Origin of the sequence: Polymorphospora sp. NPDC051019 (assembly GCF_040683055.1) — a bacterium.
Taxonomy (GTDB): Bacteria; Actinomycetota; Actinomycetes; order Mycobacteriales; family Micromonosporaceae; genus Polymorphospora; species Polymorphospora lycopeni.
The window spans coordinates 172,071-214,160 of record NZ_JBFBCH010000013.1 but is presented as its reverse complement, the minus strand read 5'-3'; the positions used below and the strand labels follow the sequence as shown (position 1 = coordinate 214,160).

Below are 42,090 nucleotides of genomic sequence, written 5' to 3'. Positions count from 1 at the left end.
GACTCCACGACTCGGTGGTCGACAGCAGGTCGGCGCCGCCGGCCTGCTCGTCCGCCCAGCTCAGCAGCCGGCTACCGACGCCCTGCCCGCGCCAGACCGGATGCACCAGGCCGGTGCTGGTGGCCGGCCGCCGGTCGATGCCGACACTCACGGCCGCGATCAGGCCGCCGTCGTACCAGGCGCCGAGGGTACGGGCCTGGAGCAGCCGGGCCCGCAGCAGCGCAGAACCGGTGAACAGCGGCAGCCCACCGTCGACGGCCAGGCACGCCTCGGCCAGGTCGGTCAGCGCGGTGAGGTGTTCCTCGCCGAACTCTTTCCAGGTCAACACGTCCATGCCCGGGTCCGCCATCATCCTTTGCCCTTCACTGCCGTCGATTGCCCGCCCGCCGGCCCTGGCGGCTGACGCCGGGCCGGCGCGACGGTGCGCCGTTGGGCAGTAAGTAGGCGTCCCCGCCGGTATCGCTGTCAACGCGGTTTCAGCCAGTCCGCCCGGGAACGACAGCAAGAAGACGGACTGTCGGTGAGTTGGAACTCTGGGCATGAGGGGGTCTCGACGGCCGGCTCGGTGCCTTGTCGTCCGGCTGGCCCGTGTCTACTGTGCGGTGATGTTCTCGCGCCTCTTGACGGTGACCTTCGATGCGCACGACGCGACTCGCCTGGCGCGGTTCTGGGCCGGCATGCTCGGCCGGGAAGTCGTCGAGGACGCGGATGGTGCGCTGCTGCCCGGCGACGACACCCAGCTCAGCCTCCGGTTCGTTCCGAGCCGCACGGAGACGGTGGGGTCGAACCGCATGCATCTTCACCTGACCAGCGCCAGCCGCGCCGACCAGGAGCGCATGGTGGCGACGGCGCTGGGGCTCGGCGCCGGCCACGTCGACGTCGGGCAGCGCCCCGAGGAGGGGCACATCGTCCTGGCCGACCCCGAGGGCAACGAGTTCTGCGTGATCGAGCCGGGCAACGCCTTCCTCGCCGGATGCGGCCTGCTCGGAGAACTCGCCTGCGACGGCACCCGGGAGGTCGGCCTCTTCTGGAGCGAGGCACTGGGCTGGCCGCTGGTGTGGGACCAGGACCAGGAGACCGCGGTCCAGTCACCGTACGGCGGCACGAAGGTCGCGTGGGGAGGCCCACCCGTGGCCCCGAAGGAGGCGTGGAACCGGCAGCGCTTCGAACTCGCCCCGGTTGAGGGCGACCAGCAGGCGGAGGTCGACCGGCTGGTCTCCCTCGGCGCCACCCGGCTCGAGGTGGGGGCGGACGGCGCGGTCGTGCTGGCCGATCCGGACGGCAACGAGTTCTGCGTGAAAGGGAACTGATCACATTCCACGGAGGTGCCCTGAGGGCGGGGTGTGGGGTGACCTGGTGAGCCTGTGATCGGGAGGCCGTGGTTACCGCGGCGCATCCGGTCGACGATCGACCGGGTAGCCCGGGTCTCCGGACATCCAGAAGAGGGAGCAGAGCCGATGCCACGTAAACCGATCGACATCACCCTCCCCGGCCTGTCGGGGAAGCGCGCCGTCGTCACCGGCGCGAGCGACGGGATGGGGCTGGGGATGGCCGTACGGCTGGCCGCGGCCGGTGCCGAGGTGATCCTGCCCGTCCGCAATCCGCGCAAGGGCGAGGCCGCGATCAGCACGGTCCGGCAGGCCGTGCCCGGGGCGAAGGTCTCGTTGCGCAGCCTCGACCTGTCCTCGCTGGAGTCGGTCGCGGCCCTGGCCGACGCCCTTCGCGGGGAGGGCAGCCCGATCCACATTTTGATCAACAACGCGGGCGTGATGCGACCGCCGAGCCGGCAGACCACGGCCGACGGGTTCGAACTGCAGTTCGGCACCAACCACCTCGGCCACTTCGCGCTGGTCGCCCGGCTGCTCCCGCTGCTGCGCGCCGGCGGTGCCCGGGTGACCTCGCAGGTCAGTGTCGCCGCGCGTCGTGGCCGTATCAACTGGGACGATCTGAACTGGGAACGTTCGTACGACGGCATGCGTGCCTACAGCCAGTCGAAGATCGCGTTCGGGTTGTTCGGCCTGGAGTTGGACCGCCGCAGCAGGGCGCACGGTTGGGGCATCACCAGCAACCTCTCGCACCCCGGGGTTGCCCCCACCAGCCTCCTGGCCGCCCGCCCCGAGCTCGGCCGCAGCCAGGACACCCCCGCGATACGCCTGATCCGGGCGATGTCCGCTCGCGGCATCCTGGCGGGCACCGTCGAGACCGCGAAGTTGCCCGCGCTCATGGCCGCGACCGACCCGGGTGCCAAGCCCGGTGTGCTCTACGGGCCCAGCGGCCCTGGCAACCTGGGCGGTCCGCCGGCCGAGCAGCGGATGTACACGCCGCTGCGTAGCAGCGAGGAGGCCCAGCGCGTCTGGCAGGTGTCCGAGCAGCTCACCAGGACGTCCTTCGTCAGGGCCTGACCATCGGTCGCCCGACCTCTCCCGAAAAGCCACACGGGTCCTCGTGGTCGGCGCGACTCCATCGCCACCCTCGGCCGCTACCCATCCCGGGCTGTCACCACTGCCCGGGCCAGGGATGAGCCCTGAACTGGATCGGGGGCTGATACAGCACCGGAGGCCGGCACCGCACCCGCGGCTACCTCAGCCTTGCCGTTCATGGGTACACCGTCACGACTTCTGCCGGAGCCCCGGGCGTGGCGCCGCGATCAAGGCGACCGTCTCCATGGGCAGCTCGGCCCTCCGTTCGATCTCCAGGCCGGCCCGGTTCAGCAGCGTGGTGATCCGGTCAACGGTGCGGTGCCCGCCGCCGGTGGTCATCAACAGGTGCAGATCCCACAGCGCGGGCAGCACGGTCGGGGCCTCATCGTCGACGAAACGGTCGAGGAGCAGCAGTCGCGACGAGGAGTCGACCATGGCGCGACGGCACTTCTCGAAGACCTTGACGACCGCGTCGTCGTCCCAGCCGGCCAGAACCCGACAGAGGATGTAGACGTCTCCGCCCTGGGGGACGTCGGTGAACATGTCGCCCCCGACCAGTTCGACACGGTCGAGTCCGACGGCGGCCGCTAGGTGCTCACCCGCCTGGGGCAACATGTGTTCGCGGTCGAAGAGCGTGCCCCTGGCATCCGGTGTGGCGCCGAGGATCGTGGCGAGCAGTTGGCCGCCTCCGCCACCCACGTCCACGACCATCTTGCCGGAGAAGTCGAAGATCTCGGGTACCTGGTGGAAGAACATGCTTGCGGCGTTCAAGGTGTGCTGGAATCGCCGGGCGGTGGCCGCGTCCTCACCGAGGTATTCGTAGAACGGCCGGCCGTAGGCGGCCTCGAAGCCCGAACTGACCGTGCTTATCGCGTTATGGGCGTGCCCCCAGGCGGAGTAGAACTCCTCGCCGTAGAGCAGGCACATACCGCGCAGGGACTGAGGGCCGTCGAGCAGTGCTGCGCTCACGTCGGTGTTCCTGTAACCGGTCGACTCGTTGCCCTCGAATACGCCCATGGCCACCAGAAGGCGCATCAGGCGGTGAATGCCCTCTTCATTTGCCCCGGTTGATTTAGCCAGTTCGCCGCGGGTGGTGCGGCCGGCCTTGATGTGATCCGGCAATCCGAGTTTGACCGCGGTGTAGAGGGCCTGTGCCCGCCAGCCGCCGGTGATCATTTCGATTACGTCTCGAGTGGCCTGCAAGTCGACTGTCATTCCGCCCCGCTAACCGGCTGATATCAACGTTCGCCACTGTACCGCAAAGGCGATCGCTGGCGGAAGGGTCTCACTTGCCCGGGGTGAATCCGGCAAGTAATCCGACGGTCTACTGTGGGCTTGTGAACACTTGGTGACACTGTCTGGGTGCATGGTTGGACGACGATTGTCGTAGGACTACGTCCGCCCCACGAAGCGTGGTGCGGGGAATGCGCTATGCGTACAGCGTTCCCCGGGCGACGACGACGGCGGACCCCGCCACCTGGACCGACTCGATCCGTTCCGGCGTTCCCGTGGCCCGAGCCCGCATTGTCGAAGGACGGCCGATCTCGACGCCCTGGCGGATCTCGATCCATTCCCCGAATGGGATCAGACCGTGCCGGGCCAGGTGCACCGCGAGCGAGCCGGCGGCCGAGCCGGTGGCCGCGTCCTCGACCACGCCATAGGCAGGCGAGAACATCCGCAGTCTCCATCGCGTGCCCGATCCCGCGAAGCAGTTGGCGGCCATGTCGGGCAGCCTGGCGAGAATCCGTTGGTCTGGCTCCACGGCGGAGAGCGTGGCCACGCTGCCCAGGCCGACGAACACGTGTCGCGGCCCGTTTCGGTAGACCTCCACCGGCAGGGTGCAGGCGGACGCCGCCAGGCCGAGACCGGCGAGCAACTCGTCCGCGCGGTCGTAGGGCTCCCACGTGGGGATGGGTTGCCACATGCTGGCCGTGCCGGCCCGGCCGCCGCCGGCACGCTCGAGATCGAACGCCACGGTGCCCATGGCGGTCTCCATCCGGATCCTCTGCGCCGGGTTCGACTCGCCGAGCACAATGGCAGTGCCCAGGGTCGGATGCCCGGCGAACGGCAGCTCGTTCACCGGGGTGAAGATCCGGACCCGCACGTCACCGTCGTCTTCCGCCGGGAGGACGAAAACGGTCTCCGACAGGTGCATCTCCTGCGCGATCCGCTGCATGCGCTCGGGAGAGAGATCGGCGGGATCCACGAAGACCGCGACCGGGTTACCTTCCAGCGGAACTTCGGTGAAGACGTCGGCCACGACATACTCGTACGTACCCATAGGTCCCCCTTCTCGAAGGTCAGTGGGTGTCGGACAGGGTCTGGTACGCCCTGCCTACGGTGTTGCCGCAGCCGGTGCGTACCACCGGCATGCCGGCGAAGACAGCGACGCTCAGTTCGGTGTTCTTCGCCGGGTCGACCATTCCGAACGGCGACATGCCTTCACTTCTTGTGCAGGTGATTGGGCAGCTTTCAGGTAGGGATCCCGCCACGCCTGATCACTGGCACCTCGATCCCCAGTGCACGCAACTGCTGGAACGGGTTCATGAACTCGCGGTTCTGCTTGATCTTTCCGTTCTCGAGCAGGAAAGAATGGATGAAGTGGTTCCTGTAGTAGCCGGGCGGGTAGTCGGGATAAAGGATCTGTCCTTCTCCGTCACACTCGACCCAGAACCTGTTGGGGTCCTGCGTGTCGAAGATCTCCACGTTCTTCCATTCCCAGTCGGGGAACATCCGCAGTGACCATTCGCCGTGCGCCTTGAGTTTCTCGTGGCCCTGGGAGGCGACCGGTTTGCCGGTATCGCTGGTCCACAGGCCGGCGCTGCCGTCCTCGGTGAAGAGCAGGTATCGCGTCAAGCGGTTCTCGCCCTTGCGGCTCATGTAGTCCGCGACGACGGCACGGTTGCGGTCTCTCAGGTCGAGGTCGGTGGCGAACGCCTCGGACTGGGTGTGATTCGTCGTCAATTCTGGATCCCTTCGGCTCGTGATTGCGTGCATCGGTGTGCTGGTTATCGTCCGGCGTTCGGTGTCGGAGCCGGAGTTGGAGCCGGTAGACAGTGCGTTGTCCCGGGCGCGGTCAGGGCTGCAGCCGGCCGGTACGCCAGCCCGTTCCGTCGCGTTCGTACAGCAGCCTCTGGTGCAGGCGGCCGGGGTCGGCCTGCCAGAACTCGACCGATCCGGGTTCGAGCAAGTAACCCAGCCAGGCGGCCGGGCGAGGCAGCGGCAAGCCAGCACCGGCCAGTTGCTCGGCCCGTCTCCTCAGTTCGTCCTCGTCCAAAAGGGGTGCGCTCTGGTGTGAAGCCACCGACATCGGGTGCGTGCTGACCGGCCGGGCGGCCCACAAGGCATCAGCTTCCTCGTTGGGCAACGCATAGGCCGGACCGGTCACGATCACCTGGCGGCCGGCCTCGCGCCAGTAGAAAACGCCGGAGGCCCAGCCGTTCTCGGCCAGGTCCCGGCCCTTGCGACTGTTGGCGTGCGTGGCGAACACCAGACCCGTGTCGCGGACCTTGAGGACCTGCACGATCCGGTTGGAAGCGTGGCCACGGGCATCCGCGGAGGCCAGCGCCAGCGCACCCGGCTCACGGACGCCGTCCGCGACCGCGCGGTCGAACCAGGCCCGGAGCAGGCCCATCGGTTCGGCGGGCGGGATGGAGAACTCATCGGTGCTCAGGGGGTGGGTGGATGTGCTCACTACGACTTCTTCACCGGCTCGAAGGCCAGGCCGCGGTCGAGCAACTCGCCGGAGTGGACACCTTCGATGATGGCCTCGATGTCGGTCTCCATCCGGTGATTCGGCGGGTATCCGATGAGTTCGGTGGCCCGGTTCGGGGGCATCGGCGCCGTCAGGTCAGCTGTGGACTCCCACAGCGTCACCGCACCCCAGCGGTTGGCCTGCCGGTCGGAGATCCAGAACTTCAAACGCAGTCCGTGGATCCGCTCCCACGGCTGCACGCCCTCTTCTCGCAGGTAGACGCGCAGGGAGTCGATGGTCTGGCCGGACCCGGACAGGTCCCACCAGGAAATGCTTGCTTTCATACGTTCAGTACCTCCTCGGTCTGTGTCAGCGGCGCCAGCAGCTCACCCAGGACGCGTTCGCCGTCGCGGGTGAGTACCGACTCAAGGTGGAACTGCACCGAAGCAAAGTGCGGCCCTCGTAGGGCATGCACCTCGCCCGTGCCGGCGTCCAGGCTGGCCTTCACCCCGCCGATGCCAGGACACTCCAACTGCTCAGCGCGTCCGTAGGCCTCGTAGGAGTTGTAGAAGCCCACCTGTTCCCGCGAGCCGAACAGGTCGATCTCGCGCTGGGTGCCCTGGTTCGGGACCGTCCGGCGCCTCAGCCGGAGCCCGAGGCGCCGGCACAGCAACTGGTGGCTCAGGCACACCGCAAGGAACGGGATGCGTCGGGACAGCAGGTGCTCGATCGCCGACGTGAGGTGGGCCATCCTCGGGTCATCGGCGTCCCGTGGGTCGCCGGGACCGGGGCCCAGGATGACGAGATCGTGGTCGTCGAAGCGGTGGGGCGCGTCGAAGCGGTCGAGTCGCACCGTCAGCCCGATGGCCCGCAGTTGGTGGGCCAGCATCGAACTGAAGGTGTCCTCGGCATCGATGATCAGCGCCCGGCGGCCGCTCAGCGCCGGGTGTGGCTGTGCGCGCGAGCCGGCGTCGCTGAGCCAGAAGCGCGCGATGGTCGCGTTGCGCCTGCCCAGCGCCTCGCGGATCCGCGGGTTTCCGTTGAGACGCTCGTTGGCACCGAGCGCCGAGAGCAGGCCGGCGGCCTTGGTGCGGGTCTCGGCGACCTCGGCGGCGGGGTCGGAGTGCCGGACCAGGGTTGCCCCGACCCCGACCTCGACGCGAGCGCTGTCATCGAACTCCGAGGTGCTGATGTCGGCGGTGCGGATGAGAATGGCGGAGTCCATCGTCCGCGCGCCATCGGCGTCACGGCCGATGAGGGCCGCGACGCCGCCGTAGTACCCGCGGCCGCGCGGCTCGTAGCGGGCGATCACTCGGCAGGCGTTCTCCAGCGGACTGCCGGTCACGGTGGGCGCGAACATCGTCTCCCGCAGGATGTCCCGGGGATCGAGGTCGCTGCGCCCCTCGATGACGTATTCGGTGTGCGCGAGCCAGGCCATCTCCCGCAGGAACGGACCCACCACCCGGCCACCGCCCTGGCAGACCCGGGCCATCATCTTCAGTTCCTCGTCCAGGACCATGTACAACTCGTCGGTCTCTTTGCCGTCGTCGAGGAAGTCCATGACCTCCGACAGGACCGGTCCCGTCGGCGGGTAACGGTAGGTGCCGCTGATCGGGGTCATCGCCGCGACGCCGTTTCGCAGGCTGACGTGGCGCTCCGGTGTGGCGCCGACGAAGGTCCGGGTGCCGGTGTGCACGAGGAACGTCCAGTAGGTACCGGTCTCCCGGGTGAGTAACCGACGGAACAGGCTCAGCGCGCTGCGCGTGGAGTAGCCGGTGATGGTGGTGACGAACGTCCGCTTGATGACGAAGTTCGAGCCCTCTCCGGTGCCTATCTCGTTGTCGAGGACCGCGCGAACGATGTCAGCGTAGGCGTCGTCCTCGGTGTCGAACCGTCCACCGGTCAGGGCGATCGGCTCGTCCGGGAGGTGTCTCAGCGCCTCGGTGGTGGAGATCTGGCCCTGGTCCGTCACCGACATCGCGAGCAGCGGTGAGCCGTCCGCGGCGGCGGTGAAGCCGCGCTCGGTGATCTGCCGGTGAGGCACCAGGACCAGCGCCTCCTGACGAGCCTCGCCGGGCCGCCCGGCCTGGTCGGCCAGCGGGATGTCAGCGAGCCGGGCCGGCGTGCTGACCCGGCCCAGCAGGATCTCCAACCGGTCCGGGCCCAGGGTCTCCGGGCGGTGCAGCAGGGCGAAGGCGCCCGGATCGGGTCTCAGCACCTGCTCGAGCAACTGCTGCGGCTTCATGCGAAGACCTCCCCGGTGGTGGTGACCACCGAACAGCGAGTGGCCGCGTAGTCGAGGGCCAGCCGGTGATAGTCGGCCGAGAAGTCGCCGAGAGCGTCGGCGACCAGGAACGACTGGATGTCGTTGGTGAACGCGTCGAGGGCCGTCGCCAGTACACCGACGTGCGCGTACACCCCGCAGACGATCAGCTGGTCGCGGTCCTGCTCGCGCATCTGCGCCAGCAGGTCCGAGCGGAAGAACGCGCTGTAGCGCCACTTGGTGAGCACCCGGTCCGGCGGCCGCGGTGCAAGCTCGGCGACGATCGACCGATCGAGGGGGTCGACGCTCATCCCCGGGCCCCAGATGTCCTTCAGCAGGCCGCGTTCCTGCTCGGTCATGCCACCGGGCTGCGCGGTGTAGAACACCGGGATCCCGAGCGCGGCGCAGCGCTTCCTCAGTTGCACGCAGTGGCGCACCAGCGTGTCACGCACCGCCGGGGGAAAGGGTGCGAGGAAGTAGCGCTGCATGTCGTGCACGAGTAGTACCGCCCGGCGTGGGTCGGGGGTCCACCGTGCGGTGCTGACGGGCAGCTCACCGCTCGTGGGAAGTGGGTAGGCGGGGATCGGCGCTATGCCCGGCACGGTGTCTCCTCGGCCCGGTTCATCATCATCGCGTCTGCCAGGCCGAGACCACCGCTACCGCCTGGCGAGGGTTGAGGCGCGGGTCGCACAACGTCGTGTATCTCTCGTCGATCCGGCCGGTGTCGTGGCGGATGTCGACGCATTCGGTCACGTCGTCGGGGCTGGTTTCGAGGTGCATTCCTCCCGGTGTTCCGCCGGCTGCGCGAACCGCTGACTGGAACGCCGTGACCTCCCGGATGATCGTCTCCACGACTCGGGTCTTGCGGCCCTCGGCGGTGGTCACGGTGTTGCCGTGCATCGGGTCGACCAGCCAGATCGCCGGGTGTCCGGCGGCACGCACGGCGCGGACCAGTGGGGGAAGCAGATCCATGGTCGCGTCAGCGCCCATCCGAGCGATCAGGGTGAGTCGGCCCGGTTCCCGTTCCGGATCCAGCCGCGTACACAACGCGAGCAGGTCGGCGACCGTCGTACGCGGCCCGATCTTGCACGCAACGGGGTTGATCACATTCGCGAGTAGCGAGACGTGCGCCCCCTCGACCTCGCGGGTGCGTTCCCCGATCCACGGCCAATGGGTGGAAGTGAGCGCGGCCCGACCCTGCCCGTCCCGGCGTAGCATCGGGATCTCGTAGTCGAGCAGCAGAGCCTCGTGACTGGTCCACACGGCCGGCTCGATACGCGCCTCCGGCGTCGGGGCGAGGTGGTCCATGAGTTGGCTCGCCGCCCAGTATCCCGCCAACATGCGTAGTGGATCGGGCCGCCGCACCTGTGGGTCCGGCTCGGGACCGTTCACCATGTGCCCTCGGTACACCGGGATCTCGACGCCGTCGACCCACTCGGTGGCCGCCGACCGGGGTTTGGCGTACTGGCCCGCGATCCGGCCCACCCGTACCACGGGCTGGTGCGTGACAGCGCTCATGACGCCGGCGAGCACGTTGAGGAGCCGGGTCTTCCGTTCCACGTCACCCGCGGTGCATTCGGCGGGGTCCTCCGCGCAGTCACCCGCCTGCACCACCTGCGCCTGGCCGGCGGAAACTCCGGCGAGCAACCCTCGGAGCCTGCTCAGGGATTCGACCTCGACGAGTGGGGGAAGGCTCGCCAGCACCGCCCGGACGTGCTCGACCTGTGCCGGGTCGTCCCATTCAGGCTGCTGCCGCGCAGCCAGGGGGTGCGAAACCTCGAGCGAGGTGGCGTTCAAGTTTTCTCCAAACCACGAACATGCCGGCAACTCGTTATTCGCGCATCAATGGGGTGGCCCGCCGACGATGGCCTCCGGCCGGTCCATCGAGGTGGCAGGGGGTGGGGTTGTCCTGGATGCAAAGCCGCGTACCGTTCGGCTGTTCACGAACGATGTCGCCGAAATTACCAGTGCGTTTCTGAACCGTCCCGGTCGACGATCGCTGCTTCGGGATCCTGGCGGGCGACGATCCCGTCCCGGTCCTTGGCGGCGATCCTTTCGGTCAATAGTTTGAGCAGCGCCTCCGGGTTGGCGGCGCCTTTTGCGAGGGTGTCGGCCGGGGCTGTGACGGCAGTCGAGCCGGTCGTGGCCGGCGACATCTGCGCGCGATGATGCCGACCGCGAACGTGCGGGTGACTTGGTTCATGACATCTTCCCTGAACTGGAGATGGTAGTCAGGTGAATACGGCACGTTTATCCAGTGCCGCCCTGTTTGTCATCCTGATCTCGCTACGGCATTCATATAACAGTGCGTAACTGGCTCGTGTCAAGGTTCGGAGGGCTATGACGAGTGTCAATGTCTTTCTTCATTCGGTAGAGAGTCGAAGCCTAATGCCCGCATGGCGACTCCCACCTGCGGGAACATGGTTCCGGAAAGTTCTGCCCCGGCATGAGGTCCGCGCCCCGGCGCCATGCGGCTCGGGGTTCCTACAGTTGCGGATCTTCACGGCTCGAATGGCTTCTGGGCGCTTTTCCTGTATGCGTAGTGTCGACAATCCGCCTAAATCGCAGGCGGTCGCACGGTCTGTGCGCGCGGATCACGCAAGTCGGCGATGGTTGCGGGGGTGGGCAGGGGAAGGCTCGGTCACCCGGACCCTCTGCCGGCTGTTGAAGGCATGCCTGTCCGGGCTCGTCACCTCGGCATCCGCCGTGCTGTCGAGGACGGTCCCGGCTTCGGTGTGCAGAGCCGCGCGAAACGCGTGGGCGAACATGCATGCGGTGACGGTGTGGTGCCAGGCGGTCCATGTGCGGACCTGATGCTGGTCGATGCCGATGAGGCCCTTGCCCTGCCCGTCACCCTCCTTGATCCTCTGTGGGGTCTCCGCGATGCGCCGCAGGACAGGCACGGACGCGCGGTGGCGGGCGTGGGCGAGGAAATACGTGACTTCGCCCGGATCGCCGACCGAACGCCGTACCAGCAGGGTGTGCGCGAACCCGTCGGCGGGGATCTCATCGCTGACCCGCAGGTTTCCGCCGAGACTGATCAACGCCCAGTCGTGGGAGCGATCGTCTTCACCGCCCCGCGCGCGGGTTCGGGGCTGCCAGGCGCTGTCAGCGATCCGGGTGAGCAACTGACCGACACGGGTGACCGGGACGGTTCCGGGTGCGACGCTGATCTGCGTCAGCGGCAGGGCCGCCGACACGGCTACCACGTACGGCAATGACCGCTGCGCACACCAGTTGCGGACCCGTGGATGCTGCCCGTACCCGTCGGCCATGGTGACCCACCCGAACGGGACGGCCGCGTCGGCCGCCTCGGTCAACAGTTCGACGGCCTGGTCGTGTTTCGTGGCGAACCCGACACCCACCGGAATGCCGGCCTCACGGCAGCGCCCCGGATCGTCGGTCCACTGTGTCGGCAGATGAAGGCGACGACCGATGTACGCGTGCCCGGCCCGACCGGCGTACGACAGCATGACCGCGACCTGGCAGTTCTCGATCCGATTGGTGGCGGCGCAGTACTGCGGGGCCACCCCCACCGACTTGTCACCCTTCTTCGGCACCTGGGTCTCGTCGATGATCAGCACCCCGTTCGGGTCACCGAGATGCTCCACCACATGGGTGCGGACCTCGGCCTCCAGGGCGTCGGCGCTCCACGCGCCCCGCGACAGCAACGCCTGCATCCGGCCCGGGTGGGTGTGCCCGGCCCGCCGGGCCAGGGTCCAGCAGTTCTTCCTGTCCAGATCCGACAGCAGCCCCTCGATCAGATCATGGAACACCTCTCGAGGCTCCGGCCGGGCGAACAAGTGCCCCACCTTGCCCGTCAGCTCCCGTAGCCGCAGCTCCCAGCCCGACATCAGACCAGCCATCCCGCGAAGTCACACCCCCGTCGTCACCGGAAATGAGCCCTCCACCTGCTGCTCGTGCCGGCCGAACCGGCACGGGCAGCAGGGCGGCGGGGTCACATCGCGCGACGGCGGTGCCCTCGGGCTGGTTCGTCTGGCCTGGGACCGCCAGCCGAGTCACCCCGAGCATCGTGGTGGTCGGTGCCACCCCGGCGGCGCCCAGACGCGACGCCGGCACGCCGTAGTGCGGGATAAGTTTATCCGCATCGATGGCGTGGACGTTGAGTCGGACGAGGAGTTCCAGGGACATGCCGCCCGCGGAGCTGATCATGCTCGACCACGACGACTCGGCGCTCGAAGCCGTACGGCTGACCATGCCGCCGGATCACGCGCGGACCGCGCGTCTCGTGCTCGCCGACATCCGGGACGCCGGCCGGATCGAACGGGTGGTCCGGCGCCGCGGAGACGTTGAACTTCTGTGTGCGCAAGGGTCTGCGGGTCGCCTGTCTGGGCGACGTGCGGGTCGTCCTGCGCCCCGACGCCGGGCGGATTCTCGATCTGAACGCACCACACCCCCGACGCGACGAACTGTTCACGCGGGATGCCGCCCGGTGGTCGGCGCTGTGGAGCGAATGGACGGCCTGGAACCTGTCACCCAGTTCGCTGTTCGTCTATGCCTGGAATCCGCGCCTCCGGGACGCGGTCGACCCGTTCTCGGCGACCGGGGCACGCACCGTGGAGATCGCCAGGTCGGCGGCTTCGGACGACTTCGTGGGTGGGGGTTGAACCGGCCCGTCGCGACCGTGCCCGGCCCTGTCCGGGGCACCCGGCCGCAGACCTTCTCCCTCAAGGTAGCCGAACAGCGCCGACGCCGCCCGTAGACGGCGCCAGCTCAGCTCGTCCAGGTTCCGCAGGCGGGCCTCCAGGGCCGTCCGGGTACGGGTCGAGTCGCCCTGGTCCATGGCGTCCATGACGGCCTTCGCGGCCGGCAGTGGATAGCCGGAACCGCGTAGCATCGCGATGACCCGGGCCCGGACGAGTTGCTCCCGGTCGTAGAGGCGGTATCCGGTCGACGGTTCACGCGCCGGTGCGAGAAGGCCGAGTTCCTCCCACACCCGCAGCGCCGACGGTCGTACGCCGGCGATCGCGGCGGTGTCCCCGATGCGTAGCGGTCCGGACGTCCGCAGCACCGCCGGTGGCTCCTGGTCGAACGTCCTGAGCAGTGCCTCCGCCGCGGCGCGTTCGTGATCGAGTTCGGCGTGCCCGCGGTCGACGGCGGCCAGCGCGCCGGCGGTGTCACCACTGTGTACGGCGCTCAGCACGGCGACCGCGGTGTGCCAGCCGTATCCGTCGAGCAGGATCCGCGCGACCGTCAGCGCCCGCGCGTGCCGGCCGGTGAAGACGCGGTAACCGTTGGCGGCGCGTTCGGCCGGCGGGAGGAGCCCGACGTCCACGTAATTGCGGATCTGCTGCACGGACAACCCCGCCGAGCGGGCCAGGTCGACGCCGCGCATTCTGGATTCGCCAGTTGAGGGTTTCATCCGCTCGAACCGGTGACCGGACCGCCGTTGAAGCGGATTGTCGTCGTGGTCATTCGGTAAAAGTATCAAACTGTACTTGAATGATATCGTCGATGTTCCTGGTCGTTGTCGAACAGGAGGTTCGACGGGTGTCGTCCGTCGTTGTCGAGGATCTGTCCATGACCTACCGGGTGCCGGTCCGGCAGGCCGGATTGATGTCCGCCCTGCGGTCGGTGGTCCGGCGGCGTTACCGGGACGTCCACGCGGTGCGGGACGCGTCGTTCCGGATCTCCAGTGGCGAGGTCGTCGGATTCGTCGGCCCCAACGGGGCGGGGAAGACGACCACCATGAAGATCATGTCGGGACTGCTGTACCCGACGGCGGGTGAGGTACGGGTGCTCGGCTTCACGCCGTGGCAACGCAGGACCCCGTTCCTGAAGCAGATCGCACTTGTCCGCGGTAGCCAGCCCACCGGTGGCTCCCAGGAGTTGACGCTCCTCGACGCCCTGCAATACCAGCGCGTGCTCTACGAGGTTCCGGCCGCCGACTTCCGCCGAAACCTCGACGAGCTCTGCGAACTGCTCGAACTCGGCCCGTTGCTGGAACGGCAGCTGCGGGCGCTGAGCCTGGGCGAGAAGATGCGGGCCGGACTCGCACTGTCCCTCTCGTACCGACCGAAGGTGCTGTTCCTCGACGAACCGACGCTGGGCCTGGACGTGTCGGCGGCGACCACGATCCGTCGGTTCCTCGCCTCCTACGCGACACAGACCGGGGCGACGATCCTGCTCACCAGCCACTACATGGCCGACGTCGAAGCCACCTGCCGTCGCCTGATGCTGATCGACCACGGCAGCGTGCGGTACGACGGTCCGCTCGGGCAACTGTCGGCCCGGCTGTCCCCGTACAAGCTGGTCCGGATCAGCGCGGCAGACGCGACCAAGGAGGTCCTCGCCGAGATCGCCGAGGTCGTGTCGACCTCCGGCATGAGCTGGACGCTGCGGGTGGCCCGCGCCGACGTGGCCAGGGTGACGTCGGTCCTGCTCGCCACGTTCGAGGTGGCGGACCTGGCGGTCGAGGAGCCCACGCTGGAGGACGTGATCGATCGCGCCTACCGGGACGGCGTATGACCCGCCGGCTGCGGCGCCTGGTCCTCCTGCGGATCCGCAACCAGTTCCTCGACTGGTCCGGCGCCTGGTGGTTCACCGTGACCCTGGTGGCCAGCGAGGCGGTCGGCCCCCTGCTCGGGCTGGTTGTGTGGTCCGCGGTGCTTCCGGGCGATCCGGCGGTCGCCGGCTACTTCGTCGCGCTGGTCGCCGTGCAGCTGCTGACCGCCTCGTACGAGAACCACACGTTCTCCGAGGCGATCTACGAGGGCAAGATCAGCCACGACCTGCTCCGGCCGCAACCCGTCATCGTCGCGCCCATCGGCGAGAACGTCGCGATCCGGATCTGGCTCGGCATCTTCGGGCTGCCGCTCACCCTCGTGACCGCGCTGGCGGTCGGCGTCTCGTACGACTGGACGGCGCTGGCGGCGGCGGTCCCGGTGCTCGTCGGCGCCGCGGTGCTGCGATTCCTGTGGACCTGGCTGCTCGCGCTGGCCGCGTTCTGGACCGGGCGCGTACATGCGCTGGTGACGTTGGGAGGAATGATGGTCTTTCTTCTCGGTGGCGGTGCCGCCCCCGTCTGGCAGCTACCGGACGCCTGGCAACCCGTCGTCGGTGCCCTGCCGTTCTACGCGATGCTGGGCCTGCCCGCCGACGTCGCGACCGGATCGGTGCACGGCTCGGCCCTCGCCGTCGCGTACCTCGTCCAGCTGGCCTGGAGCGCGGCGTTCGCCGGTGTCGCCGTCGTGGCCTGGCGTGCGGGCGTACGACGGTTCACCGCCGTCGGGGCGTGACCCGTGCGCGTGCTGGTCAAGATGGTCCGCCTGCTGGGCATCGGTTTTTCGATGTCGCTGCGCAGGACGTTGGCGTTCCGGGTGGACCTGCACTTCGACGTCATGATGTCCGGTATCTCCTTGGCGTCCACGCTCGCCGCCGTGTTGATCATCTTTGGCCGTACCGACCACCTCGGGGGATGGACGCGACCGGAGATGTTCGTGCTGGTCGGCACCTTCGAGCTGCTGACCGGTGTCAAGGCGGCGTTCGTGGACCCGAATCTGTCGCTGCTCGCGAACCGTGGCATCCGGGAGGGACGACTCGACCATCACCTGCTGGCGCCGGCGCCCGGTCTGTTCCTCGCCACGTTGGGTACGGCGGCGCCGTTGTCGTGCATCCACGTCCTGCTCGGACTCGGCGTCGTCGGAGTCGGGGTCGGCATGACCGGCCGGGCTCCGGAGCCGGTGGCGGTCGCCGTCTGGCTGCTGCTGCTCCTCCTCGGCACGGCCGCCACCTGGGCCGTCGGGACACTGATCGGCTGCATCGCGTTCTGGGCGCCCAAACTCGACCTGCAGAGCATCTACGGCACCGCATGGCAGTTCGGCCGCTATCCACCGGACATCTACGCCCGACCGCTACGGTTCCTGCTCTCCTACGTCCTGCCGCTCATGCTCGTCGCCGCGTTCCCGGCCGCGGCGTTGCTGCGGTCCCCGGACTGGACCACGGTCGCGGCGGCCGCCGCCACCGCCACGACAGCGGTCCTGGCCGCGTTGGCGGCGTGGCGGGCCGGGTTGCGGCGGTACGTCGGGGCGACCAGTTGACCCTGGCCGGGTGTCCGGTCCCGCGCTATCCGGTCCGGCGCCAGTAGATCGAGTACGGGTCGATGAACCGGATGGGGTCGGTGATCCGGTTCCGGTCCCGGAACTCGTGTACGGCGGCGGCGCAGGCGGGTATGCCGTAGTCGTCGACGATCAGGAAGCCTCCCGGCGACAACCTGGGGTACAGGTGCACGAGAGCGTCGGTCGTCGAGCGGTGCAGGTCGCCGTCGAGCCGGATGACGGCCAGGCGGTCCAGCGGCGCCGACGGCAGCGTCTCGCTGAACCAGCCGCTCAGGAACCCCGCCGCCGCGAGCAGCAGCGCCGGGGACGCGGCGGCGGTGCCGAGCACAACCGCCGAGCTGGTCCGGCTTTTCGCCGGGAGCCACCGGAGCAGGAGCAGACCAACCAGCAGGGTGGCAACAAGAGCCGGTGCGATGACGTAGGCACCGAAGACCAGCATGTCCTCGCGCGGTGAGTTGTCCCCCAGCTCGCCCGTCCCGGACACCTGGTAGACGAGGACGAGGTAGGCGACGACCATCAGGCCGTGCCAGCCGAGCATGACCAGGTACGCCGACCGTCCACTATCGACCCGCACGAAGGCACCCTATCGCTCGGCAGTCCCGGGCTGGCTATCCGTCAGCGGCGGACTTCGACCGGGGTCAGTCCGCTTCCGCCGCGGCATCCGTCAGGGCCTCGATCAGGGCACGTGGCACGGGCTGCGTCAGCGCGACCTCGCGTACCGCGACGCAGATCGCCCTGACCGGCTCCGGGTGGCGTACCGGGCGAACGGCGACGCCCGGGTGGCGGGTTCCCAGACCGAGTCGGGGTACGAGGCTGACGCCGAGACCGGCGGCGACGAACCCCTGCGCCGTGGCGTAGTCCTCCGACTGTGCCACGAAGTCCGGGGTGAAGCCGGCCGCGGCGCAGCCGTCCATGATCGGTTCCAGGCAGGGGCCGGACGGTTCGCTGCCGACCCACGGCTCGCCGGCGAGGTCGACCAGGTCGATCACCCGCCGGGCGGCGAGCCGGTGTCCGCCGGGCACCACGGCCCGGTACGGGTCGTCGCGCAGGTGCACCACGCGGATGCCCGGGGGAGGGGCGTCACCGGTGCGGTGGACCACGATGGCCAGGTCGGCGTCCCCGCGCTCCACGTCCGGCAGCGGATCTCCCGAACCGATCAGCCTGGGGTCGATCGTCACCCCCGGGTGCTCGCGCCGCAGGCGGGCGAGAGCGGGTGCCAGCAGGGTCGGCCCGACCGAGGCGAAGTAGTGGATCGTCAGCCGGCCGGTACGCCCCGCCCGCAGGTCGGCCAACGCGGTCTCGGCCTCTGCGACGTGCCGGCCGATGACGGCCGCGTGCGCGGTGAGCAGCCGACCCGCGGCCGTGGGCCGTACGCCCCGGCCGACCCGTTCGAGCAGCGCGATCCCGGCCTCCCTCTCCAGCGCCGCCACCTGCTGGCTGACGGCGGACGGTGTGTAGCCGAGGTGGGCCGCCGCGGCGGTCACCGATCCGCTGGTGACCACCGCCCGCAACACCTGCATTCGTCGTACGTCAAGCATGTAGCGGAGCTTAATCGTCGTACAGAATCTTTCGCTTTTTCTTTCGGGTTGGAGCCGGCACGGTGGGCACCGTGAACAGGCTGCGAACATGGACCCAGGTGGGCGGGCTCGCCCTGCTGTGGGGATCGACCTTTCTCTGGATCGACCTGGCTCTCGAGGCGATGACCCCGGTCCAGGTCACCCTCAGCCGGTGCGTCCTCGGATCGGGCGCGTTGCTGGTCGCGTGTTTCGCCTCCGGGCGGCGGCTGCCCCCGTGGGGGGCGACCTGGTGGCACCTCGCCGTGGCCGCCTTCTTCTGCAACGCCCTGCCGTTCGCCCTGTTCAGCCTCGGCCAGCAGACCGTCGACTCCGGGGTGGCCGGCGTCCTCAACGCGACCACCCCGCTGTGGGCGGTGCTCATCGGCGTCGTCGTCGGCACCGAACGCGGCCTGCGGCCGGTCCGCCTTCTCGGACTCCTGCTCGGCTTCACCGGGGTCGTGCTGATCTTCGCTCCGTGGCGGTCGACCGGACCGGTCGGCGGCGGCGCTCTCGCCATCGTCGCCGCCGCGGCGAGCTATGCCGTCGGCTTCGCCTACATGGGTCGCCACCTGGTCGGCAAGGGCGTCCCCACCATCTCGCTCGCGGCGGCGCAGCTCGTCGCGGCGACCGCCCTGACCGCGCCGCTCCTGCCGGCCGGCGGCCTGACACCGGTCCGGGTCGGCGCGCAGACGCTGATCGTCGTCGTGATCCTCGGCGTCGTCGCCACCGGAGCCACGTTTCACCTCACCTACCGGATCATCGCCGCCGAGGGCGCCACCAACGCCGCCGCGGTCGGTTATCTGCTGCCGGTGGTCTCGGTGGCACTGGGCGTCGTCGTGCTCGGCGAGGGTCTCAACCCGCGGATCGTCGCGGGGACGGTGGTCGTGCTCGGCGGGGTCGGTCTGATCCGCCGGCACCAGCGGCCGCGGTCGGCGCCCGCGCCGGCCGCGACGAGCGGCTGACCGGCCGCCCTCGGGCAGGACCGGCGCGTCCCGGCCCGGGGTGACCCGGGCCGGGACGGCGTACGTCAGCCGGCCCGCTCGGCGGCGCTGCGCTCGACGCAGAACTCGTTGCCCTCCGGGTCGGCCAGCACCACCCAGCCGCTGCCGTCCGGCCGCCGCTGGTCGGCGACCTGCGTGGCGCCGAGGTCGAGCAGGCGTTCGACCTCCTCGTCCCGGGTGCGGTCGGTCGGTTGCAGGTCGACGTGCAGCCGGTTCTTGACCTGTTTCGGCTCGGGTACCCGCAGGAAGAGCAGCACCGGACCGGTGCCGCCGCCCGTCGGGGAGAGCGCCACCTCGGGATCGCCGGGGTGGTCGTCGTCGCCGAGCCGGTAGTCGAGCACGGCGGCCCAGAACCCGGCGAGGGTGTACGGATCGGCACAGTCGAAGTCGACGTGCCGGATGAGCGAGGTCATGGTGATCCTCCACGTGTGGATGGAGCGCCTCGCCGGATGGGCAGGTGTCAGCGTGGGTGGCGAGGCGCGGGCATGGACTGGCTGGACATCGACCGCACCTCCCTTCGCCGATCACGGCTGACTGGTCATGATCTTCTCACGGCCACCGTCCTGGCCACGATCCGGGTCTGGCCCGCGACCGCCGGCATTCCCCGCCCGGGCCGGACCAGTCCGGCCACCTCCGCTCCGCCCGGTCGCCGCTCCCCGCGCCGCCTGATCCCTCGTTCCCCGCCCGGAGCGATGGGAACGGTGGACACGCCGAACGGGGTGCCCCGCACCCAGCGGGGCACCCCGATCGACGACGGTCAGATCCGCGGCCGGAGCAGGTCGGCGAGCGCCCGTTCCGCCAGGTCCAGCGCCGTCTCCGCCATCGTCCGGTCGACGATGGTGGGGCGATGCAACCCGCCGGGTTGCCAGTTGTAGTCACCGTAGTGGTGCCGGACCTCGTTGCCGATGGTTTGTTGCTGCCCCGTCACGGTGCGGCCATCGAACGTACACCTGACGGTGAGCAAGCCGGTCGGGTTGAAGATGGAGTCCTCGCAGGTCGGCCTGACGTTGCCGATGATGTGTTCCAACGCCTCCTGGTACTCGGCGTACATGACTCTCATGGTGGGGATTCTCGCCTGGGCGATGAGCAGCACGTCCCACTGCGTGATCAGGGCCTTGCCGACGATGTCCCGCTCCGCGTCGCCGTCGAACTCCGTGAGTTTCTCGCGCGCGTTGATGGTCCCCTGAAGGACCGTGTTCATGTACATCGGGAGCATCGGCGGGATGTCCATCATCTGGGTACCGGTCACCGCGTAGCGCACCTGGCCTCTGATGTCGGCGATCTGCAGGTTGTTGAGCTGCGTCAACAGATCGGTCTCGACGCCGGCCAGCGCGCCCCTGATGTCCTGGGTGAACTGGATGAGTTCGTTGGCGGTGAGCCCGTCGGCGGCCGAGTCCAGGAAGGCCGCGGTCACCCGGATCATGTCGAGGTACCGGTTGTAGTCCGCGGCCACGGCCGGTCGCGCCGTGCCCACCAGGAGCAGGACCGTTCCCATGACGGCCGCGAGAATCCGGCGCTTCATGCGTTGGCCCGGATCTGCTTCAGCTGCGGCAGTTCCCGCAGGACCGAGGGACGCACGGTGTTGCGCATCACGTTCGTCTCCACGAAGACGTAGTCGATCGGGTTCATGATCTGTGAACCTGCCTGGAGTTCGGTCCACGTTTCGACGTCGCCGGTGTGTGCCTGGCAGGAGTAGGTGTGTTCGGTGACCCAGGCGAACTCGGGGTCCCAGATGGTGCCATAGGAGTGGACACACCACGGCTTGATCTTGTTCAGCACGGCCTCGTAGCTGGCGATCAGGTCGTCGAGCAGGAGCGTGCTGTCGAAGCCGAACTTCGCGAACGTGACCATCGCGATCGAGTAGATCTCGCCCATCACCCGGGCGATGTGGTCCGCCGCGCCGAGGTCCTGGACGGCGTCGAAGTAGGCCGACGACAGCGTCGCGCAGTCGAGCGTGCTGTCCAGGAACACCGACAGCGTGTAGATGTCCATCTGGTCGATGTTCGGCATCAGGAGGGTGTTGGAGCGGGCGCACGCGCGTACGTCGGCGGCGGCGATGCCGTCGATGTGGGCGAGGATCTCCTGCTGCGACCGGTTGATCGCGCCCAGGATCTCCTGCTTCGCACGTTCCAGATCGGCCGGGGTCACCCCGCCGCCACCACCACCGCCGAACAGGCTCCCCGCCACCACCACGGCGACGTTGATCCAGAACGACGCGTCCACCGCCTTGGCCGGTTTGGCCGGCCCTCCCGCCACGATCGATGCGGCGAGGCACACGGCCAGCAGGCCACCGAGAAATCGTCTTCGCATCATGTCCTTCCTTCGGTCGCTATGCATCGACGTGAGTCGAACTGTCGGGCGTAGCTTCGTCCGGAGCACTGGACATCGACTGGACATCGGCTGGACGCTCATTCGCCGCCGAACCTGGAAGACCGCCCGGCGCCAGCACCGGATCGGTGCTGGCGCCGGGAATTCAGTAGGTCAGGACTGCTGGGACGCCTTCTGCACCAGTCTCATGTGCGTGACGAAGTCGCTGACGGCGGTCAGCCCCTCCTGGTACGCCCCGCTGGCCAGCCGGGCCGACTCGGCGGCGTACTCGCCACGCAGCGCGGAGACCCGGGCCGCGCCGGCGAGCCGGACGCAGTGGGTGACCGGGTCGGCGAGGGTGGTGTCGTACGTCGGCCGACCGCAGGTCTTGCCGAACGCGCCCGGTGCGCCACCGCGCGGGTCGTACCAGGTGCCGACCGGGCACCCGCCGGCCGCGTCGAGCGTGCAGTGGCCGTACGCGGTCAGTGCGCCGGTGAACGCCTCCCGGAAGTGGTCCGAGTAGCCGGTGCCCGCAAGGGTGAAGCGGCCCGGCAGGTGGTCGCCGCCGAACAGCAGCGCCCGCAGCGACTCGTTGTGCTCCAGCGCCTTGGACCAACCGACCTGCGTGTACGCCTGGAGCAGCATCAGCGTCTCGTCGAGCCGGTCGAGCGCCTTGCGTAGCGGGCTGGTCGGGTCGTCCATCCGCTGCAGCACGGTGGCGTAGTAGACCTTCTGCCTGGCGTGCAGCGAACCCATGGCCCGCATCCAGGCATCGTTCTCGGCGACCGCGACGTTGCCGATCGACGCGCGGTCGGCGAACTGCTCACGGTGCGCCGACCAGAGCTGGCCGACCTTTTCGTTGGTGTCGATGGTGCGCTGGTAGCCGGTCTTGTGGTTCACCCATTTGATCCGGTCCGCGTGCGTGGTGTAGGTCAGCTTGCGGGCGTCGGTCCAACTACCCTGCGGCCACTTCACCTGGATCTTCGCCGTGATCGTGATGTCGGCCGTCGTCACCGTCTCGACCCGCCCGTCGGTGGTTTCCTGGTTGCTGTACACCGCCTCGTAGCAGGTCCGGAACTCGGGCCGCTGTCCTTCGGCGCGCAGTACGTACGCGGTGTGGTAGGCGTGCGGTAGGTGCTTCGTCGTCGTGTTGGCCGCGATGGCAAGGGTGTTGCCGGGGCCGCCGACCGTCGTGCTGCACGGCGCCATCGTCTCGACCTCCGGCACCCGCGCCGGTGGCGGCTGGCTCGCGTCGATGAACGGGTTGTAGGCGCCGTCGAGCGCGACCTCGTCGCGTACTCCTTCCAGCTCCTTCGAAACCGCGCCCAGCTTCGATTCGTAGTCGTTCATCAGGTTGGTGAACAGCTTGTTGGTGGTGCCGTTCTGCGGCGCGCTGAACGTCGCCGCCGTCTGGTTGACCTTCGTGCCGACGGAGACGATCTCGTCCCAGACCGATCCGCTGACCGACCGGGCGAACTGCGGGTTCTCCGCGGCGAGTTGCGTCCAGGCGTGTGCCGAGACCGACCAGACACCGGCGTTGGGGACGCCCCGTCCGCTGCTCACCGACGGCATCGGCAGGTCCGGGTCCCAGCCACGGCTGCGGGCGAGCCACGCCAGGTAGTAGAGCGAGCCGAGCGGGGTGTGCTGGCGTACGGCGTCGGGTGTCACCGACGGCGCCATCCCGTCGGTGATGGCCAGCGGTGCCGAGGCCGCGGTGGTCTTGGCGGTGAGGGAGAACGTCGACGCGCCCTGCCAGTACTCGGTGAAGTTCGGCACCGGCTGCCCGGTGCGGCCCTGGTAGTCGAGGTACCGCTCGGCGGCGAGTTCGAAGTCGTGCATGGCCTGGGCCTCCAGGGCCGCGTGGGTCGACGCGGAGAGGGCCACCAGCCTGGTGTCCAGCGACAGCAGTTGGCTCTGGATGTCGCCCAGCTCGCGGCGTACGTCGTCGATCGCCCCCTGGAGCCGGGTGAACTGCGTCATCATGTCCGCGTAGACGGTGCTCAGTGCCTTCTCGATCGCGTCGAACCGCTGGTGCATCTCCGTACGCAGGTTCTCGATGTCCTCGCGCACCTTGGCGATCTCTTCGAGGATCATCTGCTCCGGCGACGGGCCGGATCCCATGAAGATGCTGGTCAGCGTCATGACGGCGCCGAGGATGTTGCCGGTCATGACCACGGTGCCGATCGAGGTCAGTGCCTCGGCGACCCCGAGCCCGGCGATCTTGGGGATGTAGTCGCTGATCGACTTGGCGATCGTGATCGCCGCGGAGCCCACGGCCTGGATCTCCCGGGCCGCCTTCGGGTCGGCGAACCCGATGAACGTGGTGAGTACCGACAACCCGGATGCCAGGCCGGCGAGGACGACATCACGTTGTGCCGCCTCGGCCAGCGCCCGCGTGTACGCCTCCGGCGTCGGCTTCGGCCCCGGCCCGACCGGGTACTTCAGCGACTGGCGGGCGAGCTCCGCCCGGATCTCCTCCTCCTTCGCCTGGATCCGCCCGAACGCCTCCTCGGCCATGCGACGCGCCTGCGCGAGATAGGTGGTCTGGTTCTGCGTGTTGGCCATCAGCGCGTCGACGTTGACGTACGTCCTGAGCAGTGGGTCGGCCATCAGTTGGTCCAGCGACGCGTTCAGCCGTACGCCCACGTGGGTGCCGACGAGGCCGTCCCAGGCGTCGGCGAACGTCGGGTCGTCCACCCCGGCGGCGGCGACCAGCGCCCAGACGCGGTCCTGCACGCCGTAGTAGCTGTTGGTGAAGACGTAGTTCTGGTAGGCCCCGGTGACCTGGTTGCGGAACGCCTCCCGCGCCAGGACGTCGTTGCCCCACAACTCCTTGAGCAGCAGCTTGGCCCCCGGCGCCGCGAGGTTGACGAACGGCAGCGCGCTGATCGCCTCCACGCCGTTGACGACCAGGGAGTAGGGACTGGTGTTCTTGACCGATTGGTACCTCGCCAGGACCGCGTTGTTGAGCATCACCCCGGCTTCGATGATCTCCTCGCGGGTGGCGTTCGGGTGGGCGGCACGCCAGTCGGTCAGCGACGCGGAGACCACCATCGCCCGGATGCCGTCGGCCCCGCGGCTGTGCATACGCATGTGCGCCGCGAACAGGTGTTGGCGGGCCGTCTCCTCGTCGTAGTCGACGGCGGCCGACGCCTTGACCGCGTTGCCCAGAACCAGGGCGGTGACCGTGACCAGGATGACGGCCAACCTGCGCGGCCACCTCCGGTCGGGCGGGTGTGTGAACACGGGTCGATACCTACCTCTCTCTGAAGTGGAAAGCAGCACGGTGTCGGAGACGACTGGTGTCCGGCTGGTGCCGGGCGTACCTCGGACGACCAGCCGTACTCCGCTCCGGGCAGGGGCTAGTCCATGCACGGCTGCTCGGGGTCGGTGCCGGAGAATCTCGGCGCGTCCGGTGCGGGGGCGAACTCGCCGGAGTTGATGCCGCCCACCAGCTTCTCCGAGAAGCGGGCGTTCTCCATCGTCATGACGTAGAACTTGTAGAACGTGGTGTGGTCGAGGTTGCGGATGGTGTGGCTGTAGCGTTCCCGGCCGGCCTGCGCGGGGAGGTCGACAGACTCGCTGAACGTGCCGGTCTCCCAGTAGCCGGTCTTGAGCTTGCAGTTCCACTTCCACTTGCGTCCCACCCAGTCGTAGGTGATGCGGAAGCCGTCCTCGCTGTCGGAGGGATCGGTGAACTCGACGGTGATCCGGTGTTCGTCGCCCACCTTCCACGGGGTGAGGACGAGACCGGTCGGCGTGGTCGGCTTGATCACGTACCACTCCGGGTAGAAGGTGATGCCCTCCGCAGCCGGTGCCGTGCCGTTCGGCACGTTCGCCACCACCACCTTGAGTTGGTGGCTGCCGACCGTCGCCGGAGCGGGGAACGTGATGCTGAACCCGTGGTTTCCGCCCTGTCCGGTGTGCGGCAGGGTGGCCTGCACCGTGCTCTTGAGCAGGGCGTTGGAGTAGGCCCTGACCGTGACCGGGCCCCCGTCGGCGTCACGCGCCCAGCCGGTGATCCAGATGACGCCGCCGTAGCGGGAGTAGTAGTCGATCTTTCCGGTCGGTGCCGCGTCGTCGAGCGGGGTCGGATCCTCCGGGAACTCACCGTTGCAGATCGGTCGCGGGTCGCCGAGTTGGCAGCCGGGATCGGCCGGAGCGCCGCTCGGCGTGGCGAGCGTGAAGGCGGTGAACAGTAGTGTCGCGGCGACGGCGGTGCTGAGTCGTCTCATGCGGACCAGCGTCGGGTTGCCCGCTGCAACCTGACTGGCAAGCGCCGACGGCGGCGCTCCGAGGTACGACCGCACGCTGTGCGGCAGGCGGTACCGGCACGGCAGGCGTCCGGGATCGGCGAGCACCAGGGAGTGGTGGATGAGTTCGACCAGGGGAGCCGTGGCGGCCGGCCCTCCGCCGACCCGCTGCGCGTCGGCGAGGGTGAAAGGGCCGTCGAAGACCCGGAGCCGGTGCAGCAGGCGGCGGCCGGCATCGGTCAACAGTCGACGGCTGGCCTCGATCTCGTCGTCGAGCAGCCCCTCGTCGAGGGTCGCCAGGACGTCGGCGGGGGCCAGCGCCGCGCAGCGCGCCGCCACCCGCTCGATCCCGAGCGGGAACGCGTCGAGCCGGCGGCAGATCTGCGCCGCGAGCGCCGGCTCCAGAGCCGCGCCGCCCGCGGCCGTGACCCGGTCGCCGAGCAGGCGTACGGCGTCCGGCTCGGACAGCGCGGTCACGGCGACGACCCGCTCGCCCGGTGTCTCCAGCGCGCGCCGGCCGGTGACCAGGACCCGCAGCGCCGGGCAGCGGGCGAGCAACCCGGTCAGCACCGGTACGGCCTCGGCGCGCAGGTGGTCGGCGTTGTCGACGACGACGAGCGCGGCCCGGTGGCCGACGCGGTCGGCGAGCGCCGGGACGGTGACGGAGGGTACGCCGATCGCGTCGGCCAGGGCCGCCACCACGGGCGTGCCGGCGGGCAGCCCGGACAGGTCGACGTACCAGGGGCCGTACCGGTCGGGGCGGTGCCGGGCCGCCTCTTTCGCCAGCCGGCTCTTGCCGACTCCGGCCGGTCCGGTCAGCGTGACCAGACGGCCGGCGTCGAGGGCGGCGCCCACCTCGGCCAACTCGGTCGCACGGCCCACGAACGACGAGATCGCCACCGGGAGATTGCCGGCCCCTACCTCCGGTCGCCCACCGAGGACGGTGTCGTCCTGGCACAGGATCGCCATCTCCAGGCGACGCAGCTCCGGGCCCGGGTCGATACCCTGCTTCTCGGCGAGGTGCGTACGGGCCCGCCGGAGCACCGTCAACGCGTCCGCCTGCCGTCCGGACCGGTAGAGAGCCGTCGCCAGCAGTTGCCAACCGCGCTCCCGTAGCGGTTCCTCGGCGGTGTGGACCTCCAGCTCCCCGATGGCCGTGTCGTGCTGCCCGACCGCCAGCAGCGCCACCATCCGCCGCTCCACCGCGGTCGCCCGCAGCACGTCGAACCGGGCCCGTTCGGCCACCGCGAAAGGGGCCTCCCCGACATCGGCGTAGGCGGGACCGCGCCACAGCGCCAGTGCCTCGCGCAGGACCGACTCGGCCCGCATCGGCAGGCTCTCGTCCAGCAGGGTGCCGCCGCGGCTCACCAGGCCGGCGAACCGGTCGGCGTCCAAACTCTCCGGCGGGAGCCGCAGCGCGTACCCGGGGCCGTCGCGGACCAGCAGCCGGCCCTGCCCACGGCTCGGGCGCCCCGGCTCCAGCGCGCAGCGCAGCCGGGCCACGTACCCGTGCAGGGTCGTCCGGCTGGCCGTGGGCCGGTCGGCTCCCCAGACCAGGTCCTCGATCCGGTCCGCCGGGACCATGCGTCCCCGGGCGGCCAGCAGCACCGCGAGTACCGACCGCTGCCGCCTCCCGCCCAGCGGGACCGGCTGGCCGTCCCGTTCGGCGGCGAGTGGGCCCAGCACGGACAGCCGTAGTCCCTCCATTGTGTCCTCCCCGTCGGCACGGAGGTCAGGATCGCCACGCCGCACCCCCAGATGCCAGGGACCACCGTCCCGGCGGGCCGGGACGTCGCAGGCTCGGACGAACGGTGGAGCCGCACTGGGTATCCCGATCAGTCGGGATGCCCGGCTCTGGTGCCCGGGCCGTCCCGGTCGGCAAGCTGGGGCGCCCCACCACATGAGGAGAGCGCATGGATCCACGACCGTCCGACCGGGCGCGTCCGGTCGCGGCACGCGCGGTGCTGGTCGTCACGGGTGTGCTCAGCGCCGGTTCGGTGGCCGCGTGGTTGGCGGCCGCGCCGCCGTGGCACCCGTGGATGCTCTACTCGCTGGTCGATCTCACGGTCGGTGCGATCTACGGCGTGGTGGCGTGGCTGACCCTGTCGCGGCGGGCCCACCTGGCGGCCTGGATCATGGCGGCGGCGGGCATCGGTGGTGCGGTCTCGGCCGCCGCGGCCGCCTGGGACATGGTGCGCTACCGCTGGCCCGAGCTGGACCTGTCGGTGCCGCTGGCCGGCGCCGCCTACTGGGCCTGGGTGCCGGGCTTCTACGCGTTGATCGTGGTGATGCCGTGGCTGCTGCCGGTGCGCCCGCTCCGGGCGGCGACCCGGTTCACGATCGGGGCCGGCGTGCTGCTCGTCGTACTGGCCCAGGTGTGCGCGGTCACCGTACCCGGAGCGCCGTGGGCGCTGCCGCTGGGCGGGCCGGCGGCGGCCGTCCGGGCAGCGGTCGACCCGTGGCTGGAACCGGCACTGGTGATACTCGGATCGGTCGCCGCCGCCGGGGTGCTGTGGCGGCGGCACGCCGCGCCGCCGGCCCGCCGGCACGGGCTGGGTTGGCTGGCGGTCGGCACCCTGCTGCTCGCCGCGGCCTTCGTGCCGCTGGCGCTCGACCCGCTGCTGCCGGTACGGGTGCCGACACCGGCCGCGCCGCTGCTGATGCTCGGCGCCCAGGCGTTCTTCCCGGCGTCGGTGCTGGTCGTCGTGCTGCGCCAGCGCCTGTGGGGACTGGATCTGGTGGTCCGCCGGACGCTGGTGTGGGCGCTCATGACGGCACTGGTGATCGCGGCGTACGTCGGGGGTGTCCTGATCCTGCGGGCCGTACTTCCGGCCCCGTCGGCGGTGCCCGAGGTGGTGGTGACGGCATCACTGGCCGCGGCGTTCCAGCCGCTGCGCCAGTGGGTGCAGCGGCGGGTCGACCGGCTGGTCCACGGTGACACCGGGCAGCCGCTGATCCGCCGGGTCGCCGACGGGCTGCGTGACACCGACCGCGGCACGCCGATGCTCGACGCGGTGGCCGACGGGATCGCCGCGTCGCTGCGGCTGGCCGAGGTCCGCATCGTCCTGCGCGGCGAACCCACCCACCTGTCGCCGACATCGATCGCCCTGGTCAACGGGGACCGCACCGTGGGTACGCTGCACGCCTGGCCCCGCCCCGGCGAGAAGCTGGACGGCCGTGCCTCCACCGCCCTGACCGACCTCGCCCCGGTGGTGACCGCGCTCGCCGAACTCGCCGCCGCCCAGCGGGATCTGGAGCGGTCCCGGCAGGGCCTGGCCCGTGCCCGCGACGAGGAGCGCCGTAAGCTGCGTCGGGACCTGCACGACGGCCTCGGCCCGGCGCTCGCCGGCGTCTCCCTGGCGCTGGCGGCGGGCCGCAACATGCTGCACGCCCACCGTCACCTGCCCGAGATCGCGGCCGCCGACGACCTGTTCGACCAGCTGGTGGCGGAGGTGGACCGCCAGGCGGCCGGGGTACGGGAGATCGCCCGCGACCTCCTGCCACCGGTGCTCGACGACGGTGACCTCGGCCCGGCGCTGGATCGGCTGCGCGAGCGGTACGCCGCCGCCGGGCTGACCGTCCGGGTCCGCGCACCGCACCTGCGCCTGCGAGAGGAGGCGGCCATCGCCGTGTACGGCATCGTGGCGGAAGCCGTCCGCAACGTCCACCGGCACGCCGGCGTCGACCACTGCTGCGTCGACGTCCGCGCCGTGCCCGAGGGCCTGACCGTCAGCGTGGCCGATCACGGGGTCGGCATCGGCGCCGGGGCGGGCACGGGCGTCGGCACCCGGGCGATGCGCGAACGCGCGGAGGCGATCGGTGCCGGCCTGACGATCGGCCCGGCCCGTACCGGTCACTCCCGGCCCGGTACGCGCGTGCGCCTGTTCCTGCCGGAGGCCGCCCGATGACGGCCGCGATGGCCGGCGGCGGCCCGGACCGCGGCGTGATCCGGGTCGCCGTGGTGGACGACCATCCCGTGTTCCGGCTCGGGATGACCGCGCTGCTGGGGACGCTGGACGGGATCGTCTGCGTCGGTGAGGCCGTCGACGTGCCGTCGGCACTCGCGCTGGTGGAAACCCACGATCCCGACGTCGTGCTCATGGACCTGCACCTCGGCGACCGCTCCGGCGTGGAGGCGACGCGACTGATCCGGTCCCGGCACCCGGCCGTGGCCGTGCTCGTGATCACGATGCTCGACGACGACGACTCGATCTTCGGCGCGCTGCGGGCCGGCGCGTCCGGTTACCTGCTCAAGGGGGCGTCACCGCCGCAGGTGGAGCGGGCGGTACGGGTGGTCGCCGACGGCGAGATGCTGCTCGGACCGGGGATCGGGACGCGTACGGTCAGCTTCCTCACCCGGGGAGCCGGCGTGGTGCCACCCTTTCCGCAGCTGACCGACCGGGAACGGGAGATCCTCGACCATGTGGCGCGCGGGCTCGACAACCGCGTGATCGCGCAGCGGCTGGCGCTCAGCCCGAAGACGATCCGCAACCATCTGTCGAACGTGCTGGTCAAGCTCGGGGTCAGTGACCGTGGCCAGGCGATAGTGCGGGCCCGGGAGCAGGGTCTCGGCCGGGGCTGACGTGGCCTCGACGCCGTCACGTTCTTCCGGGGACGTCCGGCGTGCCGTTCAGGCCTGCCGCGGGCGGCGGCTGCGGGCCAGGGCCGACCCGCCGAGTACGACACCGGCCAGCCCGAGGACCACGGCGACGTAACCGCCGACGATGCCGTTGCCTGTCCCGGGACCACCGTCGGCGGTCACGATCACGAACCCGCCGACGATGACGCCGATCGCCGCGGCCACCAGTGCGACAACCGCGCCTCGGCTGCCGGCACCGGCGCGGCTGGTCGGGCGGACCAGGGCCAGGCCGCCGATGATCACGCCGGCGAGAGCGACGAAGGCGGCGGCGGTCGCGATGACACGGTCGGTGGTCGGCGTACCCGCGCCGACAGTGGACGTGGCGAGCAGGTGGGCGGTCAGCATGAGACGGTCCTCGGCTTCCTCACGGTGGTGCACGGGACGGTGGTGTCGTCGATCGTGTCCTCCGCGCCCCGGACGTGTCGTCGTGCCAGCGTCGACATTCGACGCTGCCGCGTACGGGCGATCCCGCTGCCACGGACGCGGGGCGCGCCGCGGAGGACTACCGCGTACGTGGTAGCGGACCACTGCCGCGCTGGTACGACTCGCCGGTGCCGGGTGTGCGGTTAGGGTGCGCGCATGAGCAGCGCACGGATCGGTGCCCGGGACTGGCTGGTCGCCGCCGGTGTCGCGGTGATCCTGCTGGCCATCGGAGTGTCCGGCCACCCTGATACGACAGGCGGACGGGCCGTCGAGGATCTGCTCGGCCTGCTGCTACTGGCCGCCGGCGGGCTGGCGCTGGCGTGGCGTCGGCGGGCACCGGTCGCGGTTCTGGCCGCCACCGGGCTCTGCGCGCTCGGGTATCAGGCGGCCGGATTCGACGTCTTCGCCGTGGCGTACCTGATCGCGGTGTACGCGGCGGTCCGGGCGGGGCGCCGCACGGTGACCGTGGCGGTGAGCGTGGCCATGCTGGCGGCGCTCCCCGCCGTCACGATGATCACGGGCCCGTACGACACCACCGCGGCGTTCGCGCGGTCCCGAGGTGTGCTGGAGCTGGCCTGGCTGATCGCGGCCGGCGCGGCGGGTGAGGCGCTGCGGCAGGCCGAGCGCCGGGCGGACGAGGCCGAGCGCACCCGGGAGGAGAACGCGCTGCGGCGGGCCGGGGAGGAACGGCTGCACATCGCGCGGGAACTGCACGATTCGCTCACCCACCAGATCTCGGTGATCAAGCTCCAGGCGGAGGTGGCCGTGCACCTGGCCCGGAAACGGGGCGAGCCGGTGCCCGAGGCACTGCTGGCGATCCGCGACGCGGGCCGCGAAGCCGCCCGCGAGCTGCGCGCGACGCTCGAGGCGCTACGTGACGACAGCACGGCGGCACCCGGGATAGACCACGTACCGCGGCTCGTGCAACGGGCCCGCACGGCCGGCCTGGACGCGACCCTGACCATCGCCGGCGACCGCGCCGGCATACCGGCGGCGGTGGACCGCACCGCGTACCGGATCGTGCAGGAGGCGCTGACGAACATCGCCCGCCACGCCGCGGCCGCCACCGCGTCGGTGCGCATCGACTGCCTACCCGGCAAGGTCGTGGTGCAGGTCGACGACGATGGCACCGCCACGCCGGACTCCGCCCCGGCCCCCGGCGTGGGATTGCTCGGTATGGGGGAGCGGGTCACCGCGCTCGGCGGCCGGCTGCGTGCCGAACCCCGCGACAGCGGCGGCTTCACCGTCCGTGCCGAACTGCCCGTGGAGCGGACGCCGTGATCCGGGTCCTGCTCGTCGACGACCAGCCCCTGATCCGCCGTGGCTTCCGGGCACTGCTCGACGCCGAGGACGGCATCCAGGTCGTGGCCGAGGCCGCCGACGGCGCCGAAGGCGTGGCGCTGGCCCGCCAGCACCTGCCCGACATCGCGCTCGTCGACGTACAGATGCCCGGCGTCGACGGCATCGAGGCGACCCGGCGTATCGCGGCGGACCCCGCCCTGGCCGGGGTCCGCGTCGTCGTCCTCACCAACTACGGCCTGGACGAATACCTCTACCGGGCACTACGCGCCGGAGCGGCCGGCTTCCTCGTCAAGGACGTCGAACCGGAGGACTTCCTGCACGCCATCCGCGTCGCCGCCCGCGGCGACGTGCTGCTGGCCCCGTCGATCACCCGCCGTCTCATCGAGAGGTATGTCAGCCAGCCGCCGGCCCGGCAACCGGCCATCGCGCTGAAGGAGCTGACCAACCGGGAACGCGAAGCGGTCGTCCTCGTCGCGCGGGGCCTGACCAACGAGGAGATCGCCGATCGAATGGTGATCAGTCCGGTGACCGCGAAAACCCACGTCAACCGCGCCATGACCAAACTGCGCGCCCGCGACCGCGCACAACTCGTCGTCATCGCCTACGAATCCGGGCTCGTCACACCGCAAACCTGGTGATCGGTGCGGTCGACCCTCCTAACCGCCGGTGGCCGGACGTCGTAACGACGCGTCCAGGGTCCGCAACAGTTCTCCTACCCGGCCGCGACCGCCCGGGGCGTCCGGATAGCGCGTCAGGACACTGATCACGGTCGGGCTGGCCAGACTGCGTGCCTTCTCGATGTAGTCGGCGCCGACGTTCCGGTCGTCGCCGGCATCGAGTTCGAAGGCTCGACCGGCGTGCGCGGCCGGGCCGAGGATGTGCAGGACCTGAGTCGCTTTCGCCAGGGGGTGGAGGAAGGCGGCACTGGCCGCGGCAACGGCCGCGCGTGCGGCGTCGCTCGCCGCGGCCTGCCCGGCGTCGCGTGTCTCCTGGTACGCGCGCTGCGCGGCCCAGGCACTGTCACGGATCACCTTGTTCCGCCTGCCGCCCTCCGCGAATGCCCGCGCGGCGTCGACCGCGGCTCGTGGGCGTCGATCGTCAGGGCGCTCACGCTCGAAGATCGCCATTGCGGGCTGTGCGCAGGCCACGGCATAGCTCGTGATCTCGCGCAGTTCGGCCATGGTGAGTTCGATCCTCAGATTCTCGTCAGCCACCATCACCCCATAAACGGTATCGTTGAACCGTCGGTTAAAGCTTTCTCGTGATGCTCGTACGACAACGCGGCGAAACCCTCAAAGTGATCGGCAGACCATGGTCTGCCGGCCGGATGCGAGGTCAGGTCGACGCCGAAGGCCCGGCACCCGCGATCCGGTGGGACGGCCATCGCGCCGAACGGTCAGGTGTTCGCCAGGTGCAGAGACAGGACCAGCGCGGCGGAGACCGCCAGCTCTCGGTCGAGCAGCTCGTCTCGAGGAACGAACACCATGGCCCGTCCTTCGCCGAGTACCACGTCCTCCTGCCGTGCCCTGGTGGAGCCACTGAACGCGTGGACCGTCACGGTGTGCGGAAAACCGGCCTCGTACGGACGCGGACCGCTCCACAGGAGGCGCAGCCCATCCGCTGTCAGACCCGTCTCCTCCAGCAGCTCCCGGCGGGCCGCCTCCTCAGGTGACTCGCCCGGCTCGACGTGGCCGCCCGGCAGGCTCCACTGATTCGGCGAGACGGCCGCGTACTCGTCGCGGTGCTGTAGGAGCACCGCGCCGGACGGGTCGACAAGCAGCACGAGTGCGACGTCATAGGTGGCCACCGTAAGAGGGTGTCACCTTCACAAGCGCTTCCACCACGAAACACGGGCCGCCCACCGGTTACGGTGGACGGCCCGGATCGGCGCCGGTCGTCTACGGCCGGTAGACGTAGAGGTCGTAGGTGTAGTAGCCGTTGAACCGGCACTCGTAGTTCGTCCAGAGTCCCTGGACAATGCCGACCTCGCCGGTCGCGATGCAGGCGCCGCGCGCGACCGAGGGAGCCTCCACCGAGGTGAACGTGTCCCACCATTGCCAGTAACCGAGCGCGGAAGCGGCCGTGTCGGCCGGAGCCGGCCGTTCCGGAGCGGCCGCCTGCGCGGCCGCGGCCGAACCGAAGGTCAACATCCCGGCCAGTGCCAGACCAGCCAGAATCCGTATGGCAGTACGCATCGACAACCCTTCAGTTTGATGTTGCCCATGGTCCCCCGTCGCAGGAGGACCTTCTGGCGATCGGCCGATCCCGCGGTCAATGTTGCCGTCCCACGCTGTATCGACCAACGAAAATCCGATACGGATCCGTGCCCGATCAATGCAGAAGCGGTTATCGATGCGGCGTCCGGTCTGGCCCGCGCCGAAGCCGCCGGACCGAGCCGCCGCTAGCGGCGAGGCCCACCTCGGTCCGCTTCGGCGATTCCGCGGTAGGCGTCGGCGACGGCGTGGAAGGCCTGTTTGCGTTGGTAGGTGCCGTCGGAGCGGGCAGCCATGACCCCGAAGCCGGCCTTGTCGAGATCGAGGTGCGGATCGTCCACGTGGAGGAAGTCGGGCATGGCGAAGGTGAAGACGAAGCAGCCGTGTACCCCTTGAGAGCCGTAGAGGTCGATGAGGTCTGTCAGGTAGCGGGCCTGGACGCTTTCGTCGCGGGGATGGTCGCCGGAGATGCGGGGCGGGTCGGTGAACCAGTTGACGATCTGAAAGGAGCCCGCGCCGCGCTGTTCGGCTCCGGTGAAGGCGCCGCACCCGAACTCGGTGATCACGACCGGTCTGTCGTGGCGCCGGACGAGGTCGTGGACGCGATCGGCATAGGTGGCGGCGTTGCGGCGGGATCGGTAGAGGCTGACCCCGACCACGTCGAAGAGAGTCCAGTCGACGTGTTCCCAGGCGGCCGCGGAATAGGTGATCGGCCCGTTGAAGCGACTCCGGGCGACGGTCACGGCGTCGGCGAGCAGTGTGTGGAGCCGTCGGTCGATACGGTGTCGCATCAGGCGGCGGAACCGGATGATCAGTTGCAGCCGTAGGAACGACCGTGGTCCGGGGACGATGCCGGGCGCGGTGTGCGAGAACTCACTGCCGACCACGAGCGTGACGCGGTCGGGGTACTCACGACGAAGAAGCTCGGCCGCCACGGCGGCCGCGTCCAGTCGCTCCAGCATCGTCGTCCGAGGCAGTTCGGTGGGATCGGGACGCAGGTAGACGTCCAGGCCGAGGTCGAGCGCGCGGCCGGCGGCCGTCACCAGTCGCGGCACGTCGCCGCTGATGAGCATCACGGTGTCGCAGCGCAGGTCCCGGGAGATGATCTCAAGGTCGCGCCGCAGATCGTCCGGATGCGTTTCGCCGACGAGGTAGGAGATGCCGCGAAGCTTCAGCACGCGTTCGGCTCCTCTCGGCGCGGTCGTCGAACGGTCAGCAGGAGCAGGCGACGCGCCGCCGGCTGCGGCCACGGCGTGGCGTGGTTCCCGGCCCCTGGGGCGCGACCGGTCGCCGTCGGCGTCCCGAGTTTCGGAGCCGTCATCGCCCTGTCCTGTGTACGGCCAGTTCGAAGGTCATGGCGAGCTCGGCCGCGTAGACACCCGGGTCGGTCTCGGGCTTGGCCCGCAGCTCCCCGGGCACGGCTTCGAGAGCGGCCAGCAGGGTCACCGCCATCAGCCGGGTCGGGAAGGACCGGAACTCGCCAGCTTCCTGACCACCGCGCAGAAGTTGTTCGACGTCGGCGATCGACCGCTCCCGCGCCTCGGCGGCCCAGCCCTCAGCGTTCTCGATCTGTCCGACGGCGAGGATCCCGGCGGGCCGGTCGGCGCAGTACCGGACGAACCCCTCGATCAACGCCTTCACCGTGCCGGCATGGTCGTCGGCGTCGCCGGCGCGCGCCTCCACGAAGCGTTCCATGTCGGCGTTCACCTCGGTGACCACCTGCTCCATCAGGTCCTGCTTGCTACTGAAGTGGTAGGAGATCAACCCCTGGCTGATGCCAGCGCGGGCCGCGATACGCGTCAACGAGGTCTTGGCGTATCCGACTTCGGCGAGAGTCTCGATCGCAGCTTCCACGATCTGCCCTCGCCGGGCGGTTTCGATGAACGATCGACCATCCTGGGCGTTCGAGCTATTTGTTGGTCGCACGATCAGTAATTTACGGACTCGATCAGCTCCGCGCAAAGCCGACCGCGTACGACCGGCGTCACCCCTGGGACCAGCGAGTCGGTTGAGAGGCGCTTCCGGTGGCGTCGAGTGGAAACTCCGGGTACGGCAAGTGTCGATGGTGGCGCGGAACCGCGCCCGGGTGCGCGGAGCGTCTTCGTGGGGGCATAAGGTGCCGTCAGTGGATTCGGCGGGCCCAGAAAAGCTGGTGGCCGCTGTTCCCCTCGGGTACGAAGTGTTCGGACTCGACGCCCAGGCCGGCTTCGGTGATCCAGGTGCGGTAGGTGGCCGCGTCGGGATGGCTCCACCACATGGTGGCGGTGCCGCCGAGCCAGTTGTCCTCGGTTCCGGTCCATTGCCCGGCTCCGGTCGTTGCCAGGAACAGCCCGCCGGGTCGTAGCCAGGTGGCGATGCGGTGGAGCAGGTGGGGCTGTGCGTCGATCGGCATGTGGATGAGTGCGTAGAGGCAGACGACCGCGTCGAACGTTCCTGCGGGGAAGGCGACCAGCGTGGCGTCGGCGTGCAGGAACGTGGCGTGGGGGACGAGTCGGCGGGCGCGCGTGATCTGGACCTCGCTGAGGTCGACGCCGGTCACCCGGTGGCCACTGTCGGCAAGTGTCTTGGTGACCGGGATGCCGCAGCCGCACCCGAGGTCCAGCACGCTGGCCCCGGTCGGGAGTTGCCGCTGCAGGTCGGTGAGCCATGGTGCGTACTCGGCGGGGGCGTCGTGGTCGCCACGGTAGCGGTGGGACACGCTGTCGTAGCCGCGTCGGACGATTTCGGTGGGATCGGAGACGTTCACAGGTACAACCCTGGTCCAGGCGACAGGTGTTCGTCGATCCGGTTCGGCGCCGCTCGGCTTCCGTTCCTGCCGGGTGGCGGACGTCCGGTCCGGCATGTTCCTGTTGACGTCAACCGAGGTTCAGGTGCTGCACTGCGGAGCGTGAATTTCGACGGACTTCGGGTCGCCGTGACCGGCGCCGCACGTGACACCGGACGACTGCTCGCCGAGGCCTTCGCCGACCGTGGCGCGTACGTCTGTCTCTCGGCCCGGAACCTGGCGGCGGCCGAACAGGCCGCGGGTGTGATCAACCAGCGCGGGCCAGGGCGGGCCGACGCGTTTCGGTGCGACCTGGCCGAGCCGGACTCGGTGCGGGCGTTCGCCGCGGCCGTGGCTGACCGTACGGAGCGCATCGATGTGCTGATCAACAATGGCGCCGCCTACATCGAGGGCGACGACCTCACGCATGCCCCGGACGACAAGATCGAGAACGTGATGGCCGTCGGTGGCACCGGCACCCTGCTGTTGACCAAACATCTACTGCCGCTGTTGCGGGCGTCGGCGAGACCCGACATCGTCAACATGATCTCCGCTTGCGGCGAGACCGGGCATCGCCGGTCCGGCGCGCATCCCGCCTTCTACGCGGCCAAGCATGCCCACGCCGGGCTCGCCGAGATCCTGTCGCACCGGCTCCGACCGGAGGGTATCCGGGTGATCTCGCTGTTCCCGCCGGATTTCGTGCAGGATGGGCCACGGCAGGCCAGCGGCGACCTCACTGCACGCTCGGTCGTCGACTGCGTGCTGTTCGCGATCGGCCAGCCGCGGGACTGCTTCATCCGTGAGTTCCACTTCGAGCAGGTGCGACCGTCCCGAGGCTGAAGCCCGCCCACCGGGTAGCCGGCGGGGTGCGGGTGTTCACGGCACAGGGCCGGCGCGCCTCCCAGTGTGCTGACGGGTGGCGCGCCGGCCGGGTCGTCGATGCTGCCCGGGGCGTCCCAGGCGGGTTGGTCACGCAGGTTCTACGGGTAGCCACAGCTCGCAGGTCGCGGTGCTGAAGTCGTCCGCGCGTTCGAGGACCGCGACGATCGAAGGACCTGGCCGCAGCCGCCACGGGTTGGACGGGAACCACTCGGTCGCGGTCGCGGCCCAGGTCGTCTGCAGGGCCTGCGGATGGGGGCCGGCGGTGCGGAAGACCGCCCACCTGCCGGCGGGTGCCTCGATGGCGTCGAGGTCGTCGGGAGCCGGCGTGTTTCGGGAGACGGCGACCCCGTGCAGGTAGGTCAGTTCGCTGCCCTCGATGTCATCGGGGTCGACATCGTCGCAGACCTGGAGGAGGCCGGCCGGCTCGGTGTCGCCGAGGGCCTTGAGTCGCAGGTGCTCCTCCTGCGGCAGCGCGGTGATGTGCTGCTGGATATGCGGGCTGATGCCCTGGTGGATCAGCGGAACCCGGGCGGCGTGTCCGACGAGCCGGAACGCGGGGCGGTCGACGATGCGGGTGTCCATGGGGATGCTCCCTTCGACGGTCAGGCGGAACCTGAGCTGTGGTTGTGTGCGAAGGGGGCCTCCGTCGCGGCGGACATCACCGGGGCCGGCGCCGTGGACGGCCCGGAACGCCCGTCCGAACGCCTCGGTCGAGCCGTACCCGTGCCGTACGGCGATGCTCAGCAGATCGTCCTCGCCCTTGACGACGTCGGCGGCGGCGACGGTCATGCGACGCCGGCGTACGTACTCCGACAACGGCATACCGGCCAACGACGAGAACATCCGGCGCAGGTGGTATTCGGTCGTGCCGAGCGTCATGGCCAGTCCGCTGACGTCGAACTCGCCGTTGAGGTGCTTCTCGACAAGGTCGATCAGCCGGTTGAGTGCCGCGATCACGAGGCCTCCCTTCGACGTCAAGCCTGGCCGAAGGACCGCCGGCGGCGCCCGACCGCCGCTGTCCGGTTCGATCAGGTGCCTGGACGGTGCGGCGTCGCCTGCGCCGGGCACGGACGCCGGCGGCCTCGATGCCCTCACTTCGAGTGGGACAGGGCTGTCGGACCGTGACACTAGCCTGTCGACCATGGCGATTCCCGACCGTGTGCCGATCGCGTACGAGCCCGACTATCGCACCGACACCATCGGCCGGTATGACGGTGGGCAGTTCTTCGGCTCCGTCACGGCGACCCTCGAAGACGGCGCGGGGCGCAACTCCGACTGGTACCGCTTCAAACGGTGGTACGCCGTACTGCACCGGTTCGACGACCAGGGCGGCCACATCGACTCGCAGATCTGGTTCGCCGGCACCGGTGAGCACCGAGCCGACTCGGTCGAGAAAGCCCAGAGCTGCCTCGCCGGCTGGCTCGACGCTCTACCCGGACGCGTCTTCGGCGACATCAGCATCAAACCGTTCCAGGTCGAGGCAGACGGACACGTCTTCGGGCTCGTCGACCAGTCCGAACCCCACGACGGACGGGACCATGTCGAGTTTCTCCCCGACGGCCTCGGTTTCGCCCCGCCCTGGGACGGCTTGTACGACACCTGACCCCGACGCCTGCGGCTGGCGGCGTTACCCGGTGCCTTCCGCCAGGGCCTTGAGTCTCAGGAGGCTGGCCTGCCAGGTGGTCGCGACGGCTGACATCCACTGTGCGGTCTCGATCAGTCGGGACGGGTTCGCGCTGTAGAGCACCTCACGCCCGAGTCGGCGACTGGATACCAGTTCGTGCTGCTGCAGCGTGATGAGGTGTTTGATCACCGCCGGTCGGCTGACCGGTAGCGAGCCGGCCAGCCGGGTGGCCGTTTGCTCGCCTTGTTCCGCGAGCAGTTGCAGAACGTGCCAGCGGGTGGGGTCGGCCAGTGCCGCCAACACCTCAGTTCGTGGTCGGGACATTGTCACGGGAGCTGCCCGTAGCCGTGTGCTCCTGCAACGCCGACAGGCCGCCGGACCATCCGTCGGCCGTACCCTGGATGTGCATGCGCCGCTGTTCGGTGTCCATGGCCAGTTCGTCGAACCCGCTCTCGACGACAGTGAGGTGGGTGCCATCGCCCTCGGCGGCAAGGTTGAACGTCACCAGGGTCTGGTATCCCGGTCGGGGTTCCTCGTCCGGCACCGACGAGTACCGGTAGGAGAAGACCGTGGGCGGGTCGATCCGCTCGATGACGCCTCGGAAGGAGCCGTGCTCTTTCCAGGTGTGGACGAGTGTCCCGCCCGGACGTAGGTCGACCTGCGCGCCATCGAAGGCGAACCAGACCTGGATGTGCTCAGCCTGAGTGATCAGCTCCCATACTCGCTGGACTGTGGCGTTGATGGAGATCTCGCGCTGGATACGGTCCACGACGTCTCGTTCCCTGATCGGTAGTGTCACCCGGAGGTTACACATGCGCCCGGCTAGGTGCAACCCGTCGGTTGCACTCCTGGGTGTCGCGTCCTGGCTCGAACGGCGAATCTCTCCGCTGTCGGCAACGTGCGGCCTCCTGTGGCGCGACCGCGCGCATTCATCTTGGACGCTCCGCCAAAGTCCCGTTCAACGATTGTCGAAAGAATACAAGCGCATTGACAGTCATAAAATTGATCTGAAGAATTTGCGGCCATGGGTTCTCTTTTGCGGAGAGATCGGCTACGCGTACAGCGCCCCGCCGGCAGCACCCAACCGGGCGTTCTACCGGTGCCTCGTCCGCGGCAACGGGGAGCACTTCGACTCCGTCGATCCGAACTGCGAGGGCCAACGGCCCGAAGGACTGCCCGGCTACCTGCACCTCTGACGGGCGACGGCTGCGGCCGGGTCCGCGGAATCGCACCGCCACCGGCGTCACCGGCGCACCACCTCGACCGGGGCGGTGCGCCGGGCCGACCGGGTGACCGCCGCGCGATGGACGGGCGCGGAAGCCGCGCGAGAAATTTCTCGGCGGGATGTCGAGAACGCGCGGCCGGCTCCGTCCCCGGTGCGAACTCGGCCACAATGGCCGTACCGCATCGAGGAGAACATGATGGCCAAGTACCTGCTGCTCAAGCACTACCGTGGCGCGCCCGCGGCGGTCAACGACGTGCCGATGGACCAGTGGACGCCGGACGAGGTCGACGCGCACATCCGGTACATGCGTGACTTCGCCGCTCGGCTGGAGGGCACCGGCGAGTTCGTCGACGGCCAGGCGCTCTCCCCGGAGGGCACGTTCGTCCGTTACGACGGCGAGGGGCGGCCACCGGTCACCGATGGCCCGTTCGTGGAGACCAAGGACCTGATCGCCGGCTGGATGGTGATCGACGTGGAGACCTACGAGCGCGCGTTGGAGTTGGCCGGCGAGCTGTCCGCGGCTCCGGGGGCGGGTGGCAAGCCGATCCACGAGTGGCTCGAGGTGCGCCCGTTCTACGGCGTGCAGTCCACCGCCACCGAGTGAACGAGTCGCTGCTGCGGGAGCTGGTACCCGCGGTGATCGGTGTTCTCGTCCGTCGCGGAGCCGACTTCGCGGCGGCCGAGGACGCCGTGCAGGACGCCCTGGTCGAAGCCGTACGCGGGTGGCCGGACGACTCGCCGCGCGACCCCAAGGGCTGGCTGGTCACGGTGGCCTGGCGCAAGTTCCTCGACGCCGTCCGCGCCGATGCCTCCCGGCGGCGGCGGGAGGAGTTGGTCGAGGCCGAGCCGATGCCCGCCCCGGGCGAGGCGGTGGACGACACGCTCGCGCTGTACTTCCTGTGCGCGCACCCGTCCCTGACACCGGCCTCGGCCGTCGCGCTCACGCTGCGCGCGGTCGGTGGCCTGACCACCCGGCAGATCGCGCAGGCCTACCTCGTGCCGGAGGCGACCATGGCCCAGCGGATCAGCAGGGCCAAGCGGACCGTCTCCGGCGTCCGGTTCGACCAGCCCGGTGACGTCGCCACGGTGCTGCGCGTGCTCTACCTGGTCTTCAACGAGGGCCACTCCGGCGACGTCGACCTCGCCGCCGAGGCCATCCGGCTCACCCGCCAACTGGCGGCCAGGGCCAACGACGAGGAGGTCACGGGCCTGCTGGCGCTCATGCTGCTGCACCACGCACGGCGCCCGGCACGCACCGGCCCCGACGGCAGGCTCGTGCCGCTCGCCGAGCAGGACCGCAGCCGGTGGAACACCCACCTGATCGCCGAGGGCATCGACATGCTCCAGGCCACCCTCGCCCGCGACCGCCTGGGCGAGTTCCAGGCCCAGGCGGCCGTCGCCGCGCTCCACGCCGACGCCCGGACGACCGAGGAGACCGACTGGGTG

Annotated in this window: 45 protein-coding genes (1 of these 45 cut by a window edge); 15 read left to right on the top strand and 30 right to left on the bottom strand. The window is 69.8% G+C overall.

Going from position 1 to position 42,090, the window contains the following annotated elements:
* The coding region (locus tag AB0M79_RS23160) for a GNAT family N-acetyltransferase (RefSeq protein WP_364217228.1) at nucleotides 1-334 on the bottom strand (334 nt) is incomplete at its 3' end.
* Between the two features lie 271 nt (nucleotides 335-605).
* Between AB0M79_RS23160 and AB0M79_RS23155 the strand changes: the two genes are divergently transcribed.
* On the top strand, nucleotides 606-1,310 hold the full coding sequence (locus tag AB0M79_RS23155) for a VOC family protein (protein WP_364217226.1): 705 nt from the start codon (nucleotides 606-608) through the stop codon (nucleotides 1,308-1,310).
* 147 nt (nucleotides 1,311-1,457) lie between these two features.
* Nucleotides 1,458-2,402 (top strand): SDR family oxidoreductase, encoded by a 945-nt coding sequence (locus AB0M79_RS23150; RefSeq protein WP_364217224.1) that lies wholly within the window; start codon nucleotides 1,458-1,460, stop codon nucleotides 2,400-2,402.
* Between the two features lie 207 nt (nucleotides 2,403-2,609).
* Here AB0M79_RS23150 and AB0M79_RS23145 read toward each other — a convergent pair whose 3' ends face one another.
* From AB0M79_RS23145 to AB0M79_RS23090, 12 genes are all read right to left on the bottom strand, one after another.
* Nucleotides 2,610-3,596, bottom strand: coding sequence for a methyltransferase (locus AB0M79_RS23145; protein ID WP_364217222.1), 987 nt, complete (start codon nucleotides 3,594-3,596; stop codon nucleotides 2,610-2,612).
* A 253-nt stretch (nucleotides 3,597-3,849) separates the two neighbouring features.
* Nucleotides 3,850-4,701, bottom strand: coding sequence for a PhzF family phenazine biosynthesis isomerase (locus tag AB0M79_RS23140; protein WP_364217220.1), 852 nt, complete (start codon nucleotides 4,699-4,701; stop codon nucleotides 3,850-3,852).
* Between the two features lie 19 nt (nucleotides 4,702-4,720).
* The gene (locus AB0M79_RS23135) at nucleotides 4,721-4,858 is read right to left on the bottom strand and encodes a hypothetical protein (protein ID WP_364217218.1); all 138 of its coding nucleotides are present in this window, start codon (nucleotides 4,856-4,858) and stop codon (nucleotides 4,721-4,723) included.
* A gap of 34 nt (nucleotides 4,859-4,892) precedes the next feature.
* Nucleotides 4,893-5,384, bottom strand: a complete 492-nt coding sequence (locus tag AB0M79_RS23130; RefSeq protein WP_357542367.1) for a PhzA/PhzB family protein — start codon at nucleotides 5,382-5,384, stop codon at nucleotides 4,893-4,895.
* Nucleotides 5,385-5,496: 112 nt separating this feature from the next.
* Nucleotides 5,497-6,114 (bottom strand): phenazine biosynthesis FMN-dependent oxidase PhzG, encoded by a 618-nt coding sequence (gene phzG, locus AB0M79_RS23125; RefSeq protein ID WP_364217216.1) that lies wholly within the window; start codon nucleotides 6,112-6,114, stop codon nucleotides 5,497-5,499.
* Complete coding sequence (locus AB0M79_RS23120) at nucleotides 6,114-6,458, bottom strand: hypothetical protein (RefSeq protein WP_364217214.1); 345 nt, start codon at nucleotides 6,456-6,458, stop codon at nucleotides 6,114-6,116. Before AB0M79_RS23120 ends, phzG begins: the two co-directional genes overlap by 1 nt.
* A complete protein-coding gene (locus tag AB0M79_RS23115; protein ID WP_364217212.1) occupies nucleotides 6,455-8,359 on the bottom strand; it encodes an anthranilate synthase family protein in 1,905 nt (634 codons plus the stop codon). The genes AB0M79_RS23120 and AB0M79_RS23115 overlap by 4 nt, the downstream gene beginning before the upstream one ends.
* The gene (locus AB0M79_RS23110; RefSeq protein ID WP_364217211.1) at nucleotides 8,356-8,979 is read right to left on the bottom strand and encodes an isochorismatase family protein; all 624 of its coding nucleotides are present in this window, start codon (nucleotides 8,977-8,979) and stop codon (nucleotides 8,356-8,358) included. Before AB0M79_RS23110 ends, AB0M79_RS23115 begins: the two co-directional genes overlap by 4 nt.
* Before the next feature lie 25 nt (nucleotides 8,980-9,004).
* On the bottom strand, nucleotides 9,005-10,174 hold the full coding sequence (locus AB0M79_RS23105) for a 3-deoxy-7-phosphoheptulonate synthase (protein WP_364217209.1): 1,170 nt from the start codon (nucleotides 10,172-10,174) through the stop codon (nucleotides 9,005-9,007).
* Between the two features lie 164 nt (nucleotides 10,175-10,338).
* Entirely contained in the window at nucleotides 10,339-10,533 is a 195-nt protein-coding gene (locus AB0M79_RS23100; RefSeq protein WP_364217207.1) for a hypothetical protein, read from the bottom strand.
* 438 nt (nucleotides 10,534-10,971) lie between these two features.
* The gene (locus tag AB0M79_RS23095; RefSeq protein WP_364217205.1) at nucleotides 10,972-12,231 is read right to left on the bottom strand and encodes an IS701 family transposase; all 1,260 of its coding nucleotides are present in this window, start codon (nucleotides 12,229-12,231) and stop codon (nucleotides 10,972-10,974) included.
* Between the two features lie 659 nt (nucleotides 12,232-12,890).
* A complete protein-coding gene (locus AB0M79_RS23090) occupies nucleotides 12,891-13,733 on the bottom strand; it encodes a MerR family transcriptional regulator (RefSeq protein ID WP_364217203.1) in 843 nt (280 codons plus the stop codon).
* A 155-nt stretch (nucleotides 13,734-13,888) separates the two neighbouring features.
* On the opposite strand from AB0M79_RS23090, the gene AB0M79_RS23085 reads away from it, so the two are divergent.
* From AB0M79_RS23085 to AB0M79_RS23075, 3 genes are read left to right on the top strand one after another with little or no spacing between them, the layout of a single operon-like run.
* Entirely contained in the window at nucleotides 13,889-14,866 is a 978-nt protein-coding gene (locus tag AB0M79_RS23085) for an ATP-binding cassette domain-containing protein (protein ID WP_364217201.1), read from the top strand.
* Entirely contained in the window at nucleotides 14,863-15,636 is a 774-nt protein-coding gene (locus AB0M79_RS23080; RefSeq protein ID WP_364217199.1) for an ABC-2 family transporter protein, read from the top strand. Before AB0M79_RS23085 ends, AB0M79_RS23080 begins: the two co-directional genes overlap by 4 nt.
* Nucleotides 15,637-15,639: 3 nt before the next feature.
* Entirely contained in the window at nucleotides 15,640-16,437 is a 798-nt protein-coding gene (locus tag AB0M79_RS23075) for an ABC-2 family transporter protein (RefSeq protein WP_364217197.1), read from the top strand.
* Nucleotides 16,438-16,462: 25 nt separating this feature from the next.
* On the opposite strand, the gene AB0M79_RS23070 is transcribed toward AB0M79_RS23075, so the two are convergent.
* Together AB0M79_RS23070 and AB0M79_RS23065 are read right to left on the bottom strand one after the other, a co-directional pair.
* Nucleotides 16,463-17,029 carry a TylF/MycF/NovP-related O-methyltransferase gene (locus tag AB0M79_RS23070; protein ID WP_364217195.1) on the bottom strand — a complete coding sequence of 189 codons (567 nt, stop codon included), beginning with the start codon at nucleotides 17,027-17,029 and terminating at the stop codon, nucleotides 16,463-16,465.
* Between the two features lie 64 nt (nucleotides 17,030-17,093).
* The gene (locus AB0M79_RS23065) at nucleotides 17,094-17,993 is read right to left on the bottom strand and encodes a LysR family transcriptional regulator (protein ID WP_364217193.1); all 900 of its coding nucleotides are present in this window, start codon (nucleotides 17,991-17,993) and stop codon (nucleotides 17,094-17,096) included.
* A 71-nt stretch (nucleotides 17,994-18,064) separates the two neighbouring features.
* On the opposite strand from AB0M79_RS23065, the gene AB0M79_RS23060 reads away from it, so the two are divergent.
* Complete coding sequence (locus AB0M79_RS23060) at nucleotides 18,065-18,973, top strand: DMT family transporter (RefSeq protein WP_364217191.1); 909 nt, start codon at nucleotides 18,065-18,067, stop codon at nucleotides 18,971-18,973.
* A gap of 65 nt (nucleotides 18,974-19,038) precedes the next feature.
* On the opposite strand, the gene AB0M79_RS23055 is transcribed toward AB0M79_RS23060, so the two are convergent.
* From AB0M79_RS23055 to AB0M79_RS23035, 5 genes are all read right to left on the bottom strand, one after another.
* Nucleotides 19,039-19,425, bottom strand: coding sequence for a VOC family protein (locus tag AB0M79_RS23055; RefSeq protein ID WP_364217189.1), 387 nt, complete (start codon nucleotides 19,423-19,425; stop codon nucleotides 19,039-19,041).
* Between the two features lie 344 nt (nucleotides 19,426-19,769).
* Nucleotides 19,770-20,534 carry a hypothetical protein gene (locus AB0M79_RS23050; protein WP_364217187.1) on the bottom strand — a complete coding sequence of 255 codons (765 nt, stop codon included), beginning with the start codon at nucleotides 20,532-20,534 and terminating at the stop codon, nucleotides 19,770-19,772.
* Complete coding sequence (locus tag AB0M79_RS23045) at nucleotides 20,531-21,322, bottom strand: hypothetical protein (RefSeq protein WP_364217185.1); 792 nt, start codon at nucleotides 21,320-21,322, stop codon at nucleotides 20,531-20,533. Before AB0M79_RS23045 ends, AB0M79_RS23050 begins: the two co-directional genes overlap by 4 nt.
* 171 nt (nucleotides 21,323-21,493) lie before the next feature.
* A complete protein-coding gene (locus AB0M79_RS23040; protein WP_364217183.1) occupies nucleotides 21,494-24,526 on the bottom strand; it encodes a hypothetical protein in 3,033 nt (1,010 codons plus the stop codon).
* Nucleotides 24,527-24,681: 155 nt separating this feature from the next.
* Entirely contained in the window at nucleotides 24,682-27,279 is a 2,598-nt protein-coding gene (locus AB0M79_RS23035; protein WP_364217181.1) for a BTAD domain-containing putative transcriptional regulator, read from the bottom strand.
* Nucleotides 27,280-27,485: 206 nt separating this feature from the next.
* Here AB0M79_RS23035 and AB0M79_RS23030 point away from each other — a divergent pair, with 206 nt between their 5' ends.
* Nucleotides 27,486-29,480, top strand: a complete 1,995-nt coding sequence (locus AB0M79_RS23030; protein WP_364217179.1) for an ATP-binding protein — start codon at nucleotides 27,486-27,488, stop codon at nucleotides 29,478-29,480.
* On the top strand, nucleotides 29,477-30,154 hold the full coding sequence (locus AB0M79_RS23025; protein ID WP_364217177.1) for a response regulator transcription factor: 678 nt from the start codon (nucleotides 29,477-29,479) through the stop codon (nucleotides 30,152-30,154). Before AB0M79_RS23030 ends, AB0M79_RS23025 begins: the two co-directional genes overlap by 4 nt.
* 48 nt (nucleotides 30,155-30,202) lie before the next feature.
* On the opposite strand, the gene AB0M79_RS23020 is transcribed toward AB0M79_RS23025, so the two are convergent.
* Nucleotides 30,203-30,556 (bottom strand): DUF6223 family protein, encoded by a 354-nt coding sequence (locus AB0M79_RS23020; RefSeq protein WP_364217174.1) that lies wholly within the window; start codon nucleotides 30,554-30,556, stop codon nucleotides 30,203-30,205.
* Between the two features lie 234 nt (nucleotides 30,557-30,790).
* On the opposite strand from AB0M79_RS23020, the gene AB0M79_RS23015 reads away from it, so the two are divergent.
* Both AB0M79_RS23015 and AB0M79_RS23010 read left to right on the top strand, forming a co-directional pair.
* Nucleotides 30,791-31,915, top strand: a complete 1,125-nt coding sequence (locus AB0M79_RS23015; protein ID WP_364217171.1) for a histidine kinase — start codon at nucleotides 30,791-30,793, stop codon at nucleotides 31,913-31,915.
* Entirely contained in the window at nucleotides 31,912-32,574 is a 663-nt protein-coding gene (locus AB0M79_RS23010) for a response regulator transcription factor (RefSeq protein ID WP_364217168.1), read from the top strand. Before AB0M79_RS23015 ends, AB0M79_RS23010 begins: the two co-directional genes overlap by 4 nt.
* 18 nt (nucleotides 32,575-32,592) lie before the next feature.
* Here AB0M79_RS23010 and AB0M79_RS23005 read toward each other — a convergent pair whose 3' ends face one another.
* The 6 genes from AB0M79_RS23005 to AB0M79_RS22980 form a co-directional block, all read right to left on the bottom strand.
* Nucleotides 32,593-33,153, bottom strand: a complete 561-nt coding sequence (locus tag AB0M79_RS23005; protein ID WP_364217165.1) for a putative immunity protein — start codon at nucleotides 33,151-33,153, stop codon at nucleotides 32,593-32,595.
* Between the two features lie 179 nt (nucleotides 33,154-33,332).
* On the bottom strand, nucleotides 33,333-33,743 hold the full coding sequence (locus AB0M79_RS23000; protein WP_364217162.1) for an NUDIX domain-containing protein: 411 nt from the start codon (nucleotides 33,741-33,743) through the stop codon (nucleotides 33,333-33,335).
* Nucleotides 33,744-33,834: 91 nt separating this feature from the next.
* Nucleotides 33,835-34,131, bottom strand: a complete 297-nt coding sequence (locus AB0M79_RS22995) for a hypothetical protein (RefSeq protein WP_364217159.1) — start codon at nucleotides 34,129-34,131, stop codon at nucleotides 33,835-33,837.
* Between the two features lie 206 nt (nucleotides 34,132-34,337).
* Nucleotides 34,338-35,327: a hypothetical protein gene (locus AB0M79_RS22990; protein WP_364217156.1), complete on the bottom strand. Its 990-nt coding sequence runs from the start codon at nucleotides 35,325-35,327 to the stop codon at nucleotides 34,338-34,340.
* 139 nt (nucleotides 35,328-35,466) lie between these two features.
* Nucleotides 35,467-36,003 (bottom strand): TetR family transcriptional regulator, encoded by a 537-nt coding sequence (locus tag AB0M79_RS22985; RefSeq protein ID WP_364217153.1) that lies wholly within the window; start codon nucleotides 36,001-36,003, stop codon nucleotides 35,467-35,469.
* 268 nt (nucleotides 36,004-36,271) lie between these two features.
* A complete protein-coding gene (locus AB0M79_RS22980; RefSeq protein ID WP_364217150.1) occupies nucleotides 36,272-36,895 on the bottom strand; it encodes a class I SAM-dependent methyltransferase in 624 nt (207 codons plus the stop codon).
* A gap of 141 nt (nucleotides 36,896-37,036) precedes the next feature.
* Between AB0M79_RS22980 and AB0M79_RS22975 the strand changes: the two genes are divergently transcribed.
* Nucleotides 37,037-37,753 carry an SDR family oxidoreductase gene (locus tag AB0M79_RS22975; RefSeq protein ID WP_364217147.1) on the top strand — a complete coding sequence of 239 codons (717 nt, stop codon included), beginning with the start codon at nucleotides 37,037-37,039 and terminating at the stop codon, nucleotides 37,751-37,753.
* A gap of 129 nt (nucleotides 37,754-37,882) precedes the next feature.
* Here the strand turns inward: AB0M79_RS22975 and AB0M79_RS22970 are convergent, their stop codons facing one another.
* Nucleotides 37,883-38,752, bottom strand: coding sequence for an AraC family transcriptional regulator (locus AB0M79_RS22970; protein ID WP_364217144.1), 870 nt, complete (start codon nucleotides 38,750-38,752; stop codon nucleotides 37,883-37,885).
* Between the two features lie 184 nt (nucleotides 38,753-38,936).
* Here AB0M79_RS22970 and AB0M79_RS22965 point away from each other — a divergent pair, with 184 nt between their 5' ends.
* Nucleotides 38,937-39,398, top strand: coding sequence for a hypothetical protein (locus AB0M79_RS22965; RefSeq protein ID WP_364217141.1), 462 nt, complete (start codon nucleotides 38,937-38,939; stop codon nucleotides 39,396-39,398).
* A gap of 24 nt (nucleotides 39,399-39,422) precedes the next feature.
* Here AB0M79_RS22965 and AB0M79_RS22960 read toward each other — a convergent pair whose 3' ends face one another.
* Both AB0M79_RS22960 and AB0M79_RS22955 read right to left on the bottom strand, forming a co-directional pair.
* Nucleotides 39,423-39,722: a metalloregulator ArsR/SmtB family transcription factor gene (locus tag AB0M79_RS22960; RefSeq protein WP_364217138.1), complete on the bottom strand. Its 300-nt coding sequence runs from the start codon at nucleotides 39,720-39,722 to the stop codon at nucleotides 39,423-39,425.
* Nucleotide 39,723: 1 nt separating this feature from the next.
* A complete protein-coding gene (locus tag AB0M79_RS22955; RefSeq protein ID WP_364217135.1) occupies nucleotides 39,724-40,188 on the bottom strand; it encodes an SRPBCC domain-containing protein in 465 nt (154 codons plus the stop codon).
* Between the two features lie 247 nt (nucleotides 40,189-40,435).
* Between AB0M79_RS22955 and AB0M79_RS22950 the strand changes: the two genes are divergently transcribed.
* The 3 genes from AB0M79_RS22950 to AB0M79_RS22940 all read left to right on the top strand — a co-directional run.
* Nucleotides 40,436-40,615 carry a hypothetical protein gene (locus tag AB0M79_RS22950; RefSeq protein WP_364217132.1) on the top strand — a complete coding sequence of 60 codons (180 nt, stop codon included), beginning with the start codon at nucleotides 40,436-40,438 and terminating at the stop codon, nucleotides 40,613-40,615.
* Nucleotides 40,616-40,840: 225 nt separating this feature from the next.
* A complete protein-coding gene (locus AB0M79_RS22945; RefSeq protein ID WP_364217130.1) occupies nucleotides 40,841-41,248 on the top strand; it encodes a YciI family protein in 408 nt (135 codons plus the stop codon).
* Nucleotides 41,245-42,090, top strand: partial view of a DUF6596 domain-containing protein gene (locus AB0M79_RS22940; protein WP_364217127.1) — the 5' portion only. Its footprint extends 300 nt past the window's final position; only the first 846 of its 1,146 coding nucleotides appear in the window; it begins with the start codon at nucleotides 41,245-41,247; the stop codon falls past the right edge of the window. The genes AB0M79_RS22945 and AB0M79_RS22940 overlap by 4 nt, the downstream gene beginning before the upstream one ends.

Excerpts from the sequence above, each read along its gene's own strand:
- AB0M79_RS23155 (WP_364217226.1), top strand. The coding sequence starts at position 606 with ATGTTCTCGCGCCTCTTGACGGTGACCTTCGATGCGCACGACGCGACT.
- AB0M79_RS23150 (WP_364217224.1), top strand. The coding sequence starts at position 1,458 with ATGCCACGTAAACCGATCGACATCACCCTCCCCGGCCTGTCGGGGAAG.
- AB0M79_RS23145 (WP_364217222.1), bottom strand. The coding sequence starts at position 3,596 with ATGATCACCGGCGGCTGGCGGGCACAGGCCCTCTACACCGCGGTCAAA.
- AB0M79_RS23140 (WP_364217220.1), bottom strand. The coding sequence starts at position 4,701 with ATGGGTACGTACGAGTATGTCGTGGCCGACGTCTTCACCGAAGTTCCG.
- AB0M79_RS23135 (WP_364217218.1), bottom strand. The coding sequence starts at position 4,858 with ATGTCGCCGTTCGGAATGGTCGACCCGGCGAAGAACACCGAACTGAGC.
- AB0M79_RS23120 (WP_364217214.1), bottom strand. The coding sequence starts at position 6,458 with ATGAAAGCAAGCATTTCCTGGTGGGACCTGTCCGGGTCCGGCCAGACC.
- AB0M79_RS23115 (WP_364217212.1), bottom strand. The coding sequence starts at position 8,359 with ATGAAGCCGCAGCAGTTGCTCGAGCAGGTGCTGAGACCCGATCCGGGC.
- AB0M79_RS23100 (WP_364217207.1), bottom strand. The coding sequence starts at position 10,533 with ATGTCGCCGGCCACGACCGGCTCGACTGCCGTCACAGCCCCGGCCGAC.
- AB0M79_RS23095 (WP_364217205.1), bottom strand. The coding sequence starts at position 12,231 with ATGTCGGGCTGGGAGCTGCGGCTACGGGAGCTGACGGGCAAGGTGGGG.
- AB0M79_RS23090 (WP_364217203.1), bottom strand. The coding sequence starts at position 13,733 with ATGCGCGGCGTCGACCTGGCCCGCTCGGCGGGGTTGTCCGTGCAGCAG.
- AB0M79_RS23080 (WP_364217199.1), top strand. The coding sequence starts at position 14,863 with ATGACCCGCCGGCTGCGGCGCCTGGTCCTCCTGCGGATCCGCAACCAG.
- AB0M79_RS23065 (WP_364217193.1), bottom strand. The coding sequence starts at position 17,993 with ATGCTTGACGTACGACGAATGCAGGTGTTGCGGGCGGTGGTCACCAGC.
- AB0M79_RS23055 (WP_364217189.1), bottom strand. The coding sequence starts at position 19,425 with ATGACCTCGCTCATCCGGCACGTCGACTTCGACTGTGCCGATCCGTAC.
- AB0M79_RS23050 (WP_364217187.1), bottom strand. The coding sequence starts at position 20,534 with ATGAAGCGCCGGATTCTCGCGGCCGTCATGGGAACGGTCCTGCTCCTG.
- AB0M79_RS23045 (WP_364217185.1), bottom strand. The coding sequence starts at position 21,322 with ATGCGAAGACGATTTCTCGGTGGCCTGCTGGCCGTGTGCCTCGCCGCA.
- AB0M79_RS23035 (WP_364217181.1), bottom strand. The coding sequence starts at position 27,279 with ATGGAGGGACTACGGCTGTCCGTGCTGGGCCCACTCGCCGCCGAACGG.
- AB0M79_RS23030 (WP_364217179.1), top strand. The coding sequence starts at position 27,486 with ATGGATCCACGACCGTCCGACCGGGCGCGTCCGGTCGCGGCACGCGCG.
- AB0M79_RS23025 (WP_364217177.1), top strand. The coding sequence starts at position 29,477 with ATGACGGCCGCGATGGCCGGCGGCGGCCCGGACCGCGGCGTGATCCGG.
- AB0M79_RS23020 (WP_364217174.1), bottom strand. The coding sequence starts at position 30,556 with ATGCTGACCGCCCACCTGCTCGCCACGTCCACTGTCGGCGCGGGTACG.
- AB0M79_RS23015 (WP_364217171.1), top strand. The coding sequence starts at position 30,791 with ATGAGCAGCGCACGGATCGGTGCCCGGGACTGGCTGGTCGCCGCCGGT.
- AB0M79_RS23005 (WP_364217165.1), bottom strand. The coding sequence starts at position 33,153 with ATGGTGGCTGACGAGAATCTGAGGATCGAACTCACCATGGCCGAACTG.
- AB0M79_RS22995 (WP_364217159.1), bottom strand. The coding sequence starts at position 34,131 with ATGCGTACTGCCATACGGATTCTGGCTGGTCTGGCACTGGCCGGGATG.
- AB0M79_RS22965 (WP_364217141.1), top strand. The coding sequence starts at position 38,937 with ATGGCGATTCCCGACCGTGTGCCGATCGCGTACGAGCCCGACTATCGC.
- AB0M79_RS22945 (WP_364217130.1), top strand. The coding sequence starts at position 40,841 with ATGGCCAAGTACCTGCTGCTCAAGCACTACCGTGGCGCGCCCGCGGCG.